The 57,671-nt window shown below is 44.6% G+C and carries 46 protein-coding genes, 2 tRNA genes and 2 pseudogenes (1 of these 50 running past the window's edge); 27 read left to right on the top strand and 23 right to left on the bottom strand.

Annotated elements, in window-relative coordinates; all coding sequences use genetic code 11:
• On the top strand, window positions 1-599 hold the 3' end of the coding sequence (locus W234_RS0113130) for an inorganic phosphate transporter (protein WP_025647290.1). It extends 1,012 nt beyond the left edge of the window; 599 of the gene's 1,611 nt are visible here — the last part of the coding sequence; the start codon falls outside the window, past its left edge; it ends in the stop codon at window positions 597-599.
• A gap of 108 nt (window positions 600-707) precedes the next feature.
• On the opposite strand, the gene W234_RS0113125 is transcribed toward W234_RS0113130, so the two are convergent.
• Entirely contained in the window at window positions 708-2,426 is a 1,719-nt protein-coding gene (locus W234_RS0113125) for an aminotransferase class I/II-fold pyridoxal phosphate-dependent enzyme (RefSeq protein ID WP_025647288.1), read from the bottom strand.
• 402 nt (window positions 2,427-2,828) lie between these two features.
• Between W234_RS0113125 and msrB the strand changes: the two genes are divergently transcribed.
• The 4 genes from msrB to W234_RS0113105 all read left to right on the top strand — a co-directional run bounded on the left by msrB (window position 2,829) and on the right by W234_RS0113105 (window position 4,496).
• Window positions 2,829-3,254, top strand: coding sequence for a peptide-methionine (R)-S-oxide reductase MsrB (gene msrB / locus W234_RS0113120; RefSeq protein WP_025647286.1), 426 nt, complete (start codon window positions 2,829-2,831; stop codon window positions 3,252-3,254).
• Window positions 3,255-3,395: 141 nt separating this feature from the next.
• Window positions 3,396-3,884 (top strand): glutathione peroxidase, encoded by a 489-nt coding sequence (locus W234_RS0113115; protein ID WP_025647284.1) that lies wholly within the window; start codon window positions 3,396-3,398, stop codon window positions 3,882-3,884.
• Between the two features lie 409 nt (window positions 3,885-4,293).
• Window positions 4,294-4,369 (top strand) — tRNA-Val (locus tag W234_RS0113110).
• Between the two features lie 50 nt (window positions 4,370-4,419).
• Window positions 4,420-4,496 (top strand) — tRNA-Asp (locus W234_RS0113105).
• Between the two features lie 508 nt (window positions 4,497-5,004).
• Here W234_RS0113105 and W234_RS0113100 read toward each other — a convergent pair.
• The 3 genes and pseudogenes from W234_RS0113100 to W234_RS0113090 form a co-directional block, all read right to left on the bottom strand.
• A pseudogene (locus W234_RS0113100) lies at window positions 5,005-6,170 on the bottom strand (IS3 family transposase).
• 64 nt (window positions 6,171-6,234) lie between these two features.
• A pseudogene (locus W234_RS14925) lies at window positions 6,235-6,513 on the bottom strand (manganese efflux pump); the annotation flags it as partial.
• A gap of 260 nt (window positions 6,514-6,773) precedes the next feature.
• Window positions 6,774-7,844: a helix-turn-helix transcriptional regulator gene (locus W234_RS0113090; RefSeq protein ID WP_025647278.1), complete on the bottom strand. Its 1,071-nt coding sequence runs from the start codon at window positions 7,842-7,844 to the stop codon at window positions 6,774-6,776.
• A 247-nt stretch (window positions 7,845-8,091) separates the two neighbouring features.
• On the opposite strand from W234_RS0113090, the gene W234_RS0113085 reads away from it, so the two are divergent.
• From W234_RS0113085 to W234_RS14115, 3 genes are all read left to right on the top strand, one after another.
• Window positions 8,092-9,786, top strand: coding sequence for a GMC family oxidoreductase (locus W234_RS0113085; protein WP_025647276.1), 1,695 nt, complete (start codon window positions 8,092-8,094; stop codon window positions 9,784-9,786).
• 105 nt (window positions 9,787-9,891) lie between these two features.
• Window positions 9,892-11,928 carry an alkyl/aryl-sulfatase gene (locus tag W234_RS0113080; protein WP_025647273.1) on the top strand — a complete coding sequence of 679 codons (2,037 nt, stop codon included), beginning with the start codon at window positions 9,892-9,894 and terminating at the stop codon, window positions 11,926-11,928.
• Window positions 11,929-12,137: 209 nt separating this feature from the next.
• Window positions 12,138-12,878: an aldehyde dehydrogenase family protein gene (locus tag W234_RS14115; RefSeq protein ID WP_227501917.1), complete on the top strand. Its 741-nt coding sequence runs from the start codon at window positions 12,138-12,140 to the stop codon at window positions 12,876-12,878.
• A 197-nt stretch (window positions 12,879-13,075) separates the two neighbouring features.
• On the opposite strand, the gene W234_RS0113070 is transcribed toward W234_RS14115, so the two are convergent.
• Together W234_RS0113070 and W234_RS0113065 are read right to left on the bottom strand one after the other, a co-directional pair.
• Window positions 13,076-14,557 (bottom strand): ATP-binding protein, encoded by a 1,482-nt coding sequence (locus tag W234_RS0113070; RefSeq protein ID WP_025647272.1) that lies wholly within the window; start codon window positions 14,555-14,557, stop codon window positions 13,076-13,078.
• Complete coding sequence (locus tag W234_RS0113065) at window positions 14,554-15,264, bottom strand: heavy metal response regulator transcription factor (RefSeq protein ID WP_025647271.1); 711 nt, start codon at window positions 15,262-15,264, stop codon at window positions 14,554-14,556. Before W234_RS0113065 ends, W234_RS0113070 begins: the two co-directional genes overlap by 4 nt.
• Window positions 15,265-15,521: 257 nt before the next feature.
• Here W234_RS0113065 and W234_RS0113060 point away from each other — a divergent pair, with 257 nt between their 5' ends.
• The 5 genes from W234_RS0113060 (at window position 15,522) to W234_RS0113040 (ending at window position 22,328) form a co-directional block, all read left to right on the top strand.
• Window positions 15,522-16,118, top strand: coding sequence for a DUF411 domain-containing protein (locus W234_RS0113060; RefSeq protein WP_413771585.1), 597 nt, complete (start codon window positions 15,522-15,524; stop codon window positions 16,116-16,118).
• Between the two features lie 56 nt (window positions 16,119-16,174).
• Complete coding sequence (locus tag W234_RS0113055) at window positions 16,175-17,878, top strand: copper resistance system multicopper oxidase (protein WP_025647269.1); 1,704 nt, start codon at window positions 16,175-16,177, stop codon at window positions 17,876-17,878.
• Between the two features lie 24 nt (window positions 17,879-17,902).
• On the top strand, window positions 17,903-18,898 hold the full coding sequence (locus W234_RS0113050) for a copper resistance protein B (RefSeq protein WP_025647268.1): 996 nt from the start codon (window positions 17,903-17,905) through the stop codon (window positions 18,896-18,898).
• A gap of 236 nt (window positions 18,899-19,134) precedes the next feature.
• Entirely contained in the window at window positions 19,135-19,608 is a 474-nt protein-coding gene (locus W234_RS0113045; protein WP_025647267.1) for a DUF305 domain-containing protein, read from the top strand.
• 53 nt (window positions 19,609-19,661) lie between these two features.
• Window positions 19,662-22,328 (top strand): copper-transporting P-type ATPase, encoded by a 2,667-nt coding sequence (locus tag W234_RS0113040; RefSeq protein WP_025647266.1) that lies wholly within the window; start codon window positions 19,662-19,664, stop codon window positions 22,326-22,328.
• Window positions 22,329-22,703: 375 nt separating this feature from the next.
• Here the strand turns inward: W234_RS0113040 and W234_RS0113035 are convergent, their stop codons facing one another.
• From W234_RS0113035 to metG, 5 genes are all read right to left on the bottom strand, one after another.
• Window positions 22,704-23,498 carry an ABC transporter ATP-binding protein gene (locus W234_RS0113035; protein ID WP_025647265.1) on the bottom strand — a complete coding sequence of 265 codons (795 nt, stop codon included), beginning with the start codon at window positions 23,496-23,498 and terminating at the stop codon, window positions 22,704-22,706.
• A 50-nt stretch (window positions 23,499-23,548) separates the two neighbouring features.
• Complete coding sequence (locus tag W234_RS0113030) at window positions 23,549-24,448, bottom strand: ABC transporter permease (protein WP_025647264.1); 900 nt, start codon at window positions 24,446-24,448, stop codon at window positions 23,549-23,551.
• 252 nt (window positions 24,449-24,700) lie between these two features.
• On the bottom strand, window positions 24,701-25,744 hold the full coding sequence (locus W234_RS0113025) for an ABC transporter substrate-binding protein (RefSeq protein WP_025647263.1): 1,044 nt from the start codon (window positions 25,742-25,744) through the stop codon (window positions 24,701-24,703).
• 148 nt (window positions 25,745-25,892) lie between these two features.
• A complete protein-coding gene (locus W234_RS0113020) occupies window positions 25,893-26,927 on the bottom strand; it encodes an ABC transporter substrate-binding protein (protein ID WP_025647262.1) in 1,035 nt (344 codons plus the stop codon).
• Between the two features lie 375 nt (window positions 26,928-27,302).
• Window positions 27,303-29,366: a methionine--tRNA ligase gene (gene metG, locus W234_RS0113015; RefSeq protein ID WP_198013337.1), complete on the bottom strand. Its 2,064-nt coding sequence runs from the start codon at window positions 29,364-29,366 to the stop codon at window positions 27,303-27,305.
• Between the two features lie 634 nt (window positions 29,367-30,000).
• On the opposite strand from metG, the gene W234_RS0113005 reads away from it, so the two are divergent.
• The 6 genes from W234_RS0113005 (at window position 30,001) to dcd (ending at window position 33,942) form a co-directional block, all read left to right on the top strand.
• Entirely contained in the window at window positions 30,001-30,714 is a 714-nt protein-coding gene (locus W234_RS0113005; RefSeq protein ID WP_025647260.1) for a CoA transferase subunit A, read from the top strand.
• A 106-nt stretch (window positions 30,715-30,820) separates the two neighbouring features.
• On the top strand, window positions 30,821-31,450 hold the full coding sequence (locus W234_RS0113000) for a CoA transferase subunit B (RefSeq protein ID WP_025647259.1): 630 nt from the start codon (window positions 30,821-30,823) through the stop codon (window positions 31,448-31,450).
• A 201-nt stretch (window positions 31,451-31,651) separates the two neighbouring features.
• The gene (locus tag W234_RS14605; RefSeq protein WP_156924005.1) at window positions 31,652-31,804 is read left to right on the top strand and encodes a hypothetical protein; all 153 of its coding nucleotides are present in this window, start codon (window positions 31,652-31,654) and stop codon (window positions 31,802-31,804) included.
• A complete protein-coding gene (locus tag W234_RS14600; RefSeq protein WP_156924004.1) occupies window positions 31,789-31,944 on the top strand; it encodes a hypothetical protein in 156 nt (51 codons plus the stop codon). The genes W234_RS14605 and W234_RS14600 overlap by 16 nt, the downstream gene beginning before the upstream one ends.
• Window positions 31,945-32,003: 59 nt before the next feature.
• Window positions 32,004-33,224, top strand: coding sequence for an iron-sulfur cluster carrier protein ApbC (apbC, locus tag W234_RS14910; protein ID WP_025647258.1), 1,221 nt, complete (start codon window positions 32,004-32,006; stop codon window positions 33,222-33,224).
• 142 nt (window positions 33,225-33,366) lie between these two features.
• Entirely contained in the window at window positions 33,367-33,942 is a 576-nt protein-coding gene (gene dcd / locus W234_RS0112980) for a dCTP deaminase (protein ID WP_025647257.1), read from the top strand.
• A gap of 81 nt (window positions 33,943-34,023) precedes the next feature.
• Here dcd and W234_RS0112975 read toward each other — a convergent pair whose 3' ends face one another.
• The 6 genes from W234_RS0112975 to W234_RS0112950 form a co-directional block, all read right to left on the bottom strand.
• The gene (locus W234_RS0112975; RefSeq protein WP_025647256.1) at window positions 34,024-34,461 is read right to left on the bottom strand and encodes a ClpXP protease specificity-enhancing factor; all 438 of its coding nucleotides are present in this window, start codon (window positions 34,459-34,461) and stop codon (window positions 34,024-34,026) included.
• Window positions 34,462-34,535: 74 nt separating this feature from the next.
• A complete protein-coding gene (locus tag W234_RS0112970) occupies window positions 34,536-35,150 on the bottom strand; it encodes a glutathione S-transferase N-terminal domain-containing protein (RefSeq protein ID WP_025647255.1) in 615 nt (204 codons plus the stop codon).
• Window positions 35,151-35,400: 250 nt separating this feature from the next.
• On the bottom strand, window positions 35,401-36,114 hold the full coding sequence (locus W234_RS0112965; RefSeq protein WP_025647254.1) for a cytochrome c1: 714 nt from the start codon (window positions 36,112-36,114) through the stop codon (window positions 35,401-35,403).
• Complete coding sequence (locus tag W234_RS0112960; RefSeq protein ID WP_025647253.1) at window positions 36,114-37,334, bottom strand: cytochrome b N-terminal domain-containing protein; 1,221 nt, start codon at window positions 37,332-37,334, stop codon at window positions 36,114-36,116. The genes W234_RS0112965 and W234_RS0112960 overlap by 1 nt, the downstream gene beginning before the upstream one ends.
• A 7-nt stretch (window positions 37,335-37,341) precedes the next feature.
• Window positions 37,342-37,926 carry a ubiquinol-cytochrome c reductase iron-sulfur subunit gene (petA, locus tag W234_RS0112955; protein ID WP_025647252.1) on the bottom strand — a complete coding sequence of 195 codons (585 nt, stop codon included), beginning with the start codon at window positions 37,924-37,926 and terminating at the stop codon, window positions 37,342-37,344.
• Between the two features lie 626 nt (window positions 37,927-38,552).
• The gene (locus W234_RS0112950; RefSeq protein ID WP_025647251.1) at window positions 38,553-40,490 is read right to left on the bottom strand and encodes an ATP-binding cassette domain-containing protein; all 1,938 of its coding nucleotides are present in this window, start codon (window positions 40,488-40,490) and stop codon (window positions 38,553-38,555) included.
• A gap of 528 nt (window positions 40,491-41,018) precedes the next feature.
• Between W234_RS0112950 and W234_RS0112945 the strand changes: the two genes are divergently transcribed.
• The 3 genes from W234_RS0112945 to W234_RS0112935 all read left to right on the top strand — a co-directional run bounded on the left by W234_RS0112945 (window position 41,019) and on the right by W234_RS0112935 (window position 44,408).
• Window positions 41,019-41,306, top strand: a complete 288-nt coding sequence (locus W234_RS0112945) for a SlyX family protein (RefSeq protein WP_025647250.1) — start codon at window positions 41,019-41,021, stop codon at window positions 41,304-41,306.
• A 295-nt stretch (window positions 41,307-41,601) separates the two neighbouring features.
• Window positions 41,602-42,813, top strand: coding sequence for an OmpP1/FadL family transporter (locus W234_RS0112940; RefSeq protein WP_025647249.1), 1,212 nt, complete (start codon window positions 41,602-41,604; stop codon window positions 42,811-42,813).
• Window positions 42,814-43,079: 266 nt separating this feature from the next.
• Window positions 43,080-44,408, top strand: a complete 1,329-nt coding sequence (locus W234_RS0112935; RefSeq protein WP_025647248.1) for an OmpP1/FadL family transporter — start codon at window positions 43,080-43,082, stop codon at window positions 44,406-44,408.
• A gap of 456 nt (window positions 44,409-44,864) precedes the next feature.
• Here the strand turns inward: W234_RS0112935 and putP are convergent, their stop codons facing one another.
• Complete coding sequence (gene putP, locus W234_RS0112930) at window positions 44,865-46,364, bottom strand: sodium/proline symporter PutP (protein WP_025647247.1); 1,500 nt, start codon at window positions 46,362-46,364, stop codon at window positions 44,865-44,867.
• An 814-nt stretch (window positions 46,365-47,178) separates the two neighbouring features.
• Complete coding sequence (locus tag W234_RS0112925) at window positions 47,179-48,051, bottom strand: LysR family transcriptional regulator (protein WP_025647246.1); 873 nt, start codon at window positions 48,049-48,051, stop codon at window positions 47,179-47,181.
• Window positions 48,052-48,384: 333 nt separating this feature from the next.
• Here W234_RS0112925 and leuC point away from each other — a divergent pair, with 333 nt between their 5' ends.
• The 5 genes from leuC (at window position 48,385) to W234_RS0112900 (ending at window position 54,004) form a co-directional block, all read left to right on the top strand.
• Window positions 48,385-49,803, top strand: coding sequence for a 3-isopropylmalate dehydratase large subunit (gene leuC, locus W234_RS0112920; RefSeq protein ID WP_025647245.1), 1,419 nt, complete (start codon window positions 48,385-48,387; stop codon window positions 49,801-49,803).
• A gap of 54 nt (window positions 49,804-49,857) precedes the next feature.
• Entirely contained in the window at window positions 49,858-50,508 is a 651-nt protein-coding gene (leuD, locus tag W234_RS0112915; protein WP_025647244.1) for a 3-isopropylmalate dehydratase small subunit, read from the top strand.
• Between the two features lie 202 nt (window positions 50,509-50,710).
• Window positions 50,711-51,373: a hypothetical protein gene (locus W234_RS0112910; protein ID WP_025647243.1), complete on the top strand. Its 663-nt coding sequence runs from the start codon at window positions 50,711-50,713 to the stop codon at window positions 51,371-51,373.
• A gap of 107 nt (window positions 51,374-51,480) precedes the next feature.
• Window positions 51,481-52,584 (top strand): 3-isopropylmalate dehydrogenase, encoded by a 1,104-nt coding sequence (gene leuB / locus W234_RS0112905; RefSeq protein WP_025647242.1) that lies wholly within the window; start codon window positions 51,481-51,483, stop codon window positions 52,582-52,584.
• Between the two features lie 325 nt (window positions 52,585-52,909).
• Window positions 52,910-54,004 carry a L,D-transpeptidase family protein gene (locus W234_RS0112900; RefSeq protein ID WP_025647241.1) on the top strand — a complete coding sequence of 365 codons (1,095 nt, stop codon included), beginning with the start codon at window positions 52,910-52,912 and terminating at the stop codon, window positions 54,002-54,004.
• A 162-nt stretch (window positions 54,005-54,166) separates the two neighbouring features.
• On the opposite strand, the gene infA is transcribed toward W234_RS0112900, so the two are convergent.
• The 4 genes from infA to W234_RS14105 form a co-directional block, all read right to left on the bottom strand.
• Complete coding sequence (infA, locus tag W234_RS0112895) at window positions 54,167-54,391, bottom strand: translation initiation factor IF-1 (protein WP_019671605.1); 225 nt, start codon at window positions 54,389-54,391, stop codon at window positions 54,167-54,169.
• 139 nt (window positions 54,392-54,530) lie between these two features.
• Window positions 54,531-55,412, bottom strand: a complete 882-nt coding sequence (gene truA / locus W234_RS0112890; protein WP_025647240.1) for a tRNA pseudouridine(38-40) synthase TruA — start codon at window positions 55,410-55,412, stop codon at window positions 54,531-54,533.
• 43 nt (window positions 55,413-55,455) lie between these two features.
• Entirely contained in the window at window positions 55,456-56,562 is a 1,107-nt protein-coding gene (locus W234_RS14110) for an asparaginase (protein ID WP_051397414.1), read from the bottom strand.
• Between the two features lie 78 nt (window positions 56,563-56,640).
• Window positions 56,641-57,567: an IS30 family transposase gene (locus tag W234_RS14105; RefSeq protein ID WP_025643743.1), complete on the bottom strand. Its 927-nt coding sequence runs from the start codon at window positions 57,565-57,567 to the stop codon at window positions 56,641-56,643.
• Window positions 57,568-57,671: the final 104 nt, after the last annotated feature.

The raw sequence follows: 57,671 nt of genomic DNA, 5'->3' as shown, positions 1-57,671 counted from the left end.
GTTTTTTAATCATGGGCATGATTGCTGCCTTGGTCTGGTTGGCCACCTTTATCTATACCAAAAGTATCCGCGGTAAGCATAAAGAGGATTTGACCAAAGCGACCTTTATTATGTTTAGCTGGATGCAAGTATTTACGGCGTCCGCTTTTGCCTTTAGTCATGGTTCAAACGACATTGCCAACGCCGTCGGCCCGTTTGCGGCTATTATGGATGTCATTCGTACCAATGAGATTGCCTCACAAGCGGCAGTGCCACCAGCGGTGATGTTGACGTTTGGGGTGGCGCTGATCGTCGGTCTTTGGTTTATTGGTAAAGAAGTCATTCAAACCGTCGGTACCAATTTGGCAAAAATGCATCCCGCTTCTGGCTTTTCGGCAGAGTTGGCCGCCGCTGCCGTCGTGATGGGCGCCTCGACCATGGGTCTGCCAGTATCGAGTACGCATACGTTGGTCGGTGCGGTATTGGGGATTGGTATCGTCAATAGAAACACCAATTGGGCGCTTATGAAGCCTATTGGACTGGCGTGGGTTATCACTCTACCCGTCGCCGCCACGCTGTCGGCTATTAGCTTCTTAGTACTGAATCAGATTTTTAGTTAGTAAAATACCAACTATAAAAAACCAAAAAAGCTTATCGGTTATCATCGATAAGCTTTTTTACTATTACAAAGTGTGGCTGGGGTTTAATGTAGTGCTCTTGTCACTCACTTAAACCTCAAGAGCTTGATTGCCAGCCGCTTGATTATCTGTCTTGTCTGGATCAAACTGCTGGTCTGTACCGAACTGCTGGCGTTTTTTGGCAAAGAAGCGATCTAGGCGATCCATAGCGTTCTCTAAATCATGTAGATTAGGTAAGAATACTAAGCGAAAATGATCAGGCGTATCCCAATTAAAACCAGTACCTTGTACCATCAGCACCTTTTCATCAATCAACAGATCCATCATAAACTCCATATCGTCTTTGATAGGATAGATCTCAGGGTCCATCTTAGGAAAGCAATAAAACGCCCCTTGCGGCATAGTACAAGAGATACCAGGTATCGCATTGAGACGCGATATAGCCATTTCGCGCTGCTTAAATAAACGGCCCTTCTCTGAGGTCAGCTCTTTCATGCTTTGATAGCCGCCCATCGCTGTTTGAATGGCATACTGTCCTTGTACGTTTGAGCACAGACGCATAGAGGCGAGCATATCTAAGCCTTCGATAAAGTCAGTAGCATGCTGTTTTTTACCAGACACCATCATCCAGCCGGCGCGAAAACCTGCGATACGGTGCGATTTTGACAAGCCATTATAAGATAGGACTAACACCTCATCAGTAAGCGTGCTCATAGGCTTATGCTCCACATCATCGTATAAGACTCGATCATAAATCTCATCCGCCATAATAATTAAATTATGCTCTTTAGCCACTTCGATTATCTGTTTCAAGTTCTCATCAGAGTATAGCGCCCCCGTTGGGTTATTCGGGTTGATAACGACGATGCCTTTGGTTTTGCTGGTGATTTTGGACTTAATATCTTCGATATCAGGCTGCCAGTTGTCATCTTCATTACAGCGATAGTGTACTGCAGTACCGCCTGAGAGGTTAGTTGCTGCTGTCCATAGCGGATAGTCAGGCATTGGGATGAGGACCTCGTCGCCATCATTCATCAGCGCCTGCATCGTCATCACAATCAGCTCTGAGACCCCATTGCCTAGATAGACATCACGTACATCGACTGCCGATAGCAAACCTTTTGACTGATAATACTGCAACACTGCTTTACGCGCCGAAAATATCCCCTGTGAGTCTGAGTACCCTGTCGCTTCTGGTAGATTCATCGCCACATCACGCAGGATCTCATGCGGCGCTTCTAAGCCAAAGGGGGCAGGGTTACCGACGTTGAGTTTGAGAATGCGTTGACCTTCGGCTTCCATTTTATTAGCCGTTTTTAATAAAGGGCCACGAATGTCATAGCAAACGTTTTGTAGTTTTTCAGATTTTTTGAGCTCGGTCATAGTAGTACCATCCTTGACTTGATATACAGTAGTATCAGCCATGTTGTTAAGATAAGTGCTTGAGGATTTAGGGTTTTGGTTGGTGTCTGCTGAGGAAGTAGGTAGAGGTGTAGCCGCTGATTTACTCGAACTTTGGCGGATAGTATTATTGTTGTTGCTAGAAGTCTCACGGACACTATCGCCACGAAGCAGATACCCTTCTGTGCAGCCTAAGATATGGGCAAGCGTAGGCAGCTTGGATGAGACAATACCGTTAATACCGCGCTCCCAGTTAGAGATAGCGCCGCGACTGACTTTAGCGCCCGCATTGGTCATCGCCTGTGCTAATTGCTCGGCGGTCAGACCTTTGTCACGGCGAAGTTGTACCAGTCTCTCAGCTTGTGCTAAGCGCTGGTCTTGAGCGGAGTCAGCTTGGATTTTACTCATAATGGTTTTGACCTCAGCTTGTTAACACTTTATAAAATACCTTAATGCAAGATATTATTGCATTAAAAATAATAATGCAAGTCGCCTATACTAAGTTTATGCAAGTTATTCTTGCAATTTATGATTTGATTCTACTCCCTTACGTAAGCTTAAAGAGCTGTGCTTTATAAAATTAATTAATATCAAATACTTAAGATTCGTTGTAAGTATCAATCAAAGCAAAAGTAGTTTGTATACTTACAAAAATATAAGCGAATTTTAACGTGTGATTTTAGTAATCGCGGCTAGCCATACATTGAATAATAAGTGATAAACATCATATCTTATAGGGCAGAAAGTTTTGAAGACTCAAAATTTTAATCAAGCGACTTTTAATCTAGAGACCAAGAATAAGGAATGACTATGCAAGACAGCCAACTTACCAAAGAAGAGATCGCTCAGTTAACCGAAGACGACTGGAAACAGCGTTTAAGTGCTGATGAGTATCATGTCATCCGCGAGAAGGGCACCGAACGTCCTTTCACTGGCGTCTATAATGACGTTAATGATAAAGGCATCTATCGCTGTAAAGCTTGCGGTGCCAAATTGTTTGATTCAGAGAGCAAGTTCGATGCTGGCTGCGGTTGGCCAAGTTTTGATCAAGGTATCGATAATGCTGCTATCGATGAGCACGTTGACGACTCTTTAGGTATGCGCCGTACTGAAGTGACTTGTAGTAATTGTGACGCGCATTTAGGCCATGTGTTCCCTGACGGGCCGCGTGAGACCACGGGTATGCGCTATTGCATCAACTCGGTGTCTATTGATTTGGATAAAGCGGAAGATTAAGCGGTATTCAGTATGAGCTACTTATCACGCAGGCTTTAAGATATAGTAGGGGAGCTAATAAGGCTCCCTTATTTTTTTATCAGTAGGTTTTTTTATAAATAGGTGAAGCGTAATAAAAGACAATTTAATTAAGGATGAATAATGAGTACGATTTATGATTTTACGGCTGAGCGTATGGATGGCACAGAGCAGTCTTTTGCTGACTTTGAGGGGCAAGTGCTGCTAGTGGTTAATACCGCGAGCAAATGTGGTTTTACCCCGCAGTTTGAGGGGCTTGAAGTCCTAAATGAGCAGTATAAAGACCAAAAATTAACCATCATTGGCTTTCCGTGTAATCAGTTTGGCGGACAAGACCCCGGTAGTAACGAAGAGATCGGCGCTTTTTGTCAAAAAAACTACGGCGTCAGCTTCCCGATGATGGCCAAAGTCGATGTCAATGGTAGCGATGCCCATCCAATTTTTAAGTGGCTTAAAGAGCAAAAAGGTGGCCTGCTCACTAATGGTATCAAATGGAACTTTACTAAGTTTTTGATAGGTAGCGATGGGCAAGTGCTTGAGCGTTATGCACCAACCACTAAGCCTGAGGCTCTTAAAGCTGATATTGAAAAAGCGCTGGCCGCTGCTAAATAAATTTCTATTACTAAGACGAGGTAGCTAGTAAGCAGGAAACAAATTATCTAAATATTTTTTGAATATAAAGCTAATAAAAACAGCTGCTTGCTAGTAAGTCACTATAAAAAGCAAAAAAAATTACTAAAAATGATGAAAACTGTTTGACAGGCATCACCAAATCTATATAATACACACCCACAGCAAGGGGCTTTATTGGTTCTGAGCTGTCAGAGGTTAATTAATATGTGACAGTCTTGATTAGCTGGATATAAGAAATCTTAAACTCAGTTTTGGGTTAAGGTTTCTAGAATTTTCCCTTTAAGGAAAATTCAGTAATACCTAGTTTGGATGTATAGCTTTTAGAATTTACGAAAATGTAAATTCTCTTGCGCTCGGACGAAGCAGTGCTTCGTTATATCCTCGCTCAGGGTGATTAGCTCAGTTGGTAGAGCGTCTGCCTTACACGCAGAATGTCGGCGGTTCGAATCCGTCATCACCCACCACTTATTAGCAAGTGAGCCTTTTATAAAGGCAAGATGCTAAGACGACCTAAGCAGCGGTAGTTCAGTTGGTTAGAATACCGGCCTGTCACGCCGGGGGTCGCGGGTTCGAGTCCCGTCCGCTGCGCCATATTTAAAACGAATTTAAACTTATGAGTTTAAGCAAGTTTCGCCTCAAACATTACATTGTTTGGGGTTTTTTTGTGTCTGAATTTCTGCTTAAAGCCTTTATCCGTAAGGGTTGGTTATTTTTTCTTTATCAACCCTTAAGAAGTAGTCCACTCTTTAATAATGTATTTTCTATAAGTCTGCATACATGCACTCTGCCTTTTGAAAGTCGGTGACCAAGTGCTCGGTGACCAAACGGTGACCATTTCGTGACCAAGGTTATTAAAAGTTGCTGACGGTAACTGATCGCCAATTTTTATGCTTATCGATAAGTTCAGGAGCTTAAAGGATCAGCCTCAAACTAAGTTTGATGTAAAGACGGAAACCTTTCTACCCATTCACCGATAACCACTTTGTCAGTTTCAATACAAAATGGTATTGCCCACAACCTCAATTTTTCTGCTAAATAAAAACATTCCAAAGGTGACCTCTGCCGTCAAATCCGTACAGTTAAACTTGGGAGATTTTAGTTACGCAGCTTGACGATAGTAGTCAAACCACACCTGCCTTGGCGATTTATAGCCTAAACCCTTTTGAATTCTCGTTTGGTTGTAGTACAACTCGATGTATCTAATAATATCGTTGATCGCTGCAAATCTAGTCTTATAATCCTGATGATATACCAGCTCGTTCTTTAAAGTGCCCCAGAAGCTTTCTATCGGAGCATTGTCGAAGCAATTACCTTTAGCGCTCATTGAGCCTGTAAATTGATGCTGCTTAACGATCTTGTGGTAGGCATGGCTGCAATACTGGCTGCCTCTGTCAGAATGGACTATTAGTTTTTTGGCAGGTCGTTTGTTCTTGATGGCCATGTTCAATGCGCGACAGACCAAATCTGCGGTCATGCGTTTGTTGATAGCATAGCCGACCAGCTCTTCGGTATATAAGTCCTTGGCCCCTGCTAAGTACAGCCAGCCCTCGTTTGTCCAGATATAAGTAATATCGCTAACCCAAGACTCATTAGGGCGACTGGTGTCAAACTTCTGATCGAGCACGTTTGGATAGACCAGTTTGTTATGATTAGAGTCAGTGGTGACTTTAAAGCGCTTGTGACGACAGCATTTGATGCCAAATTCTTCTTTGATGTTTCTGACCATGTATAGACTAATATCATGCCCTTGTTCGGTGAGCGTTGCATGTAGTCGCTCATATCCATAGCGCTCTTTAGTTTCACTGTGCGCGGCTTTAACCAGTAGCTCGCACTGATTGCGGTGTACCTGCTGTTCGCTGATGTCACGACTTAGCCAATCGTAGTAGCTTGAGGGCTTAATGATTAATACATGGCACATAGTAGTGGTGCTAAATATCTAATGATTGTCTTTGATAAAGGCGTACTTTACTAGCTGTGCTTGGCGAAGTACGCCGTCACCTTTTTTAAGATCTCGCGCTCCTCCTCAGCGACTTTAAGCTGTCGTTTGAGGCGTTTGTTCTCTTCCATCACGGCCATAAGCTGTGGATCATATTGTTCAGACCCTTTAAGCTTAACTTGGTTAGCTTTGTTCTGCCAGTTCGATAAGGTTTGCATGGCGATGTCTAGCTGCTTTGCAGTCGCTGAAATATTGCCGTTGTTCTCTGCTATCTTCTTTACGGCTTCGGCTTTAAATTCGTCACTGTAGGTTCTTACTTTCTTGGCCATGGTAAACTCTTCGTTGAGTCGTTAGTTTACCAAGTTTACTTGTAAGGTTTCTTCAGCATAGCTCAATAGCTAATGACAGTAGTGTTTTATGAATTAAATTGATCTTAGTATCGTCATCGTTCACTGAACGCGACTCATAGAGCATTTTAATCCCAAGCACTATCAGTATGACAAAGGCAATCCAAGCAGCCCCTTCAGAAAATCAACCCAGCATAATAGAACCAAGCGCATAATCAATTAGCGACATCACCCCTTGTGCAACCCCGAAATACACACCAATAAGTAAGTCAATTTTTATAAATTACGGCTTAATATCGTTTCTATACGTTAAGCTAAGACCGATTGAAGCGTAAGTTGAACGCTAGCAAAGTTTATATGTATGAATAATTTATTTTTAAATAAGATAATAATCTCTTTCGTGCGCAATAAACGTGTTGTCTTCTTTTAATAACTTATTGAGCATTACTGATGCTTGACCCGAATTAAGACAAAATTTATTTACTTTGACCTAAATACATATATCACTAAGAATAATCATAAGTTAAAGTTAACAGACTAACTATAAGTAACCAGGGTCTCACTCTTATAATTTTACCCTTTTTATTATAAATTTTGTTGATCTGATTGATATTTTATATAGGCTTTTGGAGTCATTTTAAACCAACTCTTAAAAGCACCAAAAAACTGGCTGCTAGAATGATAGCCAAGTAAGAATGCCGTATCAGTAGCTGACAACCCTTGCTCTATTAAGTACTTATGCGCTAACTTTTTTCGAACATCTAATAGCAACGCTTTAAAAGAGGTACCTTCTTCTCTTAGGCGTCTCTGCAAGCTACTAACACTCATATTGAGCACCTGAGCAACTCGTTCACGAGTTGCTTCATTTAGCCCCATGATTGTTATGAGTATATGTTGGCAACGTTGCGTATAGCTGGTATGGGTAAAGTTTTTATCAAGCATATGGTGCAAAGGATTGATAAAAAATGTACTTCCTATCGTATTTTTTGCATGTTCCGATGAGTAGTAAATGTGATCAACCCTATCAATCCGATACGTTAAACTATTAATTGTTTTAGACATCTCTGCTGGAACACCTAAAAACTGTTTATATAGTTCAAATCCTTGGGAAGACTGACGATGTGCCAAAGTGAGTTCTACAGGTTTGAGTGAGTTAAATGTCGATATGATTTTATAAACAGAGAAAATAATACCATCAATTTGATGTTTATTAATCTGTTCAGGCATGCTTGGATTGAACTCAAGACGGATTAAATCTTTTCTCTCAAATAAATGAACCTCGATTGATTCAGTCATTACTCTGAAGTAACGCGAAATCAAGCGGCAGAGAACAATAAGAGGGATATCGATATTAGCGTTTATTAAAGGATTGATACATTGGCTTATTCCTTTATAAAAAGGAAGAGACTCGATTTCAATATAGTTAAAAACTTTTAACCCTATGTAATCATCTTGGAAGAAGTAGGTAGCCAAATTGAACTCATTTGTAACGACAGCGAGTGGCATCCTATCGCCTTCAAAATCATCAAGATCACTAAATTGTGACATTATTCTGGGTATATCAGACGAGCGATTTATCTGTATCAGATAAGTTGCTACGGCTTTTCTATAACAGATTGCTGTCATTTTATGAACCGTATATTCATTGAGTTCCATAGTTTTACTCTGTGTTTATCTTGATATAATTTAAAACTATAGTTCACCTTTTAGAGTGTCTTTAGCATCATGATCAAGACACTTATAAGTAATAATAGTTCATAAAAAAGCATACTAATAAAAGATATTAATGAGTTTTATCAATATTTTACCTGCTTTATCCGTTAGATTAATTATCTAACTTTAGCACTTTAGCAAAAAAAGCCTAGTACTAGCTAGGACAATACAAGGAAGGAGTATATTAATCATGGAATTTGATTATATTATCGTTGGCGGTGGATCAGCAGGGTCTGTCTTGGCAAGTCGCTTAAGTGAAGACCCGAAAACTACAGTCTGTCTTTTAGAATCAGGCGGTGACGGCAAAGATTTAGTTGTGCGTATGCCAGCAGCTGTTATCGCACAAATGAGAGATAAACCGATTAAGATAAATAATTGGTGTCTAAATACTATTCCGCAAAAAAACCTAAATAATCGCATTGGTTATCAACCTCGTGGCAAATGCTTAGGTGGCTCATCAGCCATTAATGCTATGGTTTATACTCGTGGCAGTGCCAAAGATTATGATCGCTGGGCTGATGAAGGATGTAAGGGTTGGGACTTTGAAGCGTTATTACCTTTTTTTAAAAAAGCTGAAAATAATGTTCGCGGTGAAGATGAGTTTCATGGAGATAGCGGACCCTTACATGTTGCTGACCCTCTAAGTCCTCGACCTATTACTTCTGCTTTCATCGATGCTTGTGTCACCAATGGTTTAGATAGAAATGACGATTTCAATGGCAATAAGCAAGATGGAGCGGGTCTGTATCAAGTCACTCATTTTCATGGTGAAAAACAAGGCCAGCGTTGTTCGGCTGCCGCCGCTTACCTCCACCCTATAGAAGATAGACCAAACTTAACGATTGTCACAAGTGCACTTGCATCTCGTGTTCTGATTGAGAACGGTATCGCATCAGGCATGGTTTATGTTAAGAATAACCAAGAAAACACTATTAAAGCCAATGCAGAAGTCATTTTGTGTGCGGGAGCTTTCGGCTCGCCAAAAATTCTAAAACTATCAGGTATTGGTCCTAAACAGGAACTTGAGCAACATGGCATTACCGTTGTTTATGATGCCCCAAATGTAGGAGAAAACCTACAAGATCACCTCGATGTAGTTTTTGACTATGAGGTCAATACAAAAGATGTGTTTGGCGTAGGCTTTACCGCTGGTCTGAACCTTATAAAAGGTGTAAGTGACTGGAGAAGAGATGGGACTGGGTTATTATCGACCAACTTCGCTGAAGGTGCAGCGTTCTTTAGTGCTACCAAAGCAACCCCTAATGATTGGCCTGATACCCAGCTTCATTTTGTTATATCTAGAGTGATAGATCATGGGCGTCAAGTTAAATGGGGTTATGCGATATCTGTTCATAGCTGTTATCTACGACCTGAAAGCCGCGGCACTGTAAAGCTAGCCTCTGCTGACCCTAGTGCAGCCCTACTAATCGATCCTAACTATTTAGATCATCCAAAAGATATTGAGATGATGATGGCAGGTGCGCAGCGTACACGTGACATCATGCAAGAGCAACCAATGGCGAAATATATTACTGAAGATTACGCAGCGCCCTTCTTAAAAAAAGATGGCTTGTTAGGTTATATCCGTAATAAGTCAGATACGATTTATCATCCAGTCGGTACCTGTAGAATGGGCTCGGACGCTGAATCCGTAGTGGACTTGGACCTCAAGGTTAGGGGTGTTGTCGGACTTCGCGTGGTAGATGCCTCTATTATGCCAACGCTCAATAGTGCCAATACTAACGCTCCAACGATAGCGATTGCAGAAAAAGTCGCTCATGAAATAAAAGCTGAGCGCCACGTTCTAAATCAGGCTATGAACCATACTGACGCAGCAAACCTTCACAAACTAAACGCTCAAACACAAGGAATGGCAAAGATTTAGCAAAACCTGCAAAGGCTTATCTAAACGATAAGGTACAAAGCCGTTTAAACTGACAACAATCTTGTCAACGACAATAATGGATCTATTATGGTAAGGAATACCACTATGCAAAACTCAACTACAGTCAAATTTACATCAACTAATCCTGGCCGTTTGCTATTGCTAGTAAGTAGTATGCTACTTGCCGCTTGCACGACCTCAACAGCTCAAGTGAGTAATAACAAAGCAGCTACTACGACAACGATTGCCGCAAATGCAGCGTCAGTCAGTCAGCTAGACTTAGACGACCCAAGAGACTTTGAAGAGGCGATCCGTGGTCTCATCGCTAGCCCTGAAGATTTGCAGATACCATCGATAGCAGATCCTACAAAATACGTATGGGATACTAAAGAGTACAACTTTATTAAGGGTGAAGCACCCAATTCGGTGAACCCTAGTCTTTGGAGACAAGCTAAGCTTAATAATATCAAAGGGCTGTTTGAATTCAGACCCGGTATTTATCAACTGCGTGGTTTTGACTTGTCAAACATGACGTTGATTAAAGGTGATACAGGCTGGATTGTCGTCGATCCTTTAACCTCAAAAGAGACGGCAAAATATGCTTATGATTTTGCTATGAAACATCTTGTAGAACGTTATCCAGATATGCCTAAGAGTATCAGCGCAGTCCTTCTTACCCATAGTCATATGGATCATTTTGGCGGCACTTTAGGAATTATTTCTCAAGAAGAGATTGAAAAAAATAACATTCCTGTAATCGCGCCACTCGGGTTTATGGAAGAAGCTACCAGCGAAAACATTCTGGCTGGTACAGCAATGCTGCGTCGCTCGTCATATATGTATGGCAAAGATTTGCCCCGCAACCAATATGGACATATTGGTAGTGGCTTAGGTAAAGGCCCAGCCTATGGTCAGTTCAGCATCGTCGAGCCAAATACTTTAATTGAGAAAACCCCTACCAATTTAGAGATTGATGGTGTCGACTTCCAGTTTCAATACACACCTGGAACAGAGGCCCCTGCAGAGTTCACCTTTTATCTTCCGAAATACAAAGCTTTAGCTGGGGCAGAGTTGGTCTCTCGTAATATGCATAACCTTTATACTTTACGAGGCGCTAAGGTAAGGGACGCTCTGCAATGGAGTAATTATATTGAAGAAGCTCGCAATGAGTTTGGTGATGCAGAGTACTACTTTGCCAGCCATCATTGGCCAATGTGGGGCAAAGAAAAAATCCAAACTTTCCTCAAGCAGCAACGAGATATGTATAAGTTCATCCACGATCAAAGCTTACGTCGTATCAATAAAGGTATGACACCCGGTGAGATCGCTGAAGACCTCAAACTACCGCCAAGCTTGGCATCTGAGTTTTCCAATCGTGAGTATTACGGCACAGTCAAACACAATGCGCGCGCAGTCTACCAAAACTACATTGGCTGGTATGACTCTAACCCTGCCCATCTAGACCCATTGCCAGACCCACAACGTGCTTCTGCTTACGTCAAACTCGCTGGAGGCAGTCAAAGCGTTATGACGCAAGCTCAGTCTGCATTTGATACTGGTAATTATAGATGGGCGGCAGAAATTCTAAACCATTTAGTGTTTGATGATCCCGATAATATGTCTGCCAGAGAGCTATTAGCCAAAACATATGAACAGCTAGGCTATCAAGCAGAATCTGGTCCATGGCGTGATAGCTACTTAACTGGCGCGAAAGAGCTGCGCGAGGGAACACCTGACGTAGGCGTTGATATGTCTGTGATGCGAGATGTATTCTTACAGACGCCAGTTTCGAACTTTTTTGATGCGCTGTCTGTTCGCTTAAAGTCTGAAGAGGCGAACGGCCTCAACACCAACCTGCAGATCAACTTCACTGATATAAACGAAAACTATCTGCTGTGGATTGAAAACTCGGTTTTACATTATCGACTGCTTGATGGCTCAAATCCCTCAAAAAAAGAAGTGAAAACCACACTAAATCTAACGCAGCCTTTATTCGTCGACTTGCTAATTGGGAAAGCTGGGTTTAAAGAAATGTTGACCTCGGCAGACTCAAGCGTAGAGGGCAACCAGAACGACTTGCTAACCTTTTTTAGCTTATTTGAGACGCCAGATCCTTCTTTTGGTATCGTACTTCCAGAATAGTAAGAGAAATAAGAGCCTATTAAGTATGCTTATCTAGCATCTTAATAGGCTCACACTATAAAAGATATTTCAAAGACAAAGAAATGAATAGTACCCAACCTGAAGCTGACACCAGCGCTTCAATGAGCAAATCACCTTCTATCATTACTAATAAAGAGCAACTACAAACGTAGTTTGCAACATTACAAGCACTAAGTCGCACTCAGCCGATACTCGACTGGACGACCAGAAAGTCGCAGCTGGATACTCTTGAGAAGTTGTTGAGCGAGAATAAATACAAACTGACTCAGGCTATTAACGCAGACTTTGGCCAGCGTAGTGAAGGCGAAACCAAGTTTGCCGAGCTATTCTCAAGTTTTACCAGCATCAGTCATGCTAAAAAACATGGCAAGTCTTGGATGAAAACAAGAAAAGCACCTATCTCAGCAGTCTATCTACCTGCCCGCAATGAGATTGAACCTCAACCATTAGGAGTGGTCGGTGTAATGGTCCCTTGGAACTATCCATTATACTTAGCGATTGGACCTATGATAGACGCGCTGACAGCTGGGAATCGTGTCATGGTAAAAATGAGTGAAGCCGCGCCGCAGTTTGCGCAAGCGTTTGCTGAAGCGGTGAGTCAGTATTTTTTGGCTGACATGGTTAGTGTCGTGGTCGGCGATGTAGATATTGCGGTGGCGTTTAGCCAGTTGCCTTTTGACCACCTTATTTATACTGGTTCTACAGAAGTCGGTAAAAAAATCATGGCAGCAGCGCCAAACCTAACCCATGTTACGCTTGAGCTTGGAGATAAGTCACCCGTGATTGTACTCGAAGAGGCCGACTTAGAGAGTGCCGTCAATAGAATTATGACAGGAAAAACCCTAAATGCTGGACAGACTTGTATAGCCCCTGATTACGTCCTCATCAATCGTAAGCATCATGCGCAGTTTATAGCGAAGGATATTTAATATATTTTGTTGGTCTTAGACTGTCACGCCGGGGGTCGCGGGTTCGAGTCCCGTCCGCTGCGCCATATTTAAAACGAATTTAAACTCTCAAGTTTAAGCAAGTTTCGCCTCAAACATTAGATTGTTTGAGGTTTTTTTGTGTCTGTAAAAACTGTTGGTAAAAGACAAGTATCCATAGCTGATGTATTTGGACTCCACTATACTTGCGCCAGATACAGCTTAACACTCACGGCAAAGTACTCATGATCTCTGATGCGAATGCTGACAGTACCGTCATGGGCTTGGGCGATGGCTTGTACGATAGATAGCCCCAGCCCCGATCCAGCATGCATGTTGGTAGTGGTATGATGACGATGAAAGCGCTCGAACAGCTTGTCTGCTTCTGCTTGACTGATAGGCTGCGCCATGCGATTGGTAATGGTGATAATGAGCGCTGACCGATGAGCTGTACTGATGCTAGAGGGTTTGGTAGGTTGCAGCTCTGATGGGTCTTCGATGGCAGCGTCGACGCTAATGACGCTGTCATTGGCGGCGTAATGTATAGCGTTTGACATAAGGTTGGCAAACAGTCTTTGTAGCAGACCTTCATCGCCCAATACCACCTCAAAACTGCCTGTTCTTTTAAAGAGTAAGTGGCGGTCTTCGGCTATCAACTCAAAATAATCCAGTAGTTTTATGATCAACTCCTCAGTATTTACTGGCGCAAGCTGTGAGTTATTTAGCCCTTTTTGGGTTTTGGCAAGCAGCAGCATATTATTGATGAGGCTTGATAGCTGCTGGAGTGTGTCGTGCTGATGGTGTAGCTGCTCGATGTACTCTTCCGTATCTCGGGTCTTACTCAGCATGACTTGGGTCTGTGTGCCAAGGGTGGCCAGTGGTGTGCGCAGCTCGTGGGCAATATTGTCCGAAAACCGCAGTAATGAAGCAAAATTACCCTCAAGTTTACTCATCATTAGGTTGTAAGACTCGGCCAAAGGCCGTAGCTCGCGCGGCATGTCACTGACGCTCACTCTTTCATCCAAGCGCTCTGGATTGATGCCTTGCATCTTTTGTACAATGGTGGATAAAGGCGCAAATCCCCAATAGACACTCAGGGCCGCAACAGAAACCAGTAACAACGTAATCGCAAGTAAAATCAGGCTTAGCTGACGATTGAACTGTAAAAGGTACTGATGATGGACATCGATTGGTAAGGCAATCAAGGCAAGGATCTGCTCGTCTTTGATGAGCAACGCGCGGTAGTTTCGGTCGTTGATTTTGGTGACAAATTGCTGCTCGCGATGCGTTTGCCACAATGACCAAAGGTCAAAGTCCGCAGGCAGCTCATGGCTAAAACCACTTGGCGCACTGGACAGTCGATGCCCTTGTCTGTCAATCACTAGGATTTTTAGATTATAGTCTGACCATGAGGCGTGCAGGTCATCAGGATAAAGTGGCGCTGAAGGCGTAGAGGACAATGGCAAAGTCGCCGTCGTGCGTTCATTGAAATAATCGGCACGTTTGCGCAAATTAAAGGCAGCATGTGTGATGATCTCTGAGTCCATTTGCTCAAAGTGGCCGCTGACCGAGCGTTGTACCCAAATATAAATAACGATTTGGGAGATGACGACAACGATCGTCAATAAAAAAATCGTACGCCATAATAGTGGTAAGCGCCGATTATCAAAGCGGTATTTCATCGCGCGTTATCCGTCTCTGCTATGGCAGTATCTGCCGCATCTAAGCGATATCCCATACCGCGCACGGTGTGAATCAGCTTGGTCTCATAGTCATCATCGATTTTGAGCCGTAGGCGTCTGATGGCCACATCGATGACATTGGTATCACTATCAAAATTCATGTCCCATACTTGTGAGGCGATGACAGAGCGCGGGAGCACCTCACCTCGGCGCTCTAATAAAAACTGCAACAAAGCAAACTCTTTGGCCGTCAGCTTAATGACTGTATCGCCTCTATGCACAGTGCGCTTGGCGATATCCATCTGTAGGTCTGCTATCTGTAATATCGTGCTGTTATAGTCCGCTTGATTGGCGCGGCGCAAGAGGCTTTTTATACGCACGATCAGCTCGGCAAAGGCAAAAGGTTTGGTCAGATAATCATCGCCACCGATCTCGATGCCTTTGACTCTATCGCTTAACTCGTCTTTTGCGGTCAAAAACAGCACAGGCGTCTGCTTACCGGCAGCGCGATAATTGCGTATCAGCTCAAAGCCGCTGATATCAGGCAACATGACATCCATCAGCACCACGCTATACTCATCGGTCATGAGTGCATGATAGCCATCGAGGCCTGTCGCTTGATGCTCAACGATAAAACCGGCTTCGCTCAGACCCTTTTTTATATACTCGCCAAGTTTGATCTCGTCTTCTACCAGTAATACCTTCATCATTCCACCTTGCAGATTAGGTTCATAGCATAAGGCCATACTAAAGGATTCTGTTTGCTATGAACATCGATGGTGGCAAAGATGACAGGATTGTCATCTGCATGTCATCTGCCGGTCAGAATGGGGTCGCTAGTATATAGGCTATGAACGGCATCGGCGGCCGCTGCATTTATAACGGCTGTTGACTTAGTAAAAGGCCGCCCGCTCTACAGTATTATCTGATACAAGACAATGGGATAAAAAAGGATAAAAACATGATGTTTAATACAGACCATAAGTGGTTGGGTGGCGTTGTTTTATTGACGACGAGCGTTGGGCTGATGGCTTGTAGTCAGCCAGATGTCGATGCGGCTGATAAGCAAACGACGGCGAGCACACAAGTACCAGTAGAGACTATAAGCCCAGCGTCAAACACAAAGGCATCAGACCTACAGCCGTCATCCACCATTTTACAAAACGTCTCGGCCACCGTCTACAAAGATGCCAATTGTGGCTGCTGTAAAGAGTGGATCGGTCATGCCGAGAATCATGGTATGACGGCAAACGGGCAAGATGTCAGCGATTTGGCGGTATTTAAACAGCGCTACGGCGTGCCTGATAATATGCGCTCCTGTCATACTGCGGTGACGAGTGATGGCTATGTGTTTGAAGGTCATGTCCCGGCCAAATATGTGGCACAGTTCCTAAAAAATCCGCCAAGCGAGGCGATTGGCCTTGCCGTACCTGGCATGCCTATGGGCAGTCCAGGTATGGAGTATCAAAACAGATTTGATCCGTATCAAATCATGCAAATTAACAAAGACGGTAGCAGCACGGTTTATGCACAAGTTGAGTCGCCGCAGCAGCAACTATAGTTTGAAGCGTTTTTAGAGATTTTAGTATTTATTAATTCCTTATTACGAGTCATATTATGAATAATAAAAATACGCTCAACCGCCGTAGCTTTTTGACGGGATCGTCCGCCTTGGTAGGGGCGTCTATGCTATCAAGCCTGCCAACGATGGCAAATAGTGCGCTTGTGGGCTCGCAAAGCAAGGCGATCATTAATAGCGATAGACCTGATCATAAAGTGCCTATCTTGTCGGGTGATGAGTTCGATCTGTATATCAGCAAAAAGCCTGTTATCGTCAATGGTAAGTCGAGTATAGCGACGCTGATTAATGATTCCTTGCCGGCGCCAACGCTGAAGATGCAAGAGGGCGATACGGTCATCATCCGCGTGCACAATCAGATGAATGAGCTGACTTCTATTCATTGGCATGGTCTGCTCGTACCTTTTGAGATGGACGGTGTGCCGGGTATCAGCTTCGATGGTATACCCGCCAATAGCACTTTTACTTATAAATTCAAACTCAAACAATCAGGGACTTATTGGTATCACTCGCATACAGGCTTTCAGGAGCAAACGGGTATGCGCGGCGCGATCGTCATCGAGCCAAAAGCGGCGGAGCGCTATCCGGTGGCAGAAGATCATGTTATTTTGCTCAGTGATTGGACGCACCGTGATCCGCATACGTTACTCAAACTACTCAAACAGCGCGCTGACTTTGATAATTATCATCTACCCGATTTTAAAAAGCTGTTATCCGATATCGCTGCCACCGATATAGAGGCCGCTTTTGATAAGCGCAAAATGTGGAATCAGATGCGTATGATGCCGACTGATTTTAGTGATTTATCGGGGGAAACGACTTTTACTTATCTTATCAATGGTAAAACCACTGCCGCTAATTGGGTGCAGCTGGTCAAAGCATGGCAGCCGGTCAAACTACGCTTTATCAATGCTTCTGCGCAGACGATATTTGATGTGCGCATACCGGGTCTTAAGATAAAAGTCGTTGGTACTGATGGTAATGATGTTGCACCTGTCGAGGTCGATGATTTTCGCATTGGCGTCGCTGAGACTTATGATGTCATCGTCACGCCAACTAAAGACGCCCATATTATCTTTGCGCAAAACATCGATCGTACCGATTATGTGACCGCAACCTTAGCCACTCGCAAAGGCGCGCGCGCTGCCACGCCTCAGATGGATGGCATCGAGTGGCTCACCATGGCCGATATGATGGGGGCTATGGGCGACAAGGGTTATGACGCACACCATGCCAAGACCGAGTATGACTTTAAGACCGATATGCGCGTCGATAGTCCGCGCATGAATCTCGATGATCCTGGGATTAATCTGCGTAACATCGATAGAGAGGTGCTGACGTATAGCCAGCTGCGTTCTGTTGGCAACGAGATCATGAGCGAACAGCGCAAACCGAATCGCGAGGTTGAAATTCATCTAACGGGTAATATGGAGCGCTATATATGGGCGCTCGATGGCATTATGTTTAAGGATGCGCCGCCTGTCAATATCAAACCGGGCGAGCGCGTGCGTATTACCTTAGTCAATGACACCATGATGAGCCACCCGATGCATCTGCACGGTATGTGGAGTGATTTGCGTGCGCCTAATGGCGACTTTCAAGTACGCAAGCATACTATCTTAGTACATCCTGCGCAAAAGGTGAGTTTTGATGTGACGGGCGAGGCAGGACGCTGGGCTTGGCATTGCCATCTGCTTTATCACATGGAAACCGGCATGTTTAGAGAAGTTGCTGTCGTTTAATGAATTGTGGAATGTGAGTTTATTATGAAAACAATTAAAAAAAGTCTGCTATTCATTGGCTTATCATCATTCGCATTGCTAGCGTCACCCTTAGTAGCAGCCGAAATGGACATGTCAAGCATGGATCACAGCAGTATGGACGTGTCGAATATGGACCATAGCAGTATGGATATGTCAGGCATGGATCATAGCAGCATGAACATGTCAGGTATGGATCATAGCAGCATGAACATGTCAGGTATGGATCATAGCAGCATGAACATGTCAGGTATGGATCATGGTGATATGGATATGTCGGGTATGCAAGGCGGCGAGCCGCCTGCTGATGCGCGTAGCCCTGATTATTCAAACGGCGTGGGCTATGGCGAGTATGGTAAGCCTGTGATGATGGGTAGTTTGCCTACTTGGGGCATATCGGTAGATGATTTAGGCTATCAGTTCGAAGACGATCAAATTAACTTTGAGATAGAGGGTTGGTATGGTGATGATAGTAGGCGTCTCCGATTACGTACTGAAGGTCACGCCGCGACTAAAGATGACAAAGAAATCGATAGTCTAAGCTCGCTTGCTTATTGGCAGCCGCTCGGTACCTTTTGGAATGGTGAAGCCGGCGCCGCTTATAATACCGAAAACGACAAAGCGGCATTAATGGCGGGTATCGTCGGCACAGCGCCTTACTTTATTGAGACGGATGCTAGAGCCTATGTCTATACTGATGGTCAAGTCCAGCTCGATCTTGGTGCAGAATATGAGTGGCGCTTAGACCAGCATTGGGTGGTAATCCCAGAAGCTGGGTTAAAGGTATTTAGCAAGGGTGATACTGACAATAACATTACCAAAGGCTTTAATGAGTTAGAAACTGAAGTTCGGCTCACTTATGAAATGCTCAGTCGTCAGCTCTCTCCGTATGCAGGCTTTAGCTACGAGACAGCATTATCAGATGCAAGAGACTTACGTCGCCAAAACAACGAAGATGTTGATACCAGTAGCGTCACCGCAGGGGTAAAATTTTGGTTCTAGGTTCCTAGTTCTAAATGCACAAATATCTCATTATTTAGAGTGCTGAGATTAACGTTAGTATGAACCTTGATACTATTACTAACGTGTTAACGACTAAACAAGCACCTTTTAGAAGGTGCTTTTTTGTTAAGTTATTATTTAGCAAAATTTAATAAGTATATTAATGGTTTGATTAAGCAACTATAGATCAATTTTAAATTGGCTTAACCATATAACTATAAAAAAGGAGTAATCGCATGAACAACGATATGAACCATAAGCAAAAAATGAATCCTTATGTCAAATTTGGTCTGATGATTCTGACCTCGACCATCGTCATGTATATCATGATGTATTTTAATACCTATAAATGGGATCATGTGTACTTTAGTGAGACGCGTGCTTATATGGCGCTATATATGGGCGCGATGATGGCGGTCATCATGCTCGCCTTTATGGGTAATATGTACAAAAAAACCAAAGTCAATTTGATGATTTATGGTCTTGGTATCGTGCTATTTGCCTTTGGCTTATGGGGCGTACGCTCACAGCAAACCGTCGATCAGGTGGATTGGATGCAGGCGATGATACCGCACCATTCTATCGCTATTTTGACCAGTGAACGCGCCGATATCGATGACCCACGTGTTCGTCAATTGGCAGATGACATCATCAAAGCGCAAAAGCGCGAAATCGGTGAGATGCAAGCATTAATCGAAGAGCTTGAATAAAGAGTAATGGTGCTAATACGTACCGTTGTTTACTGTGTTTAAGGAGCAGCGTCATGTCTCATAATATGGACAAAAAACTGAGTGAAGCTGGCAAGTTTGACAAAGTACCAAAAGATTACCATGGTACGGTTTACACTTGCCCTATGCATCCTGAAGTTAGAGACATTGAGGATAATGGCTGTCCGTTATGTGGCATGGCGCTCAAACCTGAAAGCGAAGTCACTGAGGCTAATAGCCATGACAATAATCATGCGCCCTATAAGCCCCATGAGAATAATCATGGAGCGGATGCGGATAGCAATGACATAAAATCTGTAAAGGGCAGCAAGTACGATAAAGTTCCCGAAAACTATAACGGTACGATTTATATTTGTCCGATGCATCCTGAGGTCAGAGATGTCGAAAAAAGCGATTGCCCGATATGTGGTATGTTCTTGCAACCTGAAGACCAAGTTGCTAAAGAAGCTACCAACTCAGACGCTAATGAGCACGACCATGCGCACTGTCACGGCGCAGGTGCTGACGGTGGTGAAGTAAAATCCGTTAAAGGCGGCAGGTACGACAAAGTACCAAAAGATTACCATGGTACGGTTTACACTTGCCCTATGCATCCAGAAGTTAGAGACGTCAGAAACAGCGGCTGTCCGATATGCGGTATGGGGCTTGAGCCTGAGACCATTACAGCGGGCGAAGAAGAAGATACCGAAGAGCTTGATAATATGACGCGTCGCTTTTGGATTTGTACTGTGCTGACCTTACCGCTACTTATTTATGCTATGGGTGAGATGGTCGGCCTTAACTTTGAGCAGATCGGGCCGCTGGATCTTTCAGGGCAAATGGGTCAAATCATTCAGTTAGTGCTCGCCACGCCTGTCGTGGTTTGGGGCGCGGCTCCTTTCTTTGTGCGCGGTTGGCAGTCGATTCAAAGCCGCAACCTTAATATGTTTACCCTAATCTCGTTAGGGGTCGGCGCAGCTTTTGGGTTTAGTATTGTCGCAACCTTCTTCCCAGGCATCTTCCCAGATAGCTTTCGAGGGGCATCCGGTCAAGTTGGCGTTTATTATGAAGCGGCCGCAGTCATTACGACTTTGGTTCTGCTCGGTCAAGTGTTAGAGCTCAAAGCCAGAAGTCAAACCTCAGGCGCGATTCGTGCCCTGCTTGAGCTGGCACCGCCGACGGCTAGACGAGTTAACGACAAAGGGGAAGAGGTGGAGGTTTCACTAGATGAAGTGGTCGCGGGTGATCACTTACGCGTCAGACCCGGCGAGAAGCTTCCTGTCGACGGTATGGTCGTTGAGGGCAGTAGTAGTGTTGATGAATCTATGGTGACAGGCGAGCCCATCCCCGTGACCAAAGAGCAAGGCGACGACGTCACAGGCGGTACGGTAAATGGTACCGGTACGCTACTGGTTGAGGCGGTTAATGTCGGCGAGGACTCAGTACTGTCCAAAATCGTGCAAATGGTAAGCGATGCCCAGCGTAGTCGCGCGCCCATTCAGCGCTTAGTTGACCAAGTGGCAGGCTGGTTTGTGCCTATTGTTATTGTGATCTCTATTATTACCTTTATCGTTTGGGCCATATTCGGCCCTGAGCCTGCGATGGCCTACGCTATGGTAAACGCGATTGCAGTACTGATTATTGCTTGCCCTTGTGCCCTTGGTCTGGCCACTCCTATGTCTATTATGGTCGGGACAGGTAAAGGCGCACAAAACGGCGTATTGATCAAAAACGCTGAGGCGCTTGAGACTATGGAGAAAGTTGATACCATCGTGGTTGATAAGACCGGAACCCTGACCGAAGGACAACCTGCGCTGACGGCCATTGATGCGCTATCAGGTCAAGATGAAGATGAGTTTTTGGCATTAGTGGCCGCAGTAGAAAGCGCTAGTGAGCACCCTTTAGCAGAAGCGATTGTGAGAGCTGCACAAGATAAATCCTTGACTATCCCTAAAGCTCAAAATTTTAATTCAACCACCGGTGAGGGCGTAGAAGCTATCGTCAATGGTAAAGCCGTGGCTATCGGTAACTCAAAGCTCATGGAGAGCTTAAATAGCTATGATCAAGATTTATCAGACAAGGCTGACGTGCGCAGAAAAGAGGGCGAAACGGTAATGTTTGTCGCGATAGACGGCAAGGCCGCTGGTGTCATCTCCGTAGCTGATCCTATCAAGCCCAGCACCAAGAACGCTATAGGACTGCTACACGATGCAGGACTAAAAGTCATTATACTAACGGGTGATAACCAAAAAACCGCGCAAGCCGTCGCCAATAAATTAGGCATCGATGACGTGCATGCGGATGTCTCACCTGAAGATAAAAATCGTATCGCTAAAGAGATGCAAGATAGCGGTAAATTGGTTGCGATGGCAGGCGATGGTATCAATGATGCGCCAGCTTTAGCACAAGCCGATGTCGGCATTGCAATGGGTACGGGGACTGACGTGGCGATGGAGAGCGCTGGGGTGACGCTACTCAAAGGCGACTTAATGGGGATTGCTAAAGCCCATAAGCTGAGCCGCTCGACCATGCGCAATATTAGACAAAACCTATTTTTTGCCTTTATTTACAACGCTATTGGCGTACCGATTGCCGCAGGCGTACTTTACCCTGCGTTTGGACTACTGCTTAGTCCTATGATAGCAGCGGCGGCAATGAGTCTGTCTTCGGTATCAGTGATTGCCAACGCGCTCAGACTGCGTACTTTGGATTTGTCAAAGTAGATAGTAAGATTTAAGTACCGAGCGCTAAGTAAGCCCTATACCATGAATCTTTTGGTCAAAATACATAGATGTAACAAACTACAAGCGGCGGCACTAGTACAGCGGGTAAGCTGGTATTATTGCCTTTTGCTTTAGCGTTTGATGTGGTGTCTTTGCCAGCGCAAATTTTAGATAGTCTATAAACTGTCAGCTTTTAAAGCAATTATCCTTTTTATATAAAAAACCTTAAGCGTATTTAGCCCTTGAGGTTTTGTTTTATCGGTGAGAGCGTTTATTGGTTTTTAGCAGAAGTTATTTTTAATAACGCGCGTCTTTGAGTTTTTTAGCAGTCGGCCAGTCATTAAAAAAAATACTTACTGTCTAAACGAGAGCCTATTAACTCAAAATCAGGCTATCATCATCAATCTTTTCACCGCGGGTGCGCTCAAACATATCAAGTAAATCATGTACTGTCATGCCTTGACGCTTTTCGCCTGCCACATCTAATACCACTTGACCTTGATGCAGCATGACGGTGCGCGTACCGTGGGCGAGGGCTTGCTGCATAGAATGGGTGACCATCATGGTTGTCAAATTATTATCGGTGACAATTTTATCGGTCAGCTCTAAGACGAAAGCGGCCGTTTTTGGATCGAGCGCTGCGGTATGCTCATCGAGTAATAGGATTTTGGAGGGCTGCAGGGAAGCCATAAGCAAGCTGACCGCTTGACGTTGACCACCTGATAATAGTCCCATGCGATCGGTAAGTCGATTCTCAAGCCCTAATTTCAATACCGATAGCTTTTCGCGAAACAGCTCGCGGTTATTGTGATTTAAAGCGAAGCTCAAACCACGTTTGCCGCCGCGCTTATAAGCTAGGGCCATGTTCTCTTCGATAGTCAGCGCTTCACAAGTACCCGCCATCGGATCTTGAAACACACGTGCTACCCAGTGCGCGCGCTGATGGGCTGACTTTTTGGTGACATCGATACCGTTCAATAAAATCGAACCACTATCGACGCGCGTCGTACCACTAACTGCATTCAAAAAAGTCGATTTGCCCGCGCCATTAGTCCCGATGACTGTGACAAACTCGCCATCTGCGATATTGAGATTGATCCCGCGAAGAGCAGGGTTTTCGATAGGGGTGCCTGGGTTAAAAGTCAGGCGTAAATCATTGGCTTGCATCATAATCGTAAGTGCCTATATTGCTAGATTGCTAGGTTTATAGTCTGCTTGCTTTAAGCTCTGACTCTACGCGATAAAAACTTGGTTTTTGCCTTAGGCAGTACTAATGCTAGCACGACCAACAGTGCTGTAATCAAGTTCAAATCTTGCGGCCCAAAACCTATACTACGTAGCGTATCGCTCGACAAGGCCACTTGGATAAATAGCTTGTAGAGCACCGCGCCAATAATGACGGCTAAAGTAATAAGCCAAATACGCTTAGCAGGAATAATGGTCTCACCAATGATCACTGCCGCCAGACCGATGACAATGGTACCGATACCGATAGAGATATCCGCGCCGCCCTGCGTCTGAACAAAGAGCGCTCCGGCTAGTGCAATCAAACCATTAGAGATCGCCATACCGATAATGGTCATCCATGAGGTATTGATGCCTTGCGCTTGCGCCATACGCAGGTTAGAGCCGGTTGCACGCATCGATAGACCAGACTCAGTACTATAAAACCAGTCCAAAAACAGCTTGGCTAGCATCACCACAGCGCCGATAATCAAGCAGCGCATCCAAAAGCCATTATCGTTTGTGACCAGTGAGCTAAAGACAGTGGTCTCACCTAAGAGTGGCAGGTTGGGCGCGCCCATAATGCGCAGATTGACAGAATACAGCGCCACCATCACAAGGATACTGGCCAGTAGCTGCAAGATACCAAGCTTAACATGCAACCAAGCGGTGACTACGCCTGCAACTGAACCTGCGAGCATACCAAGGGCGCAAGCGAGCCAAGGGCTAACCCCAGCAACGATAGAGACCCCAGCAATCGCACCGCCTAGAGGAAAACTACCATCAGCGGTCAAGTCAGGAAAGTCTAAGGTTCGAAAGGATATTAAGACGCCTAGGGCGACAAGACCGTAGATTAGACCACTCTCAAGCGCACCAAAAAAAGCAATTAAAGACATAAGTAATCAGTAAGTCATAACCAAGTGCTACCTAACATTAGCAGCGACTAAGCGGTGGGTTAAACAGATTATGCAATCTGCGATTAGGGTGAACCAAAGCGTGTATTCGCTAAGAGATAACAAGCTTTTATTTTATAGCGTTATCAGTAGCAAAAAAAATAGAAAGTAGCAAAATAATAGCATCAAAAAACAAGCCCAGTCTATAAAGGGATAGCTGGGCTGTCTCTAAGCTTAGCGAGCAGCAAAATAAGCCTATTCTACCACTTCTTCTGCGTCATCGATAACCGCTTGCGGCAAAGTAATACCTTGCTCTTCAGCATGTTTTGGGCTGACATGTAGGTTTAAGTTTTGCGGGGTATAAACCGGAATAGCGCCTGGGTTTTCACCATTTAAAATATTGACAACGATTTTACCGGTTTCGCGGCCTAAGCTATAGTAATCAACGCCTAAGGCTGCGATAGCGCCGCGCTCAACGGAGCTCGTGTCCGAGGCAATAAGTGGGATCTTACTTTCTTTAGCGACTTGATAAAGCGCTTCATAGGCTGAAACCACATTATTATCGGTTGAGGTGTAGATCATATCGACCTTACCTTCTAGGCTACGAGCTGCCATAGCAATATCATTACTACGAGCTGCAGGTGCTTCTAGGACATTAATGCCCATCGGTGAGAGCTTTTCTTTTAGGTTTTTGAGCGTAATGGTTGAGTTGACCTCACCTGGGCTATAGACGTAGCCGACATTTTTTAGGCTTGGGATAATTTGGCGCATCAGCTCGATTTGCGGCTCATAAGGGAGCGCATCAGAGCCGCCTGTAACGTTAGTACCAGAGCCATCAAGCGTAGTAACAAGCTTAGCCTCAACAGGATCGGTTACTGCTGAGAATACTAGCGGAATCGTGCTAGTCGCCGCCGCTACAGACTGCGCTGATGGTGTACCGATAGCGACAATGACGTCGGCTTCATCAGCAACGAACTGCTTGGCAATCTGGCCGGCAGTGGCGGTATTACCTTGCGCGCTTTGGAAGTTTAGCGTCAAGTTTTCACCGTCGTTAAAGCCTTGTTCGGCCAACTCATCAACCACGCCTTTACGTACATCATCTAGCGCTGGATGCTCAACGATAGCAGTAATAGCGACTGATTTCGTCTCTGTGGCCACTTCACCACCAGCGGCACCATCGATAGTGTCAGGGTCATCGTTTGGCGATTGATTACAGCCGGTCAAAATAGCGGTACAAACGCCGCCTAGCATTAAAGCTTTGGTAAAGTTAAAACGGCTAGCTCGTTTCTGATACAACATAGGTCTTACTCCTAAAGATAAAAATGTGTCCATACAACCAGTAAAGGAAGATAGGGTCATAATCAGTAGTTATTAGCAAATCCTTTGCTAATTCCTATACTCATTTTAATAATGCTTCAATTAATCTTTTATCGCCAACGTCCTAGGCTTACTGGTCATCGACGTTGATAGCGCCTTTTAGTACTTCGTCAGATAAAGTCACGCCTTGCGCTTGTGCATGTTTAGGACTGACATATAAAGTCAGATCATTCATCACTTGAGGTTTAACTGTCGCGACCGCTTCATCGTTCAATACTCGGTAAACCATCTCACCTGTGACGCGGCCAAAGTCATAATCATTGACCCCAAGCGCGGCAGTGGCGCCGCGTCTAACGCTGAATTCATCAGAGGCGATGACTGGGATTTTGAGCTCGTTTGCTGCGCTTGCCATCGCCTCAAACGCTGAGACGACATTATTATCGAGCGAGGTATAGATGACATCGGCGCGACCATCTAGGCTACGAGTCGCCATCGCCACATCGGTTGGGCGATTAGCGGTTAGATCCAAGATTTCGAGCCCGCGCGCAGGAGCCGCTGCTTTGAGCTGATTGAGCACAGTGACTGAGTTGGCCTCACCAGGACTATAAACATAGCCAATAGTTTTGGCATTAGGCGCAACTTTCTGAATGAGATCTAACTGTGGCTCAATAGGCAGCTGGCTCGATAAGCCCGTGACATTAGACTGCGCAGGGACACCGTTTTCATCGATAAGCTTGGCAGCTAATGGATCAGAGATAGCGGTATAAATGACAGGAACCTGAGTCGTGGAAGCGACAATAGACTGTGCAGAGGGCGTTGAGATAGCGACGATAGCGTCTGGCAGGTCACCGGCGAACTGTTTGGCAATCTGTCCGGCGGTGGCTAGATTACCTTGCGCGCTTTGAAAATTCACCGTTAGGTTTTCGCCTTCTACGTAGCCGTTATCTGCCAGCTCTTCTATAAGCCCGCGTCTGATCTCATCGAGTGATGGATGCTCGACGATTTGGGTAATAGCGAGAGTCTTGGCTGGTTTTTCGCTACCAGTAGCCGCATCATCAGTGGTGGTTTCAGTAGCCGAGTTTGAGCAACCTACTAAGCCAAATATACTGATGGCACTGAGAGCAGCTCCGCATAGGCTTAGGCGTAGAGGGGTAGCAATAGTCATTATCAAATTAACTCTTCGGTTGGAAAATGCAAGTCAGCTCGTCCACTTAACCAAGCGCCACTTTCGGCGCGCGCCTGCAGCTGACTGAGATAAAATAGAGGATTCATAAATATAATTGGTTATATTATGACAGTAATGTAACGATTCGCAATAAAAAATTAGCGGATAAGTTTTATAAGTTCAAAAAACCGCTAAAATTATCATTCGGCAAGTCAGATGTTTTAATGATTTTATCACTCAATACTATTGAGTTTTAAAATGTTCAAAAGATTTAGCGCTAAGGTTGAATCCTAAGTCTAAAAAGGTGCCAAGCTAGGCACCTTTTTAGACTTAGGGTTTATAAGACTCAATGTATATGAGCTTGTAAATATAAAACTAAGCAAGCAAATCACCAACCACACAAGCATCAGGCAAAGTCACGACCGTGAGCTGAGTCTTAGGATTGCCAGTAGAGAGCACCATTCCTTCTGAGGTGCCAAACTTCATCTTACGCGGCGCAAGATTCGTCACGCATATCACCTTTTTACCGATCAACTGCTCAGGCTCATAAAACTTACGAATACCGCTAAACACATTGCGCGGCTTGTCTTCGCCGACATCGAGCGTAAACTGCAAAAGCTTGTCTGCGCCTTCGACGTGGCTGCATTCTAAAACGTGCGCGACTTTCATCTCAACTTTGCTAAAATCCTCGATACCGATATAGTCGGCTTGCTCAGCGCTGTTGTCCTCTTTATCAGTTGCAGCTGGTTCCTCTTTTGATTCGCCCAATGACGCTTTTGAGGCTTCAATCATCGCAGTGACATCTTTTTCTTCGATACGCTGCATCAGCGGCTTGAACTTATTAATCTGATGACCGAGCAGCCACTCGTTACGGCTATGAAAGCTCAAATCATCGATATTCAAAAACGCTTTGGCATTATGGGTTAGCTCAGGCAATACCGGAGCCAGATACACCATCAATTGACGGAAGATATTAATCGCTACTGAACAGACGTCTTGTACTTCTTGCTCAGTGCCCTCCTGCTTGGCAAGCGCCCAAGGCTTTTTCTCGTCGATGTACTCGTTGGCTTTATCCGCGCACTGCATGATCAGACGCATAGCACGGCTAAACTCGCGGTTCTCGTAAGCGGTGGCGATCTCATCACCAGTCTTAGTGATGTCTTCTAGTAGTTTAGGCTCCGCGCAAACCTCAGTGAGCATGCCATCATATTTTTTGACAATAAATCCGGCGCTACGGCTGGCGATATTGACCACTTTGCCGACTAAGTCAGAGTTGACCTTTTGCATAAAGTCTTCAAGATCTAGGTTAATATCTTCGACTTTATCTGATAGTTTACTGGCAAAATAATAGCGCAGGTACTCAGGGTGTAAGTGCTCTGCATAAGTCTCAGCCTTAATAAAAGTACCACGCGACTTACTCATCTTCTCGCCATTGACCATCAAGAAGCCATGAGCAAAGACGCCAGTGGGCGTGCGGAATTCGCTACCCGCAAGCATCGCCGGCCAAAATAGAGCATGGAAATAAACGATGTCTTTACCAATGAAATGATAAACTTCCGTTTTATGTTCATTCTCAGCCGCCCAGTAGCGATCAAATTCGAGCGCGTTGTCCGTGCCTGCGCGCTTATCACACAGGTTTTGAAAGCTTGCCATATAGCCGACAGGCGCATCCAGCCAGACATAAAAGTATTTATCCGGCTCGCCCTCAGGGGTGTCTGGTATCTTAAAGCCAAAGTAGGGCGCATCCCTCGAGATATCCCAGCTGGCAAGACCGGCATCGAACCATTCTTGTAGTTTATTGGCAACTGAAGGCTGTAGACGCTTGTCACTGCGTGTCCAATCTTGTAAGAACTGCTCGAACTCTGGTAAATCAAAAAAGTAATGCTTAGAGACTTTAAGTACTGGCGTGGCATCCGATAACGTTGAGCGCGGGTTTTTCAGCTCAGTGGCATCATAAGTGGTGCCGCAAACCTCGCAGTTGTCCCCGTACTGATCGGCCGATCCGCATTCAGGACATTCGCCTTTGACAAATCTATCGGCCAAAAACAGCTGCTTTTCAGGGTCAAATAATTGCTCGACGTCACGGGTTGAGATGTGACCGGCGCTATTGAGCCGACGATAAATTAGCTCTGAGTAGTGCTTATTTTCAGCGGAGTGAGTGCTGTGATAATTATCGAACTCAATCAAAAACTTAGCAAAATCAGCTTCGTGCGAGGCTTTGACCGAAGCGATCTGCTCCTCTGGCGTGATGCCGTTATCTTCAGCCTTTAGCATAATAGCCGTACCATGAGCATCGTCAGCGCAAACATAAGTGACTTGATGGCCTTGTGCCTTCATTGCCCGCGCCCAAATGTCAGTTTGGATATATTCTACAAGATGGCCTAAATGAATATAGCCATTGGCGTAAGGTAGGGCACTAGTTACTAAAATTTCACGCACTTTTATCACCTTTGTTATCGATATAAATGGGTTGATTATCTCACGGCTCGACTTTTCAAGCTTTATCGTTATCGATCCTAATAATGAGATATTTCTAAATTAAAAATTTTGTCTATGATACCGTAAATCTATCATTTATGTGATAGTGCTTAGTAATTATCTAAACAACAGCGGTTCATCAATCGGGGCCAAAATCAGTACTGAATATCCCCGGTGAGCGAAGAACATCAGTAGTAGCAAGGTAATAACAATAGCAAAGGTACTAAACATAACCGCCTCTCCTTGGCATAAAAAATAATGAGTAAGATATACTCACTGCTAACTGAAATAATGATTTGATAAAGAGTAGCGTCAAAAAGCGAATAAAAGGCAGCGAGGGATGACTTAGTACTGCTGTCGGTATAAGTTGCTACAACTCATTATTACGGCTTTGAGTTTTTCTCTAGGCTCTATCAAAATATTATGGTAAGTTAGCATAATCTTTTTAAATAATATATAACGATATGATACGTATCTTTTTAGTGTAATACGCTTACCGTTTAATTTTTATCGTTAAGTCTATGTTTTTTAAAATAAAAAAATGCGTAAGTGATTATCGAAAATAAATGAAAAAAATAGCTTAAAGGAGATAAGCATGAGTCAATCAAAAGTGTACAACAGTGCAAAGAGCGCTCTACAAGATATCGTCAAGGATGGCCAAACCCTTGCTATAGGAGGCTTTGGGCTCTGCGGTATACCTGAAGCGCTCATCGCAGCGCTACGGGATAGCGGCGTTAAGGACTTAACTTGTATCAGTAATAACGCTGGCGTCGATGACTTTGGCCTAGGGCTACTACTGCAAACGCGGCAAATTAAAAAAATGATCTCATCCTACGTTGGCGAAAATAAAGAATTTGAGCGTCAGTACTTAGCAGGCGAGCTTGAGGTTGAGCTCACTCCGCAAGGCACGCTCGCCGAAAAACTACGCGCAGGCGGGGCAGGTATTCCAGCGTTTTATACCGCAACAGGTGTCGGCACTTTAGTTAGCGAGGGTAAAGAGACACGAAATTTCGATGGTCGTACTTATGTGCTTGAGCATTCTTTAACTGCCGATGTGGCTCTTATCAAAGCGCAGAAAGCCGATAAAGCTGGCAACCTTATCTTTAATAAGACCGCTCGCAACTTCAACCCAGACTGCGCGATGGCGGGAAAAATCACCATCGTCGAAGTCGAAGAAATCGTCGAGACCGGCGCGCTTGATCCAGATGAAGTGCATCTGCCCGGTATTTTTGTGCAACGTATTGTATTGAATGCTAGCCCTGAAAAGCGCATCGAAAAAACCACGGTCAAAGAGGCTGGCAGCGCTTGAATACGCGATTTGGAGTAACTTTAGATCGTGGTAATAACTAGAGTGTTAATGAATGATAGTCGCTTAAAAAAGCAACTTTAAAAAGTAATCAAAAAAGGAGTACGACATGGCATGGACAAGAGAGCAGATGGCACAGCGCGCGGCAAAAGAGCTACAAGACGGCTATTATGTCAACTTAGGCATTGGTCTACCAACGCTAGTCGCTAACTATATTCCTGAAGGCGTAGACGTATGGCTACAATCAGAGAACGGCTTGCTGGGTATTGGTGAGTTCCCTACATTAGATGCCGTCGACGCCGATTTGATCAATGCTGGTAAGCAAACGGTTACCGCAGCTTCTGGCGCAAGCTATTTTGGTAGCTCAGAGTCATTTGCGATGATACGCGGCGGGCATGTCAATCTTGCCATACTAGGCGCGATGGAAGTCTCGGAACACGGCGATCTGGCCAACTGGATGATCCCCAAAAAGATGGTCAAAGGTATGGGCGGGGCGATGGATTTGGTCGCCGGCGTGCAGCGGGTGATTGTCCTGATGGAGCAAGTTAACAAACATGGCGATCCTAAAATACTAGCCGAGTGCCAGCTGCCTTTGACTGGTAAAGGCGTAGTCGATCGCATCATTACTGAGCTTGCGGTGTTGGACGTCACTGATAACGGCTTACAACTGGTTGAGCTGGCCGAGGGCGTCAGCTTTGCTGAGCTACAAGAAAAGACGCCAGTAGCCATTGCTCAATAGCTGTTTTTCAGTCGTTATAATGCGATAGCTAAAACCAACAGCTACTGCTCGATAAAAATCAAGAGCAGTATTTAGGGCGTGTTGAACATTCGATCTTGGCACTGACAGATAACATCTATTAATTGGAGCCAATACTATTCATACTATTGGCTCTTTTTTATGATTGCTAAGTGCATCGTTTAGGCTGCTCGGAGTAAAAGAATGGATAATGAAGCTTTTGCATTAAAGATAAGTAGTGCTATTGACCAACAACAATATGATAAAGCAGCCGATCAGGTTGAAGCGCTACGACCCATTGATATTGCGGATATACTGGCGCTCATCAACCCTAGTTCTGCTTGGCAGTTGCTTTAGCGCAAGCGCAGCGAGAGGATATTCGCAGGCTTGCCGCTTATGCCGAGCGTACCGCTGGGGCTTTGATTATCTCAATCAGCGATGCCTCAGGTGTGCTTATCTACCTATTTATTGCCTCGAGGTTTTTGGCTATCGGCTAAGACACGTCTTATTGATGTTATAATAACGACAAATACTGATAATAATGATAAAGGCAACTATGTTTAATTTTATTAAAAAAAAGACCAAACCTGAAACTCCAGAGCAGCAAGCGCAGCGTGATAGCGCGGTTGATAAGGTGTTGCTGAGCTATCACGTCGGTGATGCGAGCATTGCGACTATGGTCACCGGCCTTGAGCGTAATGATCATGAGCTCACTTTAGACTTGCGTTTGCCGCACAGTAGTGACCCTGAAGTGATTCAGCAGGAGCTTGGGCAACTGCTGCGTCCTCACGGTATTAAGGTTATTCATATGAATGTCCGCTTGCCTGCGCCTCCCAAAGCTTCGAGCGCAAGCCTGCCCAAATCGTCAGCGACCTCGATGCCAAAGACCACTAATGCTATGGCGGGCAGTACACCGTCACAGGCCGCTCGTAGCGATGCTGAACCCGCTATCACTAAGGCCGCTCCCACCCAAGCCTCTCTAGCCGCGCATCCGCGTATTCGTCACATTATTGTCGTGGCATCAGGTAAAGGCGGCGTCGGCAAATCAACAACGACGGTCAATATTGCCTTGGCATTACAGAAACTAGGTCACAAGGTTGGGGTGCTTGATGCCGATATTTATGGCCCTAGTATGCCAACGATGCTTGGGGTTGCCGATGTTAAGCCTGAGCTGGAAAACGATCAGTTCGTTCCGGTCGAGGCGCACGGTTTAGCGATGCTCTCTATCGGCAGCTTGCTCGATGGCGATAATACGCCAGTGGCTTGGCGTGGTCCCAAAGCGACAGGCGCGCTGATGCAACTGTATAATCAGACCAACTGGCCGCAGCTCGATTACCTAGTTATCGATATGCCGCCAGGTACCGGTGATATTCAGCTAACGCTTGCCCAGCGCATTCCGGTGACTGGCTCAGTAATTGTTACAACCCCGCAGCATGTCGCACTGCTCGATGCACAAAAAGGCATTGAGATGTTTAATAAGACCAACATTCCCGTACTGGGTGTGGTTGAAAATATGGCGCTACATACTTGCAGTAACTGCCAGCATACCGAAGCCATCTTTGGAACGGGCGGCGGTGAGATTATCGCTGAGCAGTATCAGGTGCCACTATTAGGACAACTACCACTCGCCAGTGGTATCCGCGCCCAAGTAGATAAAGGTGAGCCAAGCGTTTTGGCTGATGATGAATTTGCGACTTACTATTTGAGCATTGCCAAAAACATCGAAAAAAATATCAATAAATTTGCCAAACCTAGCGATGATAAGCGGATTTTTTGAAGGTCAAAAGTGTGATTGGGTAAGGCATTTATGCAAAGGCTCGCTTTTATAATGCCGCCACTTTTAAAGTGATGACGACCCTGTAAATTCAGTCATCAATTCCGTATAATCGTCGCTATTAAAAATTTGCTAAGGAATAAAAATGTCTATCAAATCTGACCGCTGGATCCGTGAAATGGCTGAAAATCAGCAGATGATTGAGCCTTTTGAAGCCGGTCAAGTGCGCTTCAATGACGCAGGTGAGCGTCTCATCAGCTACGGCACCTCAAGCTACGGTTACGATGTGCGCTGCGCTCCTGAATTTAAAGTATTCACCAACGTACATTCAGTCGTCGTCGACCCCAAAAACTTCGATGAAAAAAGCTTCATTGATATCGTTGGCGATGAGTGCATTATTCCACCAAACTCGTTTGCCTTAGCACGTACGATGGAATATTTCCGTATTCCGCGTGATGTGCTGACCATTTGTCTAGGCAAATCGACTTATGCGCGCTGCGGTATCATCGTCAATGTCACGCCGCTAGAGCCTGAGTGGGAAGGGCATGTAACGCTAGAGTTCAGTAATACCACCAATTTGCCAGCGCGTATTTATGCCGGAGAAGGCGTGGCGCAAATGCTGTTTTTCCAAAGCGATAGCGACGATGTCTGCGAGACCAGCTACAAGGATCGCGGCGGTAAATACCAAGGTCAACGCGGAGTGACCTTGCCTAGAACTTAGATTGATTAAACATATGCTAATAAAAAAGGAGCCTATCTATAAGGCTCCTTCTTTATGGTTTAATGCTTTATCTTGTGCAGACTATTTGAGTATCTTTAAGCCCGCTTTGTTATCGCGTTTAGGTCTAGTCGCAGCTTTTGGTTTATTCGCTACCGCGCTAGCCTCTTCTTCAGGCTCATAGTTATCGTACTCGTTAGGATCAAAAAACATCCCTTGCGAGTTTTCTTTAGCATAGATGCCAAGTACCGCTTGCAAGGGTACCCAAATCTCTTGCGACACACCGCCAAAACGCGCGCTGAAATGAATATAATCATTTTCCATACTCATATTACCGGTGGCACGACTGGCGATATTGAGGACGATACGACCATCTTGCACGTGCTCAGTTGGAATCTGTACGTTTTCTGCCGTGGCATCAACCATCAAGTAAGGGGTTAGTGCATTATCTTCTATCCACTGGTAGATAGCACGTACCATATAAGGGCGCGTTGGGGTAGTAGCGATAGGGGTATCACTCATTTTTTATTCCTCTACTGATATTTTACAAAATAATAGTAACAAGTATTCTCAAGTTATAAAAGTACGGCAAAAGGTTAGCGCACACTGGCCCGAAAGCTTTTACGTTCAAACAACCGCTCTTGATAGTCCAGCAATGGGCGACTGATATTGCGTGGTAGCTCAATTTGCATCTCTTCTAATCGCCATAACAGCGGTGCTAACAAGACATCGCACCAGCCAAACTCATCGGCCATAAAGTAAGGCTTATGAGCGAATAGGGGCGCTAAAGTAATCAGCGAGTCGGCTAGTTGCTTCTTAGCCAGCGCTGCTTGAGCTTTATTAAAGCTATCAGGGTGCATCAGCAGACGTTTACCCAAGACTAGCCAATCACGCTGAATGCGCCAAGCCAATTGTCGAAACTGCGCGCGCTCTTGCGGGGTCTCAGGGAGTAATTTATTGGCATGATAACGCTCTTCTAAATACTCAAAGATAACGTTGATCTCATATAACGCAGTCTCACGCTGCTGTAGTACTGGCAAAGTATGATAAGGGTTTAGTTCAGTTAAGTCTTCAGGGCGCTCAGAGTGCAAGCGCGATAGGTAATACTCTAGTTTTTTTTCTTCCAGTAATAAGCGCACGACATGGCTATCGTAGCCATCATCAGCATATAAGATCAGCTGACTACTGGGAATGTCATTCGCATCAATCATAGCAGCCTAATATTCATTATTAAGGCTGTCATCGTAAACAAACTCACCTTGTTAATCAAGACAGTAAGCGTAAATGCTAACCAATTCCACGCGGTTATCTATAATTTGTTAGCGTAGCCAGTTTGAGGGTTTCTCTGCTGTCCCAATGGTCTATGGCTATTAAACATTGTCTGCACATTTTTTTTGCACAAAAAAAGCACTACCGAGGTAATGCTTTTTTTAGTACAAATCAGTTAGCTTTAGCGCTTACTTATTTAACATCTTTCCAGAACTCTTTGTTGAGTAAGTAGACCGGAATGAGCAATACTAGTAGGAATAGGATGACAAAAGCACCGATGACACGGCGATCATGACGAACCGGCTCACCCATCCAAGCCATAAAGTTAACTAAGTCGCCGACTTCAGACTCAAACTCTTCTTGGCTCACGCTTTCTTGCAGGTTGTGCAAGACGTGAGGCATAGCCGCGTTAGCTAACACTAGGTTGTTCGCGCCCCAAGGACGGCTAGGATCTTCGTAAAAAGATAACAGGTAAGTGTAGACCCAATCATCACCGCGTAAACGGTTGACTAAAGATAGATCAGGAGGCGCCGCACCGAACCAAGACGCTTGTAGCTCAGGGTCAATCTCAGCATCGATATGATCACCGATTTGATCGGTGGTCACCATCAGATATTTCTCGACCAGCTCTGGCGGTATTTCAAGGTCTTTGGCGATACGTGAGTGACGAACATACTTCGCCGAGTGACACCCAGCACAGTAGTTCATAAACATTTTTGCGCCGTTTTGTAGCGAACCCTTGTTAGTGAAGTCAATAGGAGCGTCGCTACAAGCCAAATGCTCTTCCACACCTTCAGCGTTGGTGAATGTACCACATCCACCACCAGCTGCCATTGCGCTACCAGCCGTCAAGGTCAATGCCGCGCCTAAGCCTAGACCAGCTAGGGATTTGATTAGGGTTCTCATTAGTGACCTCCGGTAACGCGTTCTGGTGGCTGTTTACACGTCTCAATAGCAGTGTAAAACGGCATTAGTAAGAAGAATAAGAAATATAGAATCGTGAATACACGAGCCATAATAGTCGCAGTTGGCGTGGCAGGTGTCGCACCTAAATAGCCAAGTACGATAAAGCTAATAGCAAAGACAGTTAGTGCAATCTTAGACAAGATACCTTTGTAGCGTATTGAGCGTACAGGTGATCTGTCGAGCCACGGTATCAAGAATAGTACAGCGATGGCCGCACCCATGGCGATGACCCCGCCCAGCTTATTCGGCACCGCGCGCAAGATAGCGTAGAATGGCGTGTAGTACCATACTGGTGCAATGTGTGCTGGTGTTTTCAGTGAGTTCGCTGTCTCAAAGTTTGGTGGCTCAAGGAAATAACCGCCGCCCTCTGGGAAGAAGAACACCACTGCAAAGAACAAGATAAAGAATACTACGATACCAACCATGTCATGCACAGTGTAGTACGGATGGAATTCGATACCATCTAACGGTACACCATTCTTGTCTTTGAGCTTCTTAATATCGATACCATCAGGGTTGTTAGAACCAACGTGATGCAAAGCCACGATATGCATAAATACTAAACCAACTAAGACTAGCGGAATAGCTACAACGTGTAGCGCAAAGAAGCGATTCAGCGTAATACCTGAGATGATGTAATCACCACGTACCCACTCAGCAAGACCATCACCAATGACCGGCAACGCTGCTGGTAAGTTCAAGATAACCTGAGCACCCCAGAATGACATATTACCCCAAGGCAATAGATACCCGAAGAACCCTTCTGCCATCAAGGCAAGATAGATACCCATACCGATCAGCCATAGTAGCTCGCGTGGCTTTTGATATGAGCCATACAGCAAGGCTCTGAACATATGCAAATAGACCACTACGAAGAACGCTGATGCACCTGTCGAGTGCATATAACGGATGAGCCAGCCGCCTTTGACATCACGCATGATATATTCGACCGAGGCAAACGCGCCTTCAGCACTTGGGTTATACATCATGGTCAGCCAGATACCAGTTACCAATTGGTTAACCAATACCACCATCGACAACACACCAAAAAAATACCAAAAATTGAAGTTTTTTGGTGCATAGTATTTGGACATATGGTATTCGTAGGTTTCAGTCGCAGGAAAGCGCGCGTCCACCCAATGCATTAATTTTTTACCCATACTCATATTAAGCCTCCCCAACTGTCAAGATGGTACCATCCATACTATACTCTGGGACGGGTAAATTGGTTGGTGCCGGTACGCCGCTATAAACGCGACCCGCTAAGTCATATTTAGAACCATGGCAAGGGCAGAAAAATCCGCCGTACCAGTCATTACCACCTAAGTCAGCTGCGCCAACTTCAGGGCGATAGTTTGGGGCACAGCCCAAATGAGTACAAACGCCTTCAACCACTAATAGACCTGGCTCGATAGAACGAGTTTGGTTCTTGGCATATTCAGGTTGTAGCGATGCGCTTGAGTCGGGATCAGCGAGTAAAGACTCAACAGGCTCTAAAGTACTCACCATATCTTCAGTACGTTTGACGACATAGATAGGTTTGCCGCGATACTTGACGACAATCATTTGTCCTTCTTCAATAGAACCGATATCTTGAGTAACCGCAGCACCAGCAGCTTCAGCTTTGGCACTTGGCGTCCAAGAGCGAACAAAAGGGGTGGCTACCGCCGCTACTCCAGCTGCACCAATTACGGCAGTTGAAGCAATCAAAACTCTACGGCGTTGTACATTAACGCCTTCGGCTTGGCTCATTAATACTTCCTCCAGGTGAATGAAATGGGATTATCCCACACTGGGTTTGTGACTTAGAAATATAAAACATCTAGTATTGGTTCATACTATATTGACAATATAAAGAGACAAGCCACATCAGCTATGCCTAATTTTGCTAATTGTTACTATTCTAAGCTATTTTGGTTAAAAAATAAATTGGTACGCCAAAAATAACGCGACCTTTGCGGGCATTATTATTAGCTTTACACTGTTAAAAGTCTTAAGTCATTATCAGAATAATCAGCATTGAATTCGTATCGACTGAACGGTACGCGCCATTGGCATATTCAGTTAAATAGCATTTATAATCACTATTAAATATAATCACTATTAAATATAAGCACTATTAAAAGTATCTGTAATGACTAGTAAAGTCTCAAAGACTGCTCTCATCGTAAGGTAATCGATACCACCTTTTGAGTAATAAGATTACCTTATAAATGATAAGGATATTTATTTATAGGCGATGATACTTGAAATCAGCCCAATGTTCACTAACTTTCAGCACCTTTACGTAACCGATTTTGTTTAATCTCTCATGCAAGTCAATAGCAATGAGAGAGTGAGAAGATAAAAGACAGTAGGACAATACCTGACTTTTATCATTAATCACTCTCAAGTTCTTCCCAGCGCTCAAGCTTTGTCATCATTTCCTCCTCAATGACCGCTAAGCGCTCACTGGCGGCTGTCGCGGCATCAAAATCCTCGGTAAACCAAGAGCCATCAGCCAGCTTGTCTTGTAGCTTGGCTTGCTCTGTTTCTAGCTTAGTGATTTCTTTTGGTAGCGAATCAAGCTCGCGCTGCTCATTGAAGCTGAGCTTTTTTTGCGCTTTAACAGGTTTAGCGGGTGTTGCAGCTGGTTTTTGGTTGGCTTTAAAAGTATGAGGACGGCTCGGCGCTTTAGACGCTTGCGCGCGATTCTTTTGAATCAAGTATTCTTGATAGCCGCCCACATATTCATCGACCACGCCGTTACCGTCTTCATCGGTATCAAACACCCAAGTAGAGGTAACCACGTTATCCATAAACGAGCGATCATGGCTGATAAGTAGTATCGTGCCATTAAAGTTACTGACGGACTCTTCTAATAACTCAAGGGTCGCCATGTCCAAATCGTTGGTAGGCTCATCGAGCACTAATATATTGGCAGGCTTTAATAATTGCTTGGCAAGTAATACGCGGTTGCGCTCACCACCGGACAAGGCTTTGACAGGGGTGCGCGCTCGCTCCGGAGCAAATAAGAAGTCTTGCAAATAGCTCATGATATGGGTCTTTCGGCCGCCCACTTCGATGAAGTCTGAGCCTTCAGAGACGTTTTGGGCAACGCTAGCTTCTAGATCGAGCTGATCACGCAACTGATCGAAGAAAGCGATTTGCAGATTAGTCCCTAGCTCCACAGTACCGCTCTTGGTGACTTCATCGTCAGACATATCGAGTAGCGCTTTTATTAAGGTGGTTTTACCAGCGCCGTTAGGACCGATGATACCTATCTTGTCACCACGCATAATGGTGGTACTAAAGTTGTCGACGAGCACATTGCCATCGTATTCAAGATGAAGGTTTTTGACCTTACAAACGAGCTTACCGCTTTTTTCGCCTGCATCCATTGTGATGTTGACGTTACCGACTTGCTCACGGCGCTGGCTACGCTCTTCACGCAGGGCCTTTAGATCGCGCACGCGGCCTTCGTTACGTGTACGGCGGGCTTTGATTCCTTGGCGAATCCACACTTCTTCTTGCGCCAGTTTTTTATCAAAGTTGGCATTACTTTTTTCTTCAGCGAGCAGTTGTTGCTCTTTTAGCTCTTGATAGCGCGCGTAGCCTTTAGCGCCTTGAGTGACATCATAGCTGGTCAATAGACCACGATCTAATTCGACGATGCGCGTTGCCAGCTTATTGACAAAGGCTCTATCGTGAGTGACAAATAGCAGCGTCAGACCTTGCCAATCTAACAAGAAGCGCTCCAGCCACTCGATACTATCGACGTCCAAATGGTTGGTCGGCTCATCAAGCAATAATACGTCAGGCTTAGTGACTAAGGCTCTTGCCAACAGCACTCGGCGCTTACGACCACCCGATAGCGAGGATAAGTCATCATCCGCGTTAAGCCCCATAGTGGTAATCAGCCGCGTCGCTTCACGCTCTAAATCCCAGCCATGTACCGCGTCGATATCGTGCTGCAAAGTCGCCATGCGCTCGCAGGCATCCATATCGCCCTCAGCGCATAGATCGGTTTGCTGGTTATAGGCCATGAGCAGGTCAGCGGTTTGCCGACTGCCGCCCATGACGATGTCTAGTATACGCCCCGAAGTTTCAGGAACATCCTGCTCAAGCATAGCAACACGCACGCTGCTATTGATAATGACTTCGCCGCTATCAGGCTGCATAGAGCCGTTGATAAGCTTGAATAAAGTGGATTTACCTTCGCCATTACGACCGATCAGACAGACGCGTTCGCCAGCCTCAATGCTAAAGTCGACACCATCAAGGATAGGTGCTACGCCAAAAGCGAGGTGGATGTTTTTTAGATGTATCAGTGCCATAGAATGTCTTAAGCTTATATATAAGAGAGTGGAATAGATGATAAAATAGCGAGTTGCCCATTATTAATCATAAATTGATAATAAATTATAGAGACTAGCAAATAGTCAGCAGTATAACATGAGCCTAGAGGACTTTAGGATGCGTCATGCTTTTTTATCGCTGTGACTTAGGGCGTGTTGAACATTCACAAATGCGCACTGCTGATCGCTACTAGTTAATCAAAGCTGTGTTCTAGTCGTCGTTAAAATTGCAGGTAATGCTTATTGCATTGGCTAGCTGATTTTATTTAAACAGTCGCAACGACTAGGGCGATTTTAGCATCAGCCTGCAGGGACAGGACTATTTTTTGCCGCTTTATTGATAAAAATAGACGCTTAGAACGACTAAACTTACCATTTTTATCTGCAAATCGCCTAAAAAATAGTCTCTGTCAGTGCCACGGTCGAATGTTCAACACGCCCTAATTTGCGAATATTCAAAACCGCTTATCACCACCCAATAATCACATAATCGACCGGATATGTACTATGAAAGACGCTTCACCCCACACCTTAGGGAATATAGAAAAAGAGCCTATAGCGAATGACCCGCTAGCCTCAGCGGAGCTAAAAGGTGAGATGATTGAGCTACAGATGAGTATGGCGCATCTCGAGCTGACCGTAGAGCGTCTAGATCAAGTGATTGCTCGTCAAGATAAAGATATTCAAACGCTACAGCGACAGTTGCAGCTTATCTATAACCAAATGCAGAGTCAAAACCAAGGTGACGGCATCGCTCCTTTTGATGTCCTAGCAGATAAACCTCCGCATTATTGAGAAAAATGTTATTTTCATCATTGCAATATTTAAGTATCAGCCTGCTTAGATAGCCGCTTGTATGGTTTGAATCAAAACGCAGACCGGATTATATGAGCTTTTCTAAATGTAAAGTTGTGACTATATTGTGACGGCATAGTAACTAAATAATTATTTTTTATGGTTGTCATCAACTTCAAAAGCTATTAGTATCTTGCCCTTCAATCCCCCTTGTTTAGCGAAGTTTGGTTGAGTTAACTGTTCTTAGCTAGGTTAAACAAGGAAATAAAACAGTTAGGATGTTTGGAGAGAACTAATGCGTAGCACTTTTTGTTTAAAGGCTCTTAGCGTAGCGATCGCTACTTTTTCAGTGGCAAGCGCGGCTAGCGCTGCAGGCCTTGATCGTTCCGGTCAAGATATTACCGCATTTTTGCAAGATGGCACTTATGCAGAGACCGTCTATACTTATATCGACGCTGATGTAACTGGTAAAGATACCTCAGGTAATAAGATCGACGACATTGCTGAGGATTATGATTTTTTCCGTTATGGTGTAAAGACTGACATCAACGAAACCTTTAGCATTGGTGTTTTATATGATGAGCCCTTCGGTGCTGCGGCTGACTATGTAGGCGATAGCAACTTTGTAGATGCAACAGGCGAAGGTACCAATGTTGAAGTTCGTACTGAAAGCTTAACCGGTATCCTTGGTGCAAAGTTTGGTGAAAACAAAGAGTTCCAAGTGTATGGTGGTCCTGTCGCGCAGCGTGTCAAAGCTGACGTAAAGCTACGTGGTGAGGCTTATAGCGTTGCTAATGGTTATACTTTAAATGTTAATGCGGATCAAGACTATGGTTGGTTAGCAGGTGCGTCGTATAGTAAGCCTGAGATTGCTTTAAAAGCAGCATTGACTTACCGCTCGGAAATTGAGCATACTGCTAATTCTGCTGAGCTATATCCTTTTGTCGATAGTCTACCTATCCCGGGCCTTTCAGCAAATCGAAGTGGTGATATTGAAATTACCACACCTGAGTCAGTAAACTTTGATTTTCAGACGGGTATCAACCCGACGACATTAGCGACTGCAAAAGTACGCTGGGTACCGTGGAGTGATTTCGCGATTACACCAGGACTATATAATGGTTTTAGTCAAGTATTAGCAACTCTGCCTCAAGGTACTGGTATACCTCCTGAAGGTTTAGATTTAGTCAGCTATGATGACGATCAGTGGCAAGTAGAGCTTGGTCTGGCCAAACGTCTAACTCCTGCATTAGCAGTTTCAGGTAATATCGGTTGGGATAGTGGTGCAGGTGACCCAGTGACGTCACTAGGTCCTATCGAGGGCTATTATAGTGTTGGCCTTGGCGCAAAGTATAATGTTACCGAGAACTGGGCCGTATCTGCTGGTGGTAAATACTTATGGTTCGGTGATGCTGAAGGTCAAATTCCAAGTAAAACGGTTGTTAGTAACTTCGAAGACAATGACGGTTATGTACTTGGGGCAAAGATTTCTTATCAGTCTAAGTAATAAGTCTGATTTAAGCTCAATAAAAAAGCGATCCTTAGGGGTCGCTTTTTTAATTAATAATGAATGAGTGAAATATTGAGTCAGTCGACAGTTGATTACGGATAACTACATTTTGTACTGTTTGGTCATATTTAAGAAATAAAGCACTTTAAATGTTGTTTTAGTGTCAAAAAAACATTACTATTCAATTTAGGACCCCGTTTACATGTTTAGTAACAACTGGACTATGGCAACGGTTAAACAATGAGGATGTTTGGAGATACACAATGCGCCCTACCTTTCACTTAAAAACCCTTACGGTAGCCTTAGCTGCTTTTTCTGTAGCTAGTATGGCTAATGCTGCTGGTCTTGATCGTTCAGGTCAAGATGTCACTGCTTTTTTTCAAGATGGCACTTACGCTGAAGCGGTCTATACTTATATTGACGCTGATGTAAGTGGTTATGATAGTTCCAATAACAACCCATTCGATAATACCTATGTACGCGGTAACAAAACGGGCGATATTGCTGAGTCTTATGACTTTTTCCGTTACGGTGTAAAAACGGACATCAATGATACATTCAGTATTGGCTTACTATACGATGAGCCTTTCGGTGCTGCGGCGGAATATAGCGGTGATAATAATTTTGTCGCAAATACTAATCCAGCTGACTCATCAGGAGAGTTCGCAAATGACCCAGCACCTAGCGGGCCAATAGGTAATGCGATAGTTGGAGCTGAAGCTGGAACTGCTGGTGAAAACACTAATGTAGAGGTTCGTAGCCAGAGCCTAACGGGTATTCTTGGTATGAAGTTTGGTGCCAATAAAAACTTTCAAGTTTATGGCGGTCCAGTAGCACAGCGTATTCAGTCTGAAACAAAACTACGTGGTCTTGCTTACGGTCCTGCTACTGGCTACACGTCGAACAGCAACCCTGACATGGACTACGGTTATATTGCAGGTTTCTCTTTTAGTAAGCCTGAAATCGCATTAAAAGCAGCACTAACTTATCGTTCTGAAATTGATCATGATATTGAAATATCTGAAACCTACCCTTTAGCGCCGACCATCGGTGCAATAGGTACTCCTCCACGTGCTCTTTTAGCCAATCAAACTAGTCGATACGAGATTACGACTCCTAAGTCAGTGAACTTCGACTTCCAAACAGGTATCAATCCGACTACTTTAGCAACGGCAAAAGTCCGTTGGGTACCTTGGAGCGACTTTGTCATTACGCCGCCATTATATAACGAAGTTAGTAAAAATGCTGCCCGTCCTGATGGTCTTAACTTAGTCGACTATGATGATGATCAGTGGCAAGTAGAGCTTGGTCTAGCTAAACGCCTTGCACAGGCTCTAGCGGTCAGTGGCACAGTAGGTTGGGATAGTGGTGCAGGTGACCCAACCACCTCCTTAGGTCCTATCGAAGGGTATTACAGCGTAGGCTTAGGTGCCAAGTACAATGTCACGCCTGAATGGGCCGTTTCAGTTGGTGGTAAATACTTATGGTTCGGTGATGCAAAAGGTCGTCTACCTAGTGGAAAGATCGTTGGTGATTTCCAAGATAATGATGGTTACATTGCTGGTTTAAAGCTTTCTTATCAGGGTAAATAATCGATTTGTATCTCCTGTAGACAATAAAAAGCGGCCTATCATAGGTCGCTTTTTTATTGATTCCAATATTTTAATTGAATAAAAACTCTTAGATATGGAAAGATATTTAGAGTGTTTTACAGAGAGTAAATTAATAACTGATAGCTACAACCTACTTACTACTCATATGTTGCTACACATGTGACAGCTGCCTTCCAGTTGATTGAATGGTAAGCAGTGTATCCATTGTCGCTACCTATATGATAGTTAGCTATCCATATAGGTAGGGGCATGTTTAGACAGACCCATTTAGCAATAGTACATAGCTATTCTATTAAGAGTAGATACTCATAATAGAAGGTTAGACCAGCCTTCCTACTTATAATAGTAGCTACTTACATCATAATTAATAGCTACCAATAAAAAACCTCGCCATCTTTGATAGCGAGGTTTTTTAATATTCAATAGTCTATGAATTTATTTGTTTAAATTCAGCTCCATTTCTTTATATCTATCAGATACCGTAGGTCTTGGACCGCCAGTCATGATACTCACTGCAAAGATAGCAATGGTGCTCAAGATAAAGCCTGGAACGATAGCATATAACCAGCTATTTAGGGCGACTCCATTCATCTCGAATGGACCATAGACCCACAAGATGACCGTCAATGCACCGACAACCATACCGGCGACAGCGCCGTTACGGTTCATACCGCGCCATGTCAGACTAAAGATAACGAGCGGGCCAAATGCCGCGCCAAATCCTGCCCAAGCGTTAGAAACGAGGTTCAGTACTGAGCTGTCTGGGTTTGATGCCAGCAAAATAGCGACAACAGCAACGACAATCACAGAAATACGGCCGACGAGTACTTGACGCGCCTCTGGGGCTTCTTTATCAAAGAACAGCTTATACACGTCCTTAGTCAATGAGCTTGATACCACCAATAGCTGAGAGGAGATGGTACTCATGATCGCTGCCAAGATGGCCGCTAATAAGAAGCCTGAAACCAATGGATGGAATAAGAACTGCGTGAATACCAAAAAGATAGTCTCAGGATCATCTAATGTCATGGCAGTCTTTTGCACATACGCACGACCAGCAAAACCAGTCATCAAGGCACCAATAAGGCTGATAATCATCCAGCTCATACCAATATTACGGGCGGTCGGAACGTCTCTAACTGAGCGAATCGCCATAAAACGTACGATAATATGCGGCTGACCAAAATAACCCAAGCCCCAGGCCATCAGTGAGATGATACCAAGTGCTGTCATACCACTGGTGATATCGAGCAAGCTTGGATCGATATTTTGGACTGCGGTTGTCGTAGCTGAAATGCCGCCAAGATCAGTAAAGGCAACGATAGGGACGATCACCATAGCAAATAACATGATGACCCCTTGTACGAAGTCAGTCATGGATACAGCGAGAAAACCACCGAATAGTGTATAAGCAACTACCACACCAGCAGTAACCCATAGGCCTGTGCTATAAGATAGGTTCAATGAGCTTTCGAAAAGTTTACCACCCCCTACAAGACTTGCAGCGGTATAAACGGTAAAGAATAGAATGATGACAACGGCTGAGATGACACGTAGCATGTGTGACTTGTCTTCAAAGCGGTTGGCGAAGTAATCGGGTAGGGTAATAGCGTTGTCAGCTACTTCGGTGTACACACGAAGGCGAGGTGCTACGATCAGATAGTTTAATAATGCCCCTAATGTCAAACCAAGTGCGATCCAAATACTAACCACACCATCTGCATACATATAACCAGGTAAGCCAAGTAGTAACCAACCTGACATGTCTGAAGCACCTGCGGATAATGCAGTAACTGCTGGACCGAGATTACGGCCCCCAAGCATGTAACCTTCAGTATCATTGGCCTGCTTAAAGTAAGCATAAATACCAATCCCAATCATCACTAAGAAATAGGCGGCAAGCGATATCAGCACGCCACTAGAAACTCCGTTCATATAAATTGTCCTTAACCAACGCTGTTGGCTGTTATTATATTTTGCTATCGAGATAAAAATAGAAACTCAGCACAAAAGGTGATATCTAAAAACAATAAAAGCCATTAGATATCTCGTAATGGCTTTGCACTTATTAACTTTGCACTTATTAACTTTGCACTTATCAATAAGTGATTACTTTTGACTGTACAGGATTGATATAATCACAGTCAGCTTTAGGCTTACACCGATAAATAAAAGTAAGTCATTCTTTATTCATCGCAGTGAAGGATATCAATCGTTTAAAATCGTCAGTTTTACCATACGTTTATCGATATGACTCTAAAAGCAGATAATAAGCTCTTTTTGAAAATGAGCTGTCATTTATGGTTGTATAAGTCATCTTACTCACAAACATAAATGAAACTGGCTGCTAATTTAATTATACTGTCTTTAGTTATGACCTTTAATACTCAAGCAGATCTTAAATCAATAGCATTGCAAATCAGTGATACTGTCAGCTACTTTTAACACTAGATTCATCATTAAATTAAGTAGCATCAGTTATCAAGTAGATCAGTCAGTAACCTTACTTCAATAATGCTAGAGCATTAATTAAAATGACATAGTTATCACTGAAGTAACTGAATGTTAAAGTTCATACTTAAAAATTATAACGCATCACAATATCAATTACTAATCGTAGATTAGATGCGACTAGCGTTACATAAGCCCCTCAATAATTTTGAGCTATAGAATAACTATAAAAAAAACGTGACCTTGTGGATCACGTTTATCATATTTGTTACGTTTATATTACTAACGGTATCATGAATTAATCAATAGGTGCAAGTAGCTCTAATAGCGCCTCGACACTGCTAGAGCGCGTCAATTTTGGATTGATAACCACGCCTAAGTAGCGTTGCAGCTCGATATTATCCGCCATATTGATACGCTCTAAGTCTTGGCTTATCAGGGTTTGCGGCAGTACCGACCAGCCCAGTCCTACGGAGACGAGCATACGAATCGACTCAAGTGGATTGGTACTCATTGTGGCATAAGGCTTTAAGTTATGTTTGGCAAATTCAGCCAAGGTGATCTGACTCGTAAAGGTATTGGCAGAAGGTAGAATAGCTGGATAGTGTGCTAGCTGCTCTAAAGTCACATTGGTTTTTTGCGCTAAGGGCGATAACGTGCCGGTCATGAAATATAGTGGATCGGACCATAGCGTATGATAAGTCAAGCGCTTGTCATAGACGGGCGGTAAGGTTAAGAAAGCCAGAGATAAGTTACCATCAAGAACGGATTTGTGCGCCTCTTCAGAGTCGACAAAATGTACTTCTAACTGCACAGCAGGATAAGCTTGAATAAAATGCTTGAGCACTGGCGCTAAGTGATGTAGACCAATATGATGACTCGTACCAATGACTAGCTTGCCTGAGACCACTTGTTCTGAGTGCTGAAGATTAATCCTAAAATTATCATAATCATCGAGCCAACGCCGGGCGTGCGGCAGCATCTCGTTAGCGGCTTGGGTAGGCACGATACCGCGGCCTACGGTGTCAAATAGCGTAATATTGAATTCGTCTTCTAAGTTTTTGATACGTTTGCTGACGGCAGGCTGAGTGATAAACAGCTTTTCTGCTGCTCCTGAGATACTGCCTGTTTGCATAACGGTGACAAACGTTGTCAAATTGGTGGTATTCAAACCGGTATCCTTAGCTATATGTAGAGCTATAATTAAAAGTTGGCTAATCCAATCACAATTTATTAGAAATATAAGTTTGGGAATGGATAAAAATCATCAATTATTATTATAGGATTAGGCTGCTATAATCACAAGAGATGAACCCACTTTTTAACACTTTTACTTTGTTATTTTTGTTAATTGTTAAGTTTAGCAAATAAATAGTTATTAATTAAATAGACTACAGCGTTATCGATTTAGCTTATAAGGTATAATTAGGATATTAGCGTTCAGTATAGGCGCATACTAATTGAAGCTCAGTTCAAAGATCAGTAACCGGAAAAGGACAGCTACATGGCCGCTCAAACATTATACGACAAACTTTGGAATGCTCACGAAGTCAGCAAGCGTGATGATGGTTCTAGCCTTATTTATATTGACCGTCATCTACTGCATGAAGTGACGAGTCCGCAAGCTTTTGAGGGCTTAGAGCTGGCCAACAGAGCGCCGTGGCGTCTGTCGGCCAATATCGCAAGTCCAGATCATAATGTACCGACGGTGACCAAAGAGCGTCTAGAAGGCGTTGAAGGTATCAAAGATAAAGTATCGCGTCTGCAAGTGGTCACGCTCGATGACAACTGCGCCAAATTCAATATTGCTGAATTTACGATCAATGATGCGCGTCAAGGTATCTTGCACGTGGTAGGACCTGAGCAAGGTTTAGTGTTACCGGGTATGACGGTTGTCTGCGGAGACTCACATACCGCTACTCATGGTGCGCTTGGCTGCTTAGCGCATGGTATCGGGACCTCTGAGGTTGAGCATGTCTTAGCGACGCAGTGCCTGATCACCAAAAAAATGAAAAATATGCAGATCCGTGTCACCGGTGAGCTTGGTGCTGGGGTGACGCCAAAGGATGTGGTGCTCGCGATTATCGCGAAGATCGGTACCGCCGGCGGCAACGGTCACGCTATCGAGTTTGCCGGTCAGGTCTTTGAAGAGATGAGCATGGAGGGCCGGATGACGGTCTGTAACATGGCGATTGAAGCAGGTGCGCGCGTTGGCATGGTGGCAGTTGATGATACTACCATCGATTATGTCAAAGGTCGTCCTTACGCACCCACTGGTGAGCAGTGGCAGCAAGCAGAGCGCTACTGGCGTACTTTGTATTCAGATGCTGATGCGGTGTTCGATACTGTCGTTGAGATTGATGGTAGCCAGATTGCCCCGCAAGTCTCTTGGGGCACCTCTCCTGAGATGGTCGTTGATGTCACGGGGTCCGTTCCGACGCCAGAGCAAGCGGCAGATGCCACTCAAGAAGAGGGCTGGATGCGCGCATACCGTTATATGGGACTCAAGGCAGGTCAGCCGATAACAGATATTCATCTTGATCGTATTTTTATCGGCTCTTGTACCAACTCGCGTATTGAAGATTTGCGTGATGCGGCAGCAGTAATTAAAGGGCGCACGGTCGCTGATAGCGTCAAAGAAGCGATCGTCGTTGCTGGCTCCGGACAAGTCAAACTGCAGGCAGAAGCTGAGGGCTTAGATACGCTATTTACTGATGCAGGGTTTGAGTGGCGCGAGCCTGGTTGCTCAATGTGCTTGGCGATGAATGCCGATAAGCTTGAGCCCGGTGAGCACTGCGCGTCGACCTCTAACCGTAACTTTGAGGGCCGTCAAGGCAATGGCGGGCGCACGCATTTAGTGAGTCCAGCGATGGCGACAGCGGCCGCATTGGCGGGTCACTTTGTCGATGTGCGTACTTTTTAGAAGAGGATAATCGATTACTCTTCTAACATTCGATAGTTATTTATAGGAAACACTATGCAAGCTTATAATATTCAAACGGGCATTGTATGCCCTTTAGACCGCTCAAACGTTGATACCGATCAGATTATCCCTAAGCAGTTTTTAAAATCTATTAAGCGCACCGGTTTTGGCGTCAATTTATTTGACGATTGGCGCTATTTGGACGAAGGGTTTCCGGGGCAAGATAATAGTAAACGCCCGATCAACCCTGATTTTGTCTTAAATCAGCCCCGCTATCAAGGCGCAACGATTTTGCTTGCGCGTAAAAACTTTGGTTGTGGCTCTAGTCGCGAGCATGCGCCATGGGCCCTCTCAGAATACGGCTTTCGTACGGTGATTGCGCCAAGCTTTGCCGATATCTTTTATAATAACTGCTTTAAGAACGGAATGCTGCCCATTATTTTAGATGAAGCTATTGTCGATACGCTTATGCAAGCCACGCAAGCGAATGAGGGCTATGAGCTGACCGCTGATCTAGAGCGCCAAGTGGTCATCACCCCGACAGGAGAAGAGTATGCGTTTGAGATCGATGAGTTTCGCAAGCATTGTCTGTTAAATGGTCTCGATGATATCGGTCTAACCTTGCAACAAAGCGATGCTATCAAAGACTATGAGCATAAAATGATGCAAAAGACGCCTTGGATATTTAATCAAGTGCATGCTTAAGCCAAATTTTAGACTTAATAGTTAGGGTTGATAGTCCGTTTTGACAAACGATATGTCGATAAATCAGTAGCAGCGAGAATGATGACTATTATTGATACCAGCGTTAATAATAGTTATACAGGGAGCAATACTGTATTGAGTTATGGCGGCAAGATAGCTATTATAAAAGCAACTTTATCATTTACAAAAAGTAGCCGTCATTATGAAAAAAACACGTTTTGCCGCTTATGTTGGTGCCACTTTTGCTATGAGTGCACTGTTATCAAGTTGTCAGCTTTTTACAGGCTATCATCAGATAGAAGCTGCTGATAGTGCTGACAATTGGTCTGGCAAGATTTACCCGGTGGCAGGCGAGACTAATATCGCTTGTGTAGGTACTTATCACTGTGAGATTACTCGCATCGATCAAACGCCGACTATTGCAGAAGAGACGCATCAGCCTGTTGACCGTAACATTGTAATAGTAAAACCTGAAAAAGATAAGGTGCCACTAGTCGATACTAAAGCTGTTAAGCTGGTGCCGTTATCGGCCTCTGGCATCTCCGGTTTGACTAATTATTACGCCCGAGTAACACCTATCAAACGCGAAGTACAAGTGAACTTCTATCCTGAAAATAACTTAGAATACGTCGAGCGTTTCACGGTTATTCACGAGTTCGTTGCGGGTACTTATCAGCTGCGCGCTTATAAAGTTCAATCTCAACAAAAAGACAGTAGCTTATTAACGAGTGCATCGCCGAACCCTCTATGCATAGAGCTTATTCAAGATGGCACTATTAAGCGTCGTTTTTGTAAGCAAGTTGATACTGAGCGTCAAGGCGAGTTTGTAGAAACTGGCGTGTTTGATGATACGGTGACCAGTTAAATCCTTTTATAACGTTTTATCGCAATGATTAAAACCTCCGATTCCCACAAATAACTAAGTTTTGACAAGCTCTAGTTTTATTACAATATTCAAAGACAAGGAAAAGTATGGCGACTATATTGACACTAGCAGGCGATGGCATCGGTCCTGAGATTATGACTCAAGCTATCGATGTCCTAAAAGCGGCCAATGATAAATTCGATTTGGGCTTTACTCTGGAGTCGGGGCTTCTTGGCGGTGCGGCGATTGATGCGACTGGTGAGCCGTTGTCCGAGGAGACTTTAAGGCAGGCTCGTGCAGCCGACGCTGTACTGTTAGGCGCAGTTGGTGGCCCTAAGTGGGATAACATTGAGCGCAGTAAACGTCCTGAACGTGGTTTGCTCAAGATTCGCAGTGAGCTTGGTCTGTTTGCTAATTTGCGTGTCGCCAAACTATATCCGCAGCTAGCGAATGCTTCGAGTGTCAAAGCCGATATCATCTCAGGGCTTGACTTATTAATCGTCCGTGAGCTGACGGGTGGTATCTATTTTGGTGAACCGCGCGGCATCCGTACTTTAGATAATGGCGAGCAGCAGGGCTATAACACTATGGTGTATAGCACCAGCGAGATTGAGCGTATCGGCAAAGTCGCGTTTGAGATGGCGCAGACTCGCGCCCAAACCAGCGGTAAGCCGGCTAAGATTTGTTCAGTTGATAAAGCCAACGTGTTAGAGGTGACTGAGCTGTGGAAGCAGACGATGATTAAGATGCAAGAAGCGGATTATAGCGATGTTGAGTTGTCGCACATGTACGCTGACAACGCTTGTATGCAGCTCATAAAGGATCCCAAACAGTTCGATGTTATGGTCACTGGCAACATGTTCGGCGATATTTTATCGGATGAAGCGGCTATGCTTACAGGCTCTATTGGGATGCTACCATCAGCGAGCCTCGATGAGGACGGTAAAGGTATGTATGAGCCTTGTCATGGCTCGGCTCCTGATATCGCTGGACAAGATAAAGCCAATCCCTTAGCGACGATTCTATCGGTAGCTATGATGCTACGCTATACTTTTAAGCAAGAGACCGCTGCACAAGCGATAGAGCAAGCGGTCAGCGATGTGTTGGATGATGGTCTACGTACGGTTGATATCTTGGATAACAGCGAAAGTGGCCTGACGCAAGTGGGCTGTCGTCAGATGGGCGAGGCGGTATTGGCCAAACTGCTATAGCTGTTTTTAAGTGCTAGTCCATATTTATGGATTTTTATCTCTCATTTAACCTATAAATCGTTTGCCGGTTTATAGGTTTTTTTGTCCAAAAGAGCTTGTTAATATATTTACTAAGTAAGCAGTTTTTTACGTAGATTTTGCATAGTTGTTATGTTTGTATAGCTACTATATTTACATAGATACTATATGAGTAGACCGCTATTAACATAATGAGCTTATATGCTAACAGGGCGCTATGGCATTATTATTAAGGTATTTAAATTAGTAAATACTTTCACAATAATAAAAAGTCACTATAAGACTATATTGAATATTAGAGGAAACTATGTCTCAATTAACCAAAATCACCAGTGCCATGCTAGCGAGCAGTCTATCTACTGTGCTACTAATGAGTCCAGCGCTAGCGGCGACTAACAGCGATGTTAGCCCCATTACTAATGGCGTCAGTCAAAAGATAAATAGCGATAAAGCAGCAAGTAAGGCGACAGCTGAATCTCTTAACGAGCTACTACCAACTATTGAGTATACGACAGAGGGATTATCAAAATCTGCAAAAAAAATAAACAGTGTTAATTGGAAGGAAGGGGAGAAGATAGATCGTGAAGTTGGCACTCGCTTGCAAGCGCTATTAAATTGGCACCATAGCGGCGTCGGCTCAGTAGATGGGTACTGGGGCAAAAACACTCGTAAAGCGATGCAAGCGTTTCAAAAGGCTAATGGTTTGAGCGTCACTGACCAATTAAATACCGAAACTTGGGATGCACTGACAGCGAGTGAGGCATTAACCCGTCAACCTGTACTAGTGCGCTATAAATTAACCCCTGATGATGTCAATATCAAAACGACCACGATTCCAGCTAGCGCAGAAGCCAAGTCTAATCTCGAGGGCATGTATTATGAATCCGTGCTCGAGGCATTAGCTGAGAAGTTTCATATGAGTGACAGCTACCTGAAGTCTCTAAATCCAAAGGCTAGCTTTAATGCTGGCGAGACCATCACCGTCTATAATCCGGGCAATCCTAATACAACGCCTGTCAGCCGTGTGGTCGCGGATAAAACTACTGAAACTCTCTATGCTTATGATGACCAAGGCAATCTTGTAGCTAGCTATCCCACGACAGTCGGCAGCACTGCTACGCCTTCACCAACGGGTACGCATGAAGTAAAAGTGAAAGTCAATGGCCCCAACTATACTTATACTGGCGATAACGGAGAGAAGTTTATTATTCCGCCAGGTCCTAATAACCCAGTAGGCAAGGTTTGGATTGGCTTGTCAAAGCCGTCTTATGGTATACATGGTTCGCCAGATCCTGATCGCATTAGTCGCCAAGCCTCAGCAGGCTGCGTGCGTTTGACCAACTGGGACGCGTTATCTTTGTTAGGAGTTATCGACGATGACGCTACAGTAGAGTTTAAGTGATTTTATAACAAGTCAGATTGATTGAATCCTTAAGCTAGAATATTAGGCAAAAAAATACCGCTAGTACAATTATTAGCGGTATTTTTTGCCTGACAAGAGATGCTAAGCGTGCTTAATTCTCTAGACTAGATCAAAACTCAAAGGTCATACGAAGTAAGCAGTTTAGTTCTTACCACGATAAGTAATACGACCTTTGGTCAAGTCATAAGGCGTCATCTCGACTTTGACTTTATCACCAGTCAAAATACGGATGTAATGCTTACGCATTTTGCCAGAGATATGGGCAATGATTTCGTGTCCGTTTTCTAAACGAACCTTAAACAGAGTGTTTGGCAAGGTATCGATGACTTCGCCTTCAAACTCGATAATATCGTCTTTTTTAGCCATAATTTATATCAATCAATGAAAAATAAGCCAATATTATACGTAAGTTTAGCGATTAAAGCAATATGGCAACGGGTTTTTGCTTGACAGCGTTTAGCGGTTATGTATGTCAAATTATAATTGAGCTTGAATATCTAAAAAATTAATCTGGCAGATTGAGCCAAATTGGAGTCAGTGGCTCTTTTGGGAGCAGCGACTCGTACTCTTCGGGATAATACGCTTTTATAAAATAAAGTCCATCACCAGCAGCGGTCGGCGGGGCAATCGTACGATCTTTTTGCGCTAAAATAGCTAAGAGGTCGTCCGGCTGCAGCTCGTGACGGCCGATAGCGTACAGCGTACCCATTAAGTTACGTACCATATGATGCAAAAAGCCATCGGCTTGAATATCAAATACAATAAAGGCGCCATGAGCAAAGAGCTTGGCATGACTGATGGTACGCACCGGCTGATTGGACTGGCAAGCTGCGGCGCGAAAACTTGTAAAATCATGCGTTCCTACTATGTCTGCAGCAGCCTTTTGCATTGCGGCTAGATCAAGTGGCTGATGAATGTGAGTCACTTGGTGGTTTAAGATAGCTGGGCGCGTGTCTTGATTGAGCGTAACATAGCGATAACGCCGAGCGATGGCCTTAAAGCGCGCATGAAAATCGCTTGGCATCGGCTGAATCCAGCGTAGTGCAATATCATCGGGTAATAAGCTATTGACACCGCGCAGCCAATTATGGGTCGGTCGGTAGGCTCGAGTGACAAAGTGAGCGACCATGTTACTTGCGTGTACCCCAGAGTCGGTGCGTCCTGCGGCGACCACTTCTACTGTCTCGTTAGCGACTTTGCTAATAGCAGCCTCTAGGACTTGCTGGACGCCTAAAACCTCTTTTTGTCGTTGCCAGCCATAATAATGAGTCCCCAAAAACTCGATAGCTATCGCTAAAGTGTAAGTAGGAGTGTCTTCATCGGTGTGTTGGATTAGCTCGTCTTGCGGCACTATTGGCTGAGCGTTATCTGCTAAAGAGTCGGTCATAATGGTTGAGGTGCTTAAGCTTATTTTATGAGTTTGGGATTGTTTAGCGCTGACGACTCGTAGAAGTTCCTGCTTGGTTAACGCTATAAGTCCAGCGCTGACGTCTACGGGCAGGGGTGTCGTAACGTAGCAATAACCACAGTAGGCGCGCGTAGATCGCAGAGAGAGTGAGGCGTCCACCAGCGATGACGTGATAATCATATTGCCAGCTGCCCGCGGCGTAACTGCTACTCACGCCGCCAAATGGGCATTGGCTTGCGCAGACTACCATATGGCCTTGTTTATAAGCCGCTTGTAGCGCCTCGGCAAGCTGCGGCGAGTAAGGTACGTTGCCGCTGCCAAACCCTAATAAGATAATGGCGCATGGCGGTTTTGACAGCAGCGCTTGTAACTGCTCGCTGAGCACGCTTGGATCGTTAGGCAAGCAGTAAAGTGCATGAACATGAGCGTGCTGTGGCTGATTTTGTACCGCTGCCAAAACTTGTTGTTGGTCATCAAGCCAATGCTGCCGGCGAGTATCTGTCAGCTTATCTATATAGCTATTATCAGGATAGGCGGCACGGTGATGACCGGTAAAGGCCATAAAATCATGGCTATGAATCTTTTGCACCGTTTGCGCCGGCCAAGACTCACCGCCAAAACATATCTTCACCCCTGATTGCCCCGCTGCTGCTAAGCGCAGAGCTTCACGAAAATTATCCCAAGCATCACCGTGGCTGTCGATTTTATAAGCGTGCAGCTCTTCGCTATCTAGTAGTGGACGCATGCTGCCTGTGAGAGTAATACTGATGTCAGAACCGGCAAAAGCTTCTGCCAAAAACGCTCCTAAGTAGCTTAAGGTGTCAGTCCCTGTGATCAGCACAAACTGGCGCTCGCCAGCTTGATAGGCCGAGAGTAACAGCGTATAAAAATGTACAAAGTCGCTTGGCGTTAATTGGCTACTGTCTTTGATAAGCGAGTTATCTAACCAACACAGCTTAGGTAAAAAAGCGGCATCATCGTGCTCAGTGACAAGTTGCTGCAAGGCGGGTAAGAACACTTCGGCGGCAAGCGGCGCTAGTGGCCGCCCATAACTGCCAAAGGTGCCGCCTGCATAAATCAGCTGTACAGACTGCGAGTTGAGAGATGATAATGTGGAACGTGAAGCCATATTTAAGTCGCAAAATGTTATTAAAAACCGTTGATGAGATGACGATAAAAAACTTAGATTAACACACCAAGTGCAACGCTAATTAATATTATAGAACGCCTGCATAGGCGTTTTAAACCCTAATCGTTTTCTTGGTCTGTTATTTAGTTTGTTCTCAATGTCCTGTATTTCATTATCAGAGACTTGTCTAAAGTCACAACCCTTAGGCAAGTACTCTCTGATAAGGCCATTGGTATTCTCGTTGGTTCCTCGCTGCCATGACGCATAAGCATCGGCAAAGAAGAAAGGGCTAAAGAGCTTTTGTTTCACCTTCTTATGCTGAGCAAACTCTTTACCATTGTCAGAGGTAATGGTCTTAACCTGCAACCTCACTGGCGCTAAGAGTTCTATCATTGCCTCTGATACTTGCTGTGCTGTTTTATGACCCACACGCTTCATCTTCAGCAGCCCCGTTTTACGTTCAACGAGCGTGACAATCGCTTGCTTGTGATGCTGACCGATAACGGTATCCGCTTCCCAATCTCCAATACGTGAGCGTTCTTCAACAATACAAGGGCGCTCATGAATCGAGACTCTGTCATTGATACGGCCTCGAGTCTCAGCGGTTAGACGCTGCCGGTATGGTTTTCCTTTACGTCTGAGACACTGCCACAATGTACCGCCCTGCCTCTTATCACGCCAAATATAGCGATAAATGCTCATATGACTGATACCAGCATGAACGCCAGATATTTGCTCAGGACTCCAGTTCTCTTTAAGCTTGTCTGTCACCCATGCCCAGAGGTCAGTCACAATAGTTGTGGCGTTGTTAGCCCGTCTGTCACAAGCCTTGTTATTAGCATGCTTTGCTCGGTAACCTCGTAGGCTTTTATTACGCCTAAGCTCTCTTGATATGGTACTGGGACTTCTGTTTAACACCCTCGCTATAAAATTAATACTATGTTTTGCCCCTTTAAGGGCATAAATCTGGTATCGTTCACCTAGGCTTAGATGTGTATAGCTCATGGTTGCAATCTCACTTTGGTCGGTGGATAAAAACTTTGATGCTAGCGCATCTAGGTCTTTTTTTCACCTTGCATTTGGTATTGCACTTCATGTGTTAATCTAAG

It is taken from the genome of Psychrobacter sp. TB15 (assembly GCF_000511655.1).
Lineage (GTDB): Bacteria > Pseudomonadota > Gammaproteobacteria > Pseudomonadales > Moraxellaceae > Psychrobacter > Psychrobacter submarinus.
This window is presented reverse-complemented; position numbering and strand designations above follow the sequence as displayed.

Excerpts from the sequence above, each read along its gene's own strand:
- W234_RS0113125 (WP_025647288.1), bottom strand. The coding sequence starts at position 2,426 with ATGAGTAAAATCCAAGCTGACTCCGCTCAAGACCAGCGCTTAGCACAA.
- msrB (WP_025647286.1), top strand. The coding sequence starts at position 2,829 with ATGCAAGACAGCCAACTTACCAAAGAAGAGATCGCTCAGTTAACCGAA.
- W234_RS0113115 (WP_025647284.1), top strand. The coding sequence starts at position 3,396 with ATGAGTACGATTTATGATTTTACGGCTGAGCGTATGGATGGCACAGAG.
- W234_RS0113090 (WP_025647278.1), bottom strand. The coding sequence starts at position 7,844 with ATGGAACTCAATGAATATACGGTTCATAAAATGACAGCAATCTGTTAT.
- W234_RS0113085 (WP_025647276.1), top strand. The coding sequence starts at position 8,092 with ATGGAATTTGATTATATTATCGTTGGCGGTGGATCAGCAGGGTCTGTC.
- W234_RS0113080 (WP_025647273.1), top strand. The coding sequence starts at position 9,892 with ATGCAAAACTCAACTACAGTCAAATTTACATCAACTAATCCTGGCCGT.
- W234_RS0113070 (WP_025647272.1), bottom strand. The coding sequence starts at position 14,557 with ATGAAATACCGCTTTGATAATCGGCGCTTACCACTATTATGGCGTACG.
- W234_RS0113065 (WP_025647271.1), bottom strand. The coding sequence starts at position 15,264 with ATGAAGGTATTACTGGTAGAAGACGAGATCAAACTTGGCGAGTATATA.
- W234_RS0113060 (WP_413771585.1), top strand. The coding sequence starts at position 15,522 with ATGTTTAATACAGACCATAAGTGGTTGGGTGGCGTTGTTTTATTGACG.
- W234_RS0113055 (WP_025647269.1), top strand. The coding sequence starts at position 16,175 with ATGAATAATAAAAATACGCTCAACCGCCGTAGCTTTTTGACGGGATCG.
- W234_RS0113050 (WP_025647268.1), top strand. The coding sequence starts at position 17,903 with ATGAAAACAATTAAAAAAAGTCTGCTATTCATTGGCTTATCATCATTC.
- W234_RS0113045 (WP_025647267.1), top strand. The coding sequence starts at position 19,135 with ATGAACAACGATATGAACCATAAGCAAAAAATGAATCCTTATGTCAAA.
- W234_RS0113040 (WP_025647266.1), top strand. The coding sequence starts at position 19,662 with ATGTCTCATAATATGGACAAAAAACTGAGTGAAGCTGGCAAGTTTGAC.
- W234_RS0113035 (WP_025647265.1), bottom strand. The coding sequence starts at position 23,498 with ATGATGCAAGCCAATGATTTACGCCTGACTTTTAACCCAGGCACCCCT.
- W234_RS0113030 (WP_025647264.1), bottom strand. The coding sequence starts at position 24,448 with ATGTCTTTAATTGCTTTTTTTGGTGCGCTTGAGAGTGGTCTAATCTAC.
- W234_RS0113025 (WP_025647263.1), bottom strand. The coding sequence starts at position 25,744 with ATGTTGTATCAGAAACGAGCTAGCCGTTTTAACTTTACCAAAGCTTTA.
- W234_RS0113020 (WP_025647262.1), bottom strand. The coding sequence starts at position 26,927 with ATGACTATTGCTACCCCTCTACGCCTAAGCCTATGCGGAGCTGCTCTC.
- W234_RS0113005 (WP_025647260.1), top strand. The coding sequence starts at position 30,001 with ATGAGTCAATCAAAAGTGTACAACAGTGCAAAGAGCGCTCTACAAGAT.
- W234_RS0113000 (WP_025647259.1), top strand. The coding sequence starts at position 30,821 with ATGGCATGGACAAGAGAGCAGATGGCACAGCGCGCGGCAAAAGAGCTA.
- W234_RS14605 (WP_156924005.1), top strand. The coding sequence starts at position 31,652 with ATGGATAATGAAGCTTTTGCATTAAAGATAAGTAGTGCTATTGACCAA.
- apbC (WP_025647258.1), top strand. The coding sequence starts at position 32,004 with ATGTTTAATTTTATTAAAAAAAAGACCAAACCTGAAACTCCAGAGCAG.
- dcd (WP_025647257.1), top strand. The coding sequence starts at position 33,367 with ATGTCTATCAAATCTGACCGCTGGATCCGTGAAATGGCTGAAAATCAG.
- W234_RS0112975 (WP_025647256.1), bottom strand. The coding sequence starts at position 34,461 with ATGAGTGATACCCCTATCGCTACTACCCCAACGCGCCCTTATATGGTA.
- W234_RS0112970 (WP_025647255.1), bottom strand. The coding sequence starts at position 35,150 with ATGATTGATGCGAATGACATTCCCAGTAGTCAGCTGATCTTATATGCT.
- W234_RS0112965 (WP_025647254.1), bottom strand. The coding sequence starts at position 36,114 with ATGAGAACCCTAATCAAATCCCTAGCTGGTCTAGGCTTAGGCGCGGCA.
- W234_RS0112960 (WP_025647253.1), bottom strand. The coding sequence starts at position 37,334 with ATGGGTAAAAAATTAATGCATTGGGTGGACGCGCGCTTTCCTGCGACT.
- petA (WP_025647252.1), bottom strand. The coding sequence starts at position 37,926 with ATGAGCCAAGCCGAAGGCGTTAATGTACAACGCCGTAGAGTTTTGATT.
- W234_RS0112950 (WP_025647251.1), bottom strand. The coding sequence starts at position 40,490 with ATGGCACTGATACATCTAAAAAACATCCACCTCGCTTTTGGCGTAGCA.
- W234_RS0112945 (WP_025647250.1), top strand. The coding sequence starts at position 41,019 with ATGAAAGACGCTTCACCCCACACCTTAGGGAATATAGAAAAAGAGCCT.
- W234_RS0112940 (WP_025647249.1), top strand. The coding sequence starts at position 41,602 with ATGCGTAGCACTTTTTGTTTAAAGGCTCTTAGCGTAGCGATCGCTACT.
- W234_RS0112935 (WP_025647248.1), top strand. The coding sequence starts at position 43,080 with ATGCGCCCTACCTTTCACTTAAAAACCCTTACGGTAGCCTTAGCTGCT.
- putP (WP_025647247.1), bottom strand. The coding sequence starts at position 46,364 with ATGAACGGAGTTTCTAGTGGCGTGCTGATATCGCTTGCCGCCTATTTC.
- leuC (WP_025647245.1), top strand. The coding sequence starts at position 48,385 with ATGGCCGCTCAAACATTATACGACAAACTTTGGAATGCTCACGAAGTC.
- leuD (WP_025647244.1), top strand. The coding sequence starts at position 49,858 with ATGCAAGCTTATAATATTCAAACGGGCATTGTATGCCCTTTAGACCGC.
- W234_RS0112910 (WP_025647243.1), top strand. The coding sequence starts at position 50,711 with ATGAAAAAAACACGTTTTGCCGCTTATGTTGGTGCCACTTTTGCTATG.
- leuB (WP_025647242.1), top strand. The coding sequence starts at position 51,481 with ATGGCGACTATATTGACACTAGCAGGCGATGGCATCGGTCCTGAGATT.
- W234_RS0112900 (WP_025647241.1), top strand. The coding sequence starts at position 52,910 with ATGTCTCAATTAACCAAAATCACCAGTGCCATGCTAGCGAGCAGTCTA.
- infA (WP_019671605.1), bottom strand. The coding sequence starts at position 54,391 with ATGGCTAAAAAAGACGATATTATCGAGTTTGAAGGCGAAGTCATCGAT.
- truA (WP_025647240.1), bottom strand. The coding sequence starts at position 55,412 with ATGACCGACTCTTTAGCAGATAACGCTCAGCCAATAGTGCCGCAAGAC.
- W234_RS14110 (WP_051397414.1), bottom strand. The coding sequence starts at position 56,562 with ATGGCTTCACGTTCCACATTATCATCTCTCAACTCGCAGTCTGTACAG.
- W234_RS14105 (WP_025643743.1), bottom strand. The coding sequence starts at position 57,567 with ATGAGCTATACACATCTAAGCCTAGGTGAACGATACCAGATTTATGCC.